Origin of the sequence: Streptomyces typhae, from assembly GCF_009755605.1 — a bacterium.
In the GTDB taxonomy this organism is placed as follows: domain Bacteria; phylum Actinomycetota; class Actinomycetes; order Streptomycetales; family Streptomycetaceae; genus Streptomyces; species Streptomyces typhae.
In genome coordinates this window covers 90,833-134,648 of sequence record NZ_WPNZ01000028.1, presented here as the reverse complement: position 1 = coordinate 134,648, position 43,816 = coordinate 90,833, and the positions used below count along the sequence as shown (strand labels likewise).

Here is a 43,816-nt window from a genome sequence, read left to right as displayed (position 1 = left end):
CCCGCATGGTCAAGGAGTACAAGTCCGAGCTGATGCACCCCTACTACGCCGCCGAACGCGGCCTGGTCGACGACGTCATCGACCCCGCCGCCACCCGCGAAGTCCTCGTGAACTCGCTGGCCATGCTGCGCAACAAGCACGCCGACCTGCCCTCGCGCAAGCACGGCAACCCCCCGCAGTAGCGGCGGGCCCCTGAGCTTCTCTGTCCCGCCTTGCAGTACCCACAAGGAGAACGCTGCACATGAACACTCCCGACATCCGCGTCGAGAAGGGCCACGCCGAGCCCGAGGAGGTCGCGGCCCTCACCGCCATCCTCCTCGCCCGCGCGGCGGCCCAGCCCGCGACCGCCCCCGCCCACGGGCGCCCCAAGGCCGGCTGGCGCCGCCTGGAGCGCACCCCGGGCTTCCGCGCCCCGCACAGCTGGCAGGGCTGAGCCCTTCCGCTTCCGGAACGCAAGGTGGGCCCCGTACTCGTCCGAGTACGGGGCCCATTTGCGTCTGGCTGCGAACGGTTGCCCGGGGTCGGGGGCTGTGCCCACCCGTCCCGCCCTGCGGGACGATTGGGAGACCCCGCCGCGTCAGCGGCGGGAAACCACGACCGGCCCGCGGCCGAGCAACTACCGCAGCCGCGCCATCAGCGCATGCTCGACCAGAGTGATCAGCGCGCTCTTCGCGTCCGCGCGGTGCCGGGCGTCGGTGGTGATGATTGGGGTGTCGGGCCCGATCTGAAGGGCCTCCCGCACTTCGTCAGGGGTGTACGGCTGGTGGCCGTCGAAGCCGTTGAGGGCGATGACGAAGGGGAGGCCGGAGTTCTCGAAGTAGTCGACGGCGGGGAAGCAGTCCGCGAGCCGCCGGGTGTCGACGAGGACGACCGCGCCGATGGCGCCGCGGACCAGGTCGTCCCACATGAACCAGAACCGGTCCTGACCGGGGGTGCCGAACAGGTACAGGATCAGGTCCTGGTCCAGGGTGATGCGGCCGAAGTCCATGGCGACGGTGGTCGTCGTCTTGTCCCCGGTGTGGGTGAGGTCGTCGATGCCCGCGGACGCGGACGTCATCACGGCCTCGGTGCGCAGCGGGTTGATCTCAGAGACCGCCCCGACGAACGTGGTCTTGCCCACGCCGAAGCCGCCCGCCACCACGATTTTCGCGCTGGTGGTGGAGCGGTCTTTTGCTCCGCCGCTAGAGCTTGCGAAGTCCACTGAGCACCCTTTCGAGCAGTGTCACGTCTGGCTGGCCGCCGGCGGTCTCGTCGCCGCCGGGCTGATGGATGGCGACAAGTCCGGCCTCCGCCAGGTCGGCGACGAGGATCCGGGCAACGCCGAGGGGGATGGAGAGCAGGGCCGAGATCTCCGCCACGGACTTGATCTCGCGGCACAGTTGGCAGATGCGCTGGTGCTCCGGCAACTGGCCCTGAAGCTGATGTGGTTGTGCGGTGGTGTGCACCAGCGCCTCGATGGCGAGCTGGTAGCGGGGCCTGGTACGGCCGCCCGTCATGGCGTACGGCCGCACCAGCGGGTTGGACGCCGCCGGAGCGGGCGCGGGCGCCGGCTCCGGGGCACGGCGGTGCGACTGGACCGGCTGGATCCGGGGTGCGTAGGGCTGGTGGTCGTACGGCTGGTTGTACGGCTGGCCGTACGCGCCACCGGGACCGGGCGTCTGCTGACCCGGCTGCCCCGGCTGCCGGTACTGCGGCTGTCGGCGGTGGCTGGGCGCGGAGGGGAAGTTGTACCGGTTCTGTGAACCGTCACCCTGGCCCTGGCCGTGGCCGGCAGGCCAGTTGGCCGAAGACGAACCGTCTGGGGGTGTTGCAGCCACGTACTCCTCCTCCGAAACTGTGCTCGGCCCCTCACTGTGGAGCCGCGTCCCGAAACCTTACGGCCCCGGGATGCGAATACGCACCGTCTGTCTGTCAGTTGAGCAGGCTCCCCTGAAGCTCCGCGCGCAGGTCCGGAGTGAGGACGGTGCCCGCTCGGTCGACGAGAAGTGCCATCTCGTACCCAATGAGACCGATGTCCGCCTCTGGGTGGGCGAGTACGGCGAGGGACGATCCGTCGGAGATGGACATGATGAAGAGAAATCCTCGCTCCATCTCCACAACGGTCTGGGTCACCGAGCCGCCCTCGAAGATCCGGGACGCCCCGGCCGTGAGGGAGGTCAGGCCCGACGCGACGGCCGCGAGCTGATCGGCCCGGTCGCGCGGGAAGCCTTCGGACATCGCCAGAAGGAGTCCGTCGGCGGAGACCACCACGGTGTGGGACACCCCGGGGGTGTTGTCCACGAAGTTGGTGATCAACCAGTTCAGGTTCTGCGCCGCCTGGCTCATCGGGCTCACACTAACGCTCCTGGTTGTAGGTGCTGTCAGGGCTGAAGCCCTGGCCATTCGTGTCACTGCCCGCGCTGCGGCCCCGCTGGACGCCGCGGCGCAGGTTGCTCAGCCTGCCCCGTACTTCCTCGGGGTCGCGGGAGACCTGGGGGCCGCCCTGCGGGGTCTGTTCCGCGGTGCCCTCGACCAGGTTGGCCTTGGGCACCCGCCGCGGAAGACCGGACGAGGTGACCCCGCCCGCCTTGGGCTCCCGCAGCTGCTCGGCGCGCTGCCAGCGGTCGTCGTTGGCCGTACGCCAGCCGGTGTCCTGCCGTTCGCCCCGCGGGGCGTCGCCCGCCGGTCCTTCGCCGTCCCCCTTGCCTCCGTCGCCGTTCGCCGCGGCACCGCGACGCGGCAGGCCCGCGTCGGTCAGCTCGTGAGCGGTGGCGGACGGAGCCGGAGACGGCGCCTGATCAGGTCCCGGACGGTCGAAGCCTACGCGGTCGTGCGTATCCGCGTCAGGCGCCGGAGCGGATTCCGCTTCGGGGGCGTAGTCGTTCTGGTAGCCGTCCTGATAGCCGTCCCGCAGCGGCCAGTCGTCCTGGTGGGACCGCTCCGGGTAGGTGGCGAAGGGCTCCTGCGCACCGGGCGTGCCGATGTCGTGCCCGTCGAGCGCGGGCTCCGTATGAGCGTCGCCCTGATAGCCGTCCTGGGTCGTGTAGTACGAATCGTCGTACGCCTGCGCACCCTGGTCGTAGGTCGGCTGCGGGTCGTAGCCGACCTGACCCTGGTCGTACCCGGCCACCGGCTGTCCGTCGTACCCGGCCTGCGGCTGGTCGTATCCCATGACCGGCGGAGCCTGCATGCCGTCGAACGCGTTCCGCGCGCCCTCGTAACCGGGCTGCTCGTACGTCTCCTGCGCGCCGCCCCGGACCTCGTCACGGAACAGCGGCCGCTCGCCCTCGGCCGGCCGGCCGGTCTGGGCCTGCGCCTCCAGCGCGGCCCGGCGCTCCTCGCGCAGCAGCGAACGTCCCACCGGGTCGAGCTGGTCGCCCGTCTCGGCGGCCTCGGCGCCCTGGCTCGGGTACCGGCTGTCGTCGAAGCCGAGATCCGCGGCCGTGCGCAGCGGCTCGACCTCGCGGACCTGCTGCTCCGGGATGATCGAGGAGACCGTGAACTCGTCGTGCGGCGGCTGGTCGCCACCGCCGCCGTGGGTGATGGCGTCCGGCAGCATCACCAGGGAGGTGGTGCCCGCCTGCTCGCCGGAGGGGCGCAGCTGGACGCGGATGCCGTGCCGGTCGGAGAGCCGGCCGACCACGAACAGACCCATGCGCTGGGAGATCGCGGCGTCCACGGTCGGCGGGTTGGCGAGCCGGTGGTTGATGTCCGCGAAGTCCTCGGCGGTCAGGCCGATGCCCTTGTCGTGGATCTCGATCATCACGCGGCCGTCGGGGAGACGCGTCGCGGTGACCCTGACCTTGGTCTGCGGCGAGGAGAACGTGGTGGCGTTCTCCAGGAGCTCGGCGAGCAGGTGCACGAGGTCGGTCACGGCGAGACCGTGGATCTCGGCCTCCGGAACCCCCGACAGCTCGATGCGCTCGTACTGCTCCACCTCGGAGGAGGCGGCGCGCAACACGTCGACCAGTGGGACCGGCTGGTCCCAGCGGCGGCCCGGCTCCTCGCCGGAGAGCACGAGGAGGTTCTCGCCGTTGCGGCGCATACGGGTCGCGAGGTGGTCCAGACGGAAGAGGGACTCCAGCTGGTCCGGGTCGGCCTCGTTGTTCTCCAGATCCGTGATGAGGGTCAGCTGGCCCTCGATCAGGGACTGGTTGCGGCGCGAGAGGTTGGTGAAGATCGCGTTGATGTTGCCGCGGAGCAGGGCCTGCTCGGCGGCGAGCCGGACGGCCTCGCGGTGCACCTGGTCGAAGGCGCGGGCGACCTCGCCGATCTCGTCGGTGGACGTGATCGGTATGGGCTGCACGCGGGTGTCGACCCGGCCCGGGTCGGTGCGCGAGAGCTGGTCGACGAGCATCGGCAGGCGCTGCTCGGCGATGCCGAAGGCGGCGGTGCGCAGGCTGCGCATCGAGCGGCTCATCTGCCGGGCCATGAGGCCGGCCAGGACGAAGGCGGCGAGCAGCGCGACCACGACGATCGCACCGGTGATGAAGGCGTCGGTCCTGGCGTCGTCGGCGATGCCGGACGCCTCGTTCACGGCCTTGTCGGCGAGGTCCGACTCGATGGTGCGGTACGCGTCGAACTTGAGGGTGGTGACACCCCACAGCGCGGGCGCCGTGACGCCCTTGCCCGCGAGCTCCACCCGGGCGCTCGGCTGGGTGGAGGACAGACCGGCGATCAGGGCGAGGGTCTTCTCGCCGCTCGGCAGCGGGACGTACTTCTCGCCCTTGGCACGGGCGGCGGCCGCGGCCTCCTCGGACTGCTGCTTGCCCTTGACCGCGAGGTCCTTGCGCGCGTCCTGGAGCTTCTTGACGTCCTGCGGGGTGCCGCCGCCGGTGTACTCCTCGATGGCGATGTTCTCCAGGTACGCGTACGAGGAGAAGGCGATCCGCTGCTTGGACAGATCGGCCGCGGTCGGACCCGGCTCCACCAGGAGGTGCGTACCGATGGAGCGCTGCAACGACAGGGCGGCCTTGGCGAGGGAGACGGCGTAGACGGTGCGGCCGTAGGAGGTGATGTTGCCGGTGCCGAGACCGAGCTCGTTGGCGAACTCCATCAGCGGGTGCTGGATGGCGACGTACGACTCCTCGGTCTGCACGCCGGGCAGCTTGCTGGTGTACGCGGCCTCGCGGAGGCCTTCGAGCTTCGGCTCGACCTTGTGGAAGGCGGCGAGGCGGCGCTCGAGGCCCTCCTTCTTCGGCATGTCGTCGACGGCGTCGTCGAAGGCGCTCGCCGCGGCGTCGGTGGCCTTGCGGGCCGCGATCACCGCAGAATCGTTCTTTTTACCCCTGAGCAGGGGAGCGGCGGAGACGTCCCGCTCCTCGATCAGACGGTTGCCGTAGTCGAGCGAGGCGCGCACGAGCCGGGCCGTGGCCTCGGCGTCACGGGCCTCGTCCCAGGTGTCGATGGCGCCCTTCACCTGGAAGCCGCCCATGACGAGGCCGACGAGCACGGGTATGAGGAGGATCGCGTTCAGACGGGTCGGCACGCGCCAGTTTCTGGGCGACAGACGACCGCCGGAGGCGGCGGCCCGCGGTTCGCCGCCCGGTATGTCTGCGGACGGTGCCGCTGCGCGCGGCGGCGGGGTGAAGTTGCCCCGCGTGTCCCGGTCCGGGGACGCGGGGCTCGTCTTGCTTCGCCTCACTCGACCAACAACCTCTCGGCGGCGGCTCCTGCGCTGGTGCCGCTGTCGTCTCCAAAGGCCCGTGCTACTGGGCAGTTCAGCGCATTCCAGCACGTCAGGCTGTGCTCTTCCAAACAGTAGGAGAGAAGAGTTCCGAGTGGTGCAAGCCTCAGATAAATCGGTCATAAAGAGCGAGCCCCGCCAAATGGCGGGGCTCTTGTGCGCACAGCGAAACCGGTCGACCGCGATGTGTCGCTGTGCCGGTGCAATTCTCTGTCGAAACGTTATGAACACGGCAGCCGTCCGTGTCTAAGGACACAGATCGTTCCGTGCGCTCTACGACAACTTCCGTATGGCCCCGCCTACTTGAGTCGTGCCATAAGTGCGTGCTCGACCAGCGTGATCAGGCCACTCTTTGCGTCCGCACGGTGTCGCGCGTCGGTGGTGATGATGGGAGTGTCCGGACCGAGCTGCAGTGCCTCGCGCACTTCGTCGGGGGTGTACGGCTGGTGGCCGTCGAAGCCGTTGAGGGCGATGACGAAGGGCAGACCGGAGTTCTCGAAGTAGTCCACCGCGGGGAAGCAGTCCGCGAGCCGCCGGGTGTCCACGAGCACGACCGCTCCGATGGCGCCACGCACCAGGTCGTCCCACATGAACCAGAACCGGTCCTGGCCGGGCGTGCCGAACAGGTACAGGATCAGGTCCTGGTCGAGCGTGATACGACCGAAATCCATCGCCACGGTCGTGGTGGTCTTGTCCCCGGTGTGCGTGAGGTCGTCGATGCCCGCGGACGCGGACGTCATCACGGCCTCGGTGCGCAGCGGGTTGATCTCGGAGACCGCCCCCACGAACGTGGTCTTGCCCACGCCGAAGCCGCCCGCCACCACGATCTTGGCCGATGTGGTGGACCGGCCACCGGCGTCGGTGCCCACGGAGCCGCCTCCGTCAGAGCTTGCGAAGTCCACTGAGCACCCTTTCGAGCAGTGTCACGTCGGGCTGGCCGCCGGCGTTCTCGTCGCCGCCCGGCTGGTGGATGGCGACGAGCCCGGCCTCGGCCAGGTCGGCGACGAGGATGCGGGCCACACCGAGCGGCATCGAAAGCAGCGCGGAGACCTCGGCCACCGACTTGACCTCACGGCACAGGTGGCAGATCCGCTGGTGCTCCGGGAGCAGACCCATCAGCTGGGCCGGGTCGGCCGTGGTGCTGACCAGCGCTTCTATCGCGAGCTGGTAGCGGGGCCGGGTCCGGCCGCCGGTCATCGCGTAGGGACGCACCAGCGGCTGGTCGCCCTCGATCCCGTACCCGGCATGGGAAGCGCCGTACGGGTCGTGAGAGGCGGTGGGCGGGTTCATGGATCCTCCGGGCGGGACAGCAGTTGTCTGCGATCCGTCTGACAGAGCCGGGTGGGGGCATGACTGGCGGCCGGACGGTGGTCGGTTCGTACGGTCGATGGGCTCGGACGGTGGGGCGGCCGAGGGGGACTGACCCGTCTTGCCGGGTCAGTGCAGCAGGCTGCCCTGCAGTTCGGCACGCAGGTCCGGGGTGAGTACGCTGCCCGCGCGGTCCACGAGAAGGGCCATCTCGTAGCCGACGAGGCCGATGTCGCACTCCGGGTGCGCGAGCACCGCGAGCGACGAACCGTCCGAGATGGACATGAGGAACAGGAAACCCCGCTCCATCTCCACCACGGTCTGGGTGACCGCGCCGCCCTCGAAGATCCGGGAGGCGCCCGCGGTCAGGGAGGTCAGGCCGGAGGCGACGGCCGCGAGCTGGTCGGCGCGGTCGCGCGGAAAGCCCTCGGACATGGCCAGAAGGAGGCCGTCGGCGGACACCACGACCGTGTGGGACACCCCGGGGGTGTTGTCCACGAAGTTGGTGATCAACCAGTTCAGGTTCTGTGCCGCCTGGCTCATCGGACTCAACTAACGCTCCTGCTGGTGAGTGGGGAAACTGCCGGTCTGGCCGGTGCCGGCCTGACGACCCTGCTGAATGCCCCGACGGAGATTGGTCAGCCGCCCGCGCACATCGTCCGGTGCGCGCGAGACCTGCGGACCCGTGCTGTCCTGGGCCTGCTGCGCGGTGCCCGCCACGAGGTTCGCCCGTGGCACGCGGCGCGGCAGACCCGAGGTGGTGACGCCGCCCGCGGAGGGCTGCCGGACGCGCTCGGCCTGGCGGCCCAGCTCGTCGTTGGGCGTCGCACGCCAAGAGGTGGTGCCGGTGGTGCTGTTCGCGTGGCCGCCGCCCGCGGCCGGTGCGCCCGTTCCCGGGCGCTGGGGCAGCGGGGCAGTGTCCGCCGGGCGGCCCTGCGCGGGCGCCGGGCGCTGCGGCTGCTGTTGCTGCGGCTGCTGCTGGTCGCGGCGCGGCAGCAGCGGCTGCTGCGGTGCCTCGGGCCTGCCCTGCTCGGGACGGCGGCCCGGCTCGGTGCCGTTGCCGCGCAGTGGGGGCCCCTGCCGCATCGGCCGCTGCGGCAGGTCGGTCGGCAGGCCCTGCTCGGCCTGCTGGTTCTGCTGCGGCTGCTGCTGGTGGTACTGCTGCGGAGCCCCCTGCTGCGGAGCCTGCTGGTTGTGCTGCTCCTGCTGGGACCCCGGGCTCTGCTGAGCCTGGCGGTCCTGCTCCTGCTGGGAGAACCAGTTGGTCTCCAGCGTGTCGTACAGCGGCGTACGGCCGTCCAGCGGACCGGACGCGGGCGGCAGGGCGTCGAGCTCGGCCTGCTGCGGCTGCTGGTCGTACGGGAGCGCACCCGGCTGCTCGTTCTGGGGCTGCTGCGGCTGCTGGTTCTGGGGCTGCTGGTTCTGCGGCTGCTGGGGGGCGCCCTGGTTCCGGTCGTCGTGCGGGACCTGACCCTGACCCGGGCCCTGGCCGCGGCGCGGGGCGGGCGGGCGCGGCACGGTGAACTCGCCGGTGCCGTGCGGGGTCCGGCCGCTCTGCGGGGTGCCCTGGACGGGCCCGCCGAACACGTCGGAGCGGACGAACTCGCCGGTCGCTCCCACGTTCGGGGCCCCTGAGGCACCGCTCAGGGGGCCGCCCTGGCCGGACGCGCCCGGGGGCGGTCCATCGAAGTCGGGACGGTCGAACTGCGCGGTGGAGCCGGGACCCTGGGTGTCGTCGGCCAGGCCCGCGGGGGTCGCGAACTGACCGGTGGACTCGTGCTCCTCGTGGCCGCGGGGCGTGTCGAACGGCTCCCGCGAGACCCGCGGCTGCGCGTTCTCGTCGCTCCAGCTCGGCGTGCGCGGCTGCGGCTGCGGGGAGCCGCCGGGCAGCTCCGCACGCGGTCCGCCACGCGGCGGGAGCTGCGGCCTGCGGCCCTGGTCTCCGCCGGACCCCGTGCCCGGACCCGCGTCGTTCGTACGCTGCTGCGGCACCGGCGGCTGCGGCATGCCCGCGGTGGGGCGGCTGCCCTGCGAGAAGCCGGGCTGCCGGGTGCCGGGACGCTGCGGTCCCGAGCCGGGAGGACCGGTGAGACCGGCGGGCCCGTTCGCGCCCGCGCCGCCACCGGGACCGGACGCACCGGCACCCGCGAGACCACCGGGCGCCACCGGCGACCCGGCGGACGGGGAACCTGCCGAAGGCCCCTGGGCACCGCCGCGCGCGGGCAGCGCGGCCCGCGGGCCCTGCCCGGTCACCTGGCCGCGCTGAGCACCGGCTGAGGGGCCGACCTGACCGCCGCGGGCGCGCTGGGCGCCGCTGAGGCCCGCGGCTACACCGCCGCCACGCCGTGCGGCCGCGGCACCGGCCGCCGCCTGCGCGGCGGCGGGACCGCCGGTCGGGCCGGGCGCGCCCGGCTTGTTCGGGGCCTTCTTGCCGCCCTGGGCGACGTCGACGGGCAGCATGACGAGCGCGGTCGTGCCGCCGGAGTCGGAGGGGCGCAGCTGGATCCGGATGCCGTGGCGCTGCGAGAGGCGGCCGACCACGAACAGACCCATGCGCCGGGAGACGGAGACGTCCACGGTGGGCGGCGAGGCGAGCCGCTCGTTGATCGCGGCGAGGTCCTCGGGGGAGAGGCCGATGCCGGTGTCGTGGATCTCGATGAGCACGCGGCCGTCGGGCAGCGCGTGACCGGTGACCTTGACCTTGGTCTGCGGCGAGGAGAACGAGGTCGCGTTCTCCAGGAGCTCGGCGAGGAGGTGCACGAGGTCGTTGACGACGCGTCCCGCGACCTCGGTCGAGGGCACCGCGGACAGCTCGATGCGCTCGTACTGCTCCACCTCGGAGGCGGCGGCACGGAGCACGTCGACGAGCGGCACGGGGCGGGTCCAGCGGCGGCCGGGCTCCTCACCGGCGAGAACGAGGAGGTTCTCGCCGTTGCGGCGCATGCGGGTCGCGAGGTGGTCGAGCTTGAACAGCGAGGAGAGCTGGTCCGGGTCGGCCTCGCGCGACTCCAGCTCGGAGATGAGCGAGAGCTGGCGCTGGATGAGGCCCTGGGAGCGGCGCGAGAGGTTGGTGAACATCGCGTTGACGTTGCCCCGCAGGAGGGCCTGCTCGGCGGCGAGGCGGACGGCCTCGCGGTGCACGTCGTCGAAGGCCGCGGCCACCTGGCCGATCTCGTCCCGGGAGTGCACACCGACCGACTCCACGGACGTGTCGACGTCCTGCGGGTCGGACTCGGAGAGCTGCTTGACCAGCTCGGGCAGGCGGTCCTGGGCGACCTTGGTGGCGGTGTCCTGGAGCCGGCGCAGCGAGCGGATCATGGAGCGGGCCACCACGAAGGCGCCGACGAGCGAGACGCCGAGCACCACGAGGATGAGCGCACCGTTGAGGATCGCCTGCTGCTCGGACTCGTTCCGCAGCGAACGGGCCTTCTGCTCCATCTCGTCGAGCAGCGTCAGCTCGATCTTCGACATCTCCTGGATCTTGGTGGAGTCGGCGTCCACCCAGTCCTTGTAGGAGCGCTTGCCGCGGAGCTTGATGCCGCCTTCCTGCTCCAGGACGCGCTTGGCGTAGGAGTTGGCGGCCTCGATGGAGGCGTTGCCCTCGCTGATGGGCTTCAGGAGCTTCTCGCGGTCACCGGCGTAGATCCGGTTGAAGGACTGGAGCTCCGAGTTCTCCTTGTCCAGGGCGGAGAAGGCGTACCGGCGGTCGGTCTCGGAGAGCTGGCCGAACTCGCGGTTGTTCGCGGGCAGCGCGGCCGCGATGACGGCGCGCTGGACGGAGGCGTACTCCTTGGCGGACGAGAACGCGGCCAGCGCGCGGGTGCGCTGGATCATGTCCGGGTTGCTGGTCGCCTGCGCCATGTCCTCGGAGAGGGCGAGAAGCTGCTCGATGAGCTGGCTGTAGGCGTCGACGGTCTGCGAGTAGGACTTCTCGTCGGTGTACGCGTTGCGGCGTACGTCGTTGATCTTCTGCAGCTGCCGGGTGATCTGGATGGTGCTCTGGCGGACGCCGAGCAGACCCTTGTCGTTGTCGTTCCCGCTGTCTTCCAGATCCTGGGTGCCGCGCAGGAAGCTCTTGTAGGCCCGGTCCGTCTTGTCCCGGGAGCCCTTGACGACGAAGTCCGTGTCCTTCGCGCCGTGCGCGAGCGGACCCGCCGACTGGTCGCGCTCCTCCTGGAGCGCCGCGGCCAGCTCGGTGGCCTGCTTGGTCATGTCGGTCAGCAGCTTCATGTTGTCGAGCTGCTCGATCTCGTCCATCGACGAGTTGATACGCAGGACGCCGAGACCGGTCGCCGTGATGACGGGCAGCGCCAGGAGCGAGATCAGACGGGTGGAGATGCGCCAGTTGCGCAGGGCTATTCGGGGGCCGGGACCCGGGGGTGTCTTGGCCCCCTGCGGCAGCGCTCCGCCCGCGGCCGGACCGGCGCCCGTGCGGCCGGCACCCGTGCCGCCGTCACCGGACTGCACCGGTCCGGGGCGCTGGGCGCCCTTGGCCGAGGCGCCGCGGTCACTCCCGCCGCGCTCCGGCTCAGCCGCAGCGTCCCCTCGACCGCGGTCGGCCTGGGGAGACCCCTTGCCATCCCTCTTGAAACGTCCCTGCACTAGCGTCGCAACCTCTGGACCAGGCGTCCTGCCGCGTTGACGGCGGGACGGTGTCGGCGTCTCGGGGCGCCAGGCACCCCTTGGTGGTCGTGAGACCGGCGCTGCTCCCCCTTCCCGCCGCCAATCGGCGCTGCGTTGCGCCCCTGCGCGCCGGTTCGATCCCGCGGCGGTCCCGGGAATTCCAGCACAGTGCAGGATCTCCAACAAGGCCCGTGAGCCAGGCCACGAACTCCGTGACCGCATGTGATGGGCGAGTTACGAGACGTAGAAAGTGAACTCGCCCATAACGGACTTTCCCGTACGAGATTGTCGAGCGCGGCAGGTGTCCCAGTGTTCATGATCAGGAGCGGAATGGGGCCTTCAGGGAGGCATTGTCCGTTTTCAATGGGCAGACCACTAGCCGGAATTGACCTATTTGCCCAGTCATTCGTGAGCAAACTCACATGAAGATCATGGCCTCATCTGGACTTTGGTCGGGAATTGCATGTTTAGCCTAACGCTTTACAGGGATGGCGAAACCGACAACCGGCGTCCAGCCAGCGGCGCCCCAACCGACAGGGTCTGAACCGCAGATGAAGTCCACGCTGATGTTCCGCAACATAGCCAACCCGCGCCGCACCACGCTCGCGCACCTCGACGGCGCCGACGGCGTCAGGGCCGCGACGGAGCAGCCGGAGTCGTCGACGCCCCCCGTGACCCTCCCCGCCCAGACGGCGAACCCCCGCCGCACGGTGCTGATGGAAGCGCCGTGACGAAGGGGCGCGGCGCCGGGCGAGAAGGCATGAGCCCGTCCGGCGTCTGAGGACGAGCCGCGCAGCGGCGAAAGGGGGAGGAGGGGCGCGGCCCCATAGACTGGGGCGGCAACCTCCACCCACGTAAAAAGGGGCCCCGTGCGCATCGCCAGGTTCTCCATCGACGGCAACGTCGCCTTCGGCGCGGTCGAGGGCGAAGCTCCCCCCGGAAGCACCGAGGGACTCGTCCTCGACATCATCAAGGGCATCCCGTTCGCGGACTTCGAGCTCTCCGGCACCAAGGTCCCGCTGAGCAAGGTCCGGCTGCTCCCGCCCGTGCTCCCCAGCAAGGTCGTGGCCATCGGCCGCAACTACGCGGAGCACGTGGCGGAGCTCGGCAACGAGCTGCCAGGGCCTTCCGAGCCGCCGGTCGCCTTCCTCAAGCCGTCCACGTCCGTGACCGGCCCCGGCGCCGCCATCGAGTACCCCTCCTTCTCGCAGGACCTGCACCACGAGGCCGAGCTGGCCGTGGTCATCGGCCGGATGTGCCGCGAGGTGCCCCGCGAGCGGGTCGCCGACGTCATCCTCGGCTACACCTGCGCCAACGACGTCACCGCGCGTGACGTCCAGAAGCGCGAGAAGCAGTGGTCCCGCGCCAAGGGCTTCGACACCGCGTGCCCGCTGGGTCCCTGGGTGGAGACCGGCATCGACCTGAAGCGCGCCGCCGACCTCACCATCCAGTGCACGGTCAACGGCGAACAGCGCCAGCTCGGCCGCACCACGGACATGATCCGTCCCATCGAGGACCTCATCGTCCACATCAGCGAGGCGATGACGCTGCTCCCCGGCGACGTCGTCCTCACGGGCACCCCGGCAGGGGTCGGCCCGCTCGGCGTCGGCGACGAGGTCGCCGTCACCATCGAAGGCATCGGCACTCTCACCAACAAGGTGATCAAGCGTGGCTAACGCGACTCCCGACGACACCGTCCGGGTACGTTTCTGTCCCTCCCCGACCGGCAACCCCCACGTGGGCCTGGTCCGCACCGCCCTGTTCAACTGGGCCTACGCCCGGCACAACGGCGGCACCCTGGTCTTCCGCATCGAGGACACCGACGCGGCCCGTGACTCCGAGGAGTCCTACGAGCAGCTCCTCGACTCCATGCGCTGGCTGGGCTTCGACTGGGACGAGGGCCCCGAGGTCGGCGGCCCGCACGCGCCGTACCGCCAGTCGCAGCGCATGGACATCTACCGCGACGTCGCCACCAGGCTCCAGGACGCCGGGCACGCCTACCCGTGCTACTGCACCACCGAGGAGCTAGACGCCCGCCGCGAGGCCGCCCGCGCCGCCGGCAGGCCGTCCGGCTACGACGGCAAGTGCCGCGACCTCACCGACGAGCAGAAGCAGGCGTACGAGGCCGAGGGCCGCAGCCACATCGTCCGCTTCCGGATGCCCGACGAGGCCACCACCTTCACCGACCTGGTCCGCGGCGAGATCACCGTCCAGGCCGAGAACGTCACCGACTACGGCATCGTGCGCGCCAACGGCGCCCCGCTGTACACGCTGGTCAACCCGGTCGACGACGCCCTGATGGAGATCACCCACGTCCTGCGCGGCGAGGACCTGCTCTCCTCGACCCCGCGCCAGATCGCGCTCTACAAGGCGCTGATCGAGCTGGGCGTCGCGAAGACGACCCCGCAGTTCGGCCACCTGCCGTACGTCATGGGCGAGGGCAACAAGAAGCTCTCCAAGCGCGACCCGCAGGCGAGCCTGAACCTCTACCGCGAGCGCGGCTTCCTGCCCGAGGGGCTGCTCAACTACCTCTCGCTGCTCGGCTGGTCCTTCTCCGCCGACCAGGACGTCTTCACGATCGACCAGATGATCGCGAAGTTCGACCTCGCCGACGTGAACTCCAACCCGGCCCGCTTCGACCTGAAGAAGGCCGAGGCGATCAACGCCGACCACATCCGGATGCTGGACGTGAAGGCGTTCGCCGCTGCCTGCGAGCCCTGGCTGCGCGCCCCGCACGCCCCCTGGGCTCCCGAGGACTTCGACGCGGCGGTCTGGGAGGCCATCGCGCCGCACGCCCAGACCCGCCTCAAGGTCCTCTCCGAGATCACGGACAACGTCGATTTCCTGTTCCTGCCGGAGCCGGTCTTCGACGAGGCCTCCTGGACCAAGGCGATGAAGGAGGGCTCGGACGCGCTCCTGCGCACGGCCCGCGAGAAGCTGGCGGCGGCCGACTGGTCCTCCGCCGAGTCCCTGAAGGAAGCCGTCCTCGCCGCCGGTGAGGCCCACGGCCTCAAGCTCGGCAAGGCCCAGGCCCCCGTCCGCGTCGCCGTCACCGGCCGCACGGTCGGCCTGCCCCTCTTCGAGTCCCTGGAGATCCTCGGCAAGGACGCGACGCTGACCCGCGTCGACGCGGCCCTGGCGAAGCTCACCGCACAGTAGTCACCCGCGCACGGCACGTGGTCGTCCACGTGTAGCGCACACCGAAGGGCCCGGAAGCCGCCACGGCCGCCGGGCCCTTCGCGTACGTTCGGGGCATGGCGATCAAAGCTGTGGTCTGGGACGTGGACGACACCCTCTTCGACTACGCGTCCGCCGACTCCGCGGGCATGCGCGCGCACCTCGTGGCCGAGGACATCCTGGAGCGGTACGGCACGGCCCAGGAGGCCCTCGCGCTGTGGAAGGAGACCACGCGCCGCCACTGGGCCCGCTTCGGCGCCGGCGAGGTGGACTTCCCCTCCCAGCGCCGCGACCGCGTACGCGACTTCCTCGGCGGCGCGCTCGGCGACCTCGACGACACGGAGGCCGACGCCTGGTTCGACCGCTACCGCGCCCACTACGAGGCCGCCTGGTCGCTCTTCCCGGACACCGTGCCGGCCCTCGACGCCCTCGCCGACGGCTACCGGCACGCGGTCCTCTCCAACTCCGCCCATGTCGTCCAGGAGCACAAGTTGCAGGTGCTCGGCCTGTACGACCGCTTCGAGACCGTTCTGTGCGCCGCCGAACTCGGCGTCTCCAAGCCCGCCGCCGAGGCCTTCCACGCCGTCTGCGAGGCGCTCGGCCTCGCGCCCGCGGAGATCGCGTACGTGGGCGACCAGCCGGAGATCGACGCCCGGGGCGCCCGGGACGCGGGCCTGGTCGGCATCTGGCTCGACCGCAACGGCTCCGCGCAGGAAGGGCCGGAGGGAGTGCACCGCATCGGCGGCCTCGCCGAGCTGCCCGCGCTGTTGCTGGCCGATACCCGTTTTGGAGCGCCGTCCACCTTCGGGTAATGTTCTTCCTGCGCCGCCCGAGAGGGCCGAAAGGTCCGGCCGGGAGGCGCAAGCCGAACAGAATCTCCCTCCAGGGGATTGCGTTCCGGTGGCCTATGGTGTAATTGGCAGCACGACTGATTCTGGTTCAGTTAGTCTAGGTTCGAGTCCTGGTAGGCCAGCTCGCAGAGCTTTTCTGCAACCGCGGATCATGATCCGCAAAGCCCCCGTTGTGTAGCGGCCTAGCACGCTGCCCTCTCAAGGCAGTAGCGCCGGTTCGAATCCGGTCGGGGGTACTGATCCTTCCCGCGGCGACAGCCGGGTCGCACCCACTGTCGCTGATGCAGGATCGCTAGGGCCCCCGTTGTGTAGCGGCCTAGCACGCCGCCCTCTCAAGGCGGTAGCGCCGGTTCGAATCCGGTCGGGGGTACGAACTGGTCTAAACCACATTGGTCTATGGTGTAATTGGCAGCACGACTGATTCTGGTTCAGTTAGTCTAGGTTCGAGTCCTGGTAGACCAGCTCGGATCTGCGGAAACGTAAGATCCACGCCCCCGTTGTGTAGCGGCCTAGCACGCCGCCCTCTCAAGGCGGTAGCGCCGGTTCGAATCCGGTCGGGGGTACCACCGAGAAAGCCCTCCCCAGCAGGGGAGGGCTTCTTCGTGCGTCCGGAGCCCGGTGGTTCCGTACAGCCAGAGGATCTCGTACGGCCGGAGGCCGCGGGGCAGCCCGGTGCTCCCGCGCGCCGCCAACTCCCGGCCCGCAGCCGCGGCGTTGAGGCCGCGGGGCGGGAGCTGGGGCGCACGCGTGTGTCAGCTGCTGTGGCGCCTGGGGCGCACGCGTGCGTCAGCTGGTGCGGCGCAGGGCCTCGGAGAGGCGTCCCGCCGCGTCGATGACCGCCTGGGCGTGCATCCGGCCCGGATGCCGGGTCAGGCGCTCGATCGGCCCCGAGACCGACACGGCGGCCACCACCCGGTTCGACGGGCCGCGCACCGGCGCCGACACCGACGCCACCCCCGGCTCGCGCTCACCGATCGACTGGGCCCAGCCCCGCCGCCGCACACCCGAGAGCGCCGTGGCCGTGAAGCGCGCGCCCTGCAAGCCGCGGTGCAGCCGCTCCGGCTCCTCCCAGGCCATCAGGATCTGCGCCGACGAACCCGCCTTCATCGTGAGCGTCGAACCCACCGGCACCGTGTCCCGGAGGCCGGAGAGGCGCTCCGCCGCGGCGACGCAGATGCGCATGTCGCCCTGGCGGCGGTACAGCTGCGCGCTCTCGCCCGTCACGTCCCGCAGATGTGTGAGCACGGGGCCCGCCGTCGCGAGGAGGCGGTCCTCGCCCGCCGCCGCGGCCAGCTCCGCGAGGCGCGGACCGAGGATGAAACGGCCCTGCATGTCCCGGGCCACCATGCGGTGGTGTTCCAGGGCCACGGCCAGCCGGTGGGCCGTGGGTCGAGCGAGCCCGGTGGCCGCGACCAACCCGGCAAGGGTGGCGGGACCGGACTCCAGTGCGCCCAGGACAAGGGCTGCCTTGTCGAGGACGCCAACGCCGCTAGAGTTGTCCATGCAACGATACTTGCGTCTCACTCTGTGAAACGCAAGTTCACATTTCCCGGGAACCCGCCACCCTGGAGAAGCGGACCGCGGACCAACGGTCCCGCTGCCTACGTGCGTACGGGGGACGTGCGTCGGCGTTCCGATTCTCTAGTTGGGCCGGCAAGGCCGCCGGTCGGAGGGAAAGCGATGGGTAGGACTCTGGCGGAGAAGGTCTGGGACGACCACGTCGTCCGGCGCGCCGAAGGCGAGCCCGATCTCCTCTTCATCGATCTGCACCTGCTGCACGAAGTGACCAGCCCGCAGGCGTTCGACGGCCTCCGCGGGGCCGGCCGGCAGGTGCGGCGGCTCGACCTCACCATCGCCACCGAGGACCACAACACCCCGACCCTCGACATCGACAAGCCCATCGCCGACCCGGTCTCCCGGGCCCAGCTGGAGACGCTGCGCAAGAACTGCGCCGACTTCGGCGTGCGGCTGCACCCGCTCGGCGACGTCGAGCAGGGCGTCGTCCACGTCGTGGGACCGCAGCTGGGACTGACCCAGCCGGGGACCACGGTGGTGTGCGGCGACTCCCACACCTCCACGCACGGCGCCTTCGGCGCGCTCGCCTTCGGCATCGGCACCTCCCAGGTCGAGCATGTCCTGGCCACCCAGACGCTGCCCATGGCCCGCCCGAAGACCATGGCCATCACCGTCGACGGCGAACTGCCCGAAGGCGTCACCGCCAAGGACCTGATCCTCGCCATCATCGCCAGGATCGGCACCGGCGGCGGCCAGGGCTACATCCTGGAGTACCGCGGCCCGGCCATCGAGAAGCTCTCGATGGAGGCCCGCATGACCATCTGCAACATGTCCATCGAGGCGGGCGCCCGCGCGGGCATGATCGCCCCCGACGAGACCACCTTCGCCTACCTCAAGGACCGTGTGCACGCCCCGCAGGGCGCGGACTGGGACGAGGCCCTCGCCTACTGGCGGACGCTGCGCACCGACGACGACGCGGTCTTCGACGCCGAGGTCTACATCGACGCCGCCGCCCTGTCGCCCTTCGTCACCTGGGGCACCAACCCGGGCCAGGGCCTGCCGCTGTCGGCGGACGTCCCCGACCCGGCTTCGTACGAGGACGCTTCGGAGCGGCTCGCCGCCGAAAAGGCCCTGGAGTACATGGGGTTGAGCGCGGGCCAGCGGCTGCGCGACATCACCGTGGACACCGTCTTCGTAGGCTCCTGCACCAACGGCCGTATCGAGGACCTGCGCTCGGCCGCCGCCGTGATCGAGGGCCGCAAAGTCGCCGACGGGGTACGGATGCTGGTCGTGCCCGGGTCGGTGCGGGTCGCCCTCCAGGCCGTCGAGGAGGGCCTCGACAAGGTCTTCACCGCGGCGGGCGCCGAATGGCGGCACGCGGGCTGCTCGATGTGCCTCGGCATGAACCCCGACCAACTCGCCCCCGGCGAGCGCTCCGCGTCCACGTCCAACCGCAACTTCGAGGGCCGCCAGGGCAAGGGCGGGCGCACCCATCTGGTGTCGCCGCAGGTCGCCGCCGCCACCGCGGTGACCGGCCGGCTCTCCTCGCCCGCCGACCTCGCCGAAGCCCCCACCACCGCCGGAGTCTGATCAGCCATGGAAGCCTTCACCACGCACACCGGCCGGGCCGTCCCGCTGCGCCGCAGCAACGTCGACACCGACCAGATCATCCCCGCCCACTGGCTGAAGAAGGTCACCCGGGACGGCTTCGAGGACGGCCTCTTCGAAGCCTGGCGCAAGGACCCCGACTTCGTGCTCAACAAAGCCGAGCGGCAGGGGGCCACCGTGCTGGTCGCCGGGCCCGACTTCGGCACCGGATCCTCCCGCGAGCACGCCGTCTGGGCGCTGCAGAACTACGGCTTCAAGGCCGTCGTCTCCGCCCGCTTCGCCGACATCTTCCGCGGCAACTCGCTCAAGAACGGCCTGCTCACCGTGGTTCTGGAGCAGTCCGTCGTGGACGAGCTGTGGGCCCTGACCGAGGCGGACCCGGAGGTCGAGATCACCGTCGACCTGCACGAACGCCAAGTCCGCGCCCCCGGCGTCACGGCCGGGTTCGAGCTGGACGAGAACGCCCGCTGGCGGCTCCTGAACGGCCTGGACGACATCAGCATCACGCTCAGGAACGAGCAGGACATCGCCGCGTACGAGGCGGGCCGCCCCGCTCACAAGCCGCGCACCGTGCAGGTCGGCTGACCCGGTTCACCAGGGTGGCGGTACGGCCGCCCCACTCGTGGCCACCTCGCCACCCCCGCTTCGCCGGCCGGTTCCAGGGCCGCTCGCACCCGATGTACCCCCAATCGTGGACGGTTGGGGGTACATCTGTGTCCGGCCCCGAATGTCCCGCGATGACCTGAACGGGTGGTCGCAACTGCCTTGATCTGAAGGGAAGAAGAGGCCGGAAACCCACTTGCACCCGGCGAGTGCGGGTATCCTCAGAACGGCGCCTGGCGAGGGTAGTTACCCCCTGCGGAGGCGACAACTCGCCCCAGATGGCACAATCGGTGCATGGGACGCGACGACCAACTCGAGCTCTACGGCCTCGTCGCCGACCAACTGAAGGAAGCGCACTCCCGGGTGCGCGCACTGCAAGTCCCGGAGGGCGTACGGATGGCGCTGACCCGGAAGCTGCTGGTCATTACGGCCGCGGCCAAACACGATCTCGCCGATGCGGCAAGGCGTCTGGAGCGGTTGATGGCGTACCTCGACGAAGGCGACGAGGGCCGCATCCCCGAAGACGTCTGAGCGGCAGGCCTCAACGGGCCTTCCGTGCCTCAACGGACCTTCGGGGAACTCCCCGAGAGCTCAGGTTGTTGCGGCACAAGGGTGATTAGCCCGTTTCGTGTTTGATTTGCGGTATATATCTGCCTAACGTGCGAAAAAGCCTGGCGGATTCGCTCAGGCAATGTCTCCGAAGGGGAAGACGTGAACAAGGCGCAGCTCGTAGAAGCGATTGCCGACAAGGTCGGTGGCCGGCAGCAGGCCGCCGACGCCGTGGACGCGGTCCTGGACGCCGTCGTCCGTGCCGTCGTCAGCGGTGACCGCGTTTCGGTCACCGGGTTCGGCTCGTTCGAGAAGGTCGACCGCCCGGCCCGGTACGCCCGCAACCCGCAGACCGGGGAGCGCGTGCGGGTCAAGAAGACCTCGGTGCCCCGCTTCCGCGCGGGCCAGGGCTTCAAGGACCTGGTGAGCGGCTCGAAGAAGCTCCCGAAGAACGACGTCGCGGTGAAGAAGGCGCCCAAGGGCAGCCTGACCGGCGGCGCTTCGGCGACGGTCAAGAAGGCGGCCGCCAAGAAGGCCACCACCGCCAAGAAGGCCACGGCCAAGAAGACCACCGCCGCCGCCAAGAAGGCGACCCCGGCGGCGAAGAAGACCACGGCCACCGCCAAGAAGGCGACCACGGCCAAGAAGGCCACCACCACCGCTGCCGCCAAGAAGACGGCGAAGACGGCCACGGCGAAGAAGGCCGCCACCACCGCCAAGAAGACGGCCAAGGCGGCGACGGCGAAGAAGACCACCGCCAAGAAGGCCGCCGCCAAGAAGGCGCCCGCCAAGAAGGCCACGGCCAAGAAGGCGCCCGCCAAGAAGTCGACGGCGCGCAAGACCACCGCCAAGAAGGCCACCGCCCGCAAGAAGTAAGGGCTGCAGGGCACTCACGCGCCGGGCCGGACTCCCCCAGGGGAGCCCGGCCCGCGGCGTGTGCGGGGCTGTTCGGGGGACACGGGCGCCGCGCGCGATCCGGGGGGACACGGCGGCGCGGGGCCGTTCGGGTGCGGCGGCCGGTCAGAACGTCTGGAGCGTGACCAGCGTGATGTGGCGGGCCTCGCCCGCGCCGGTCACCTCGATGCGCACCCGCTGACCGGGCCTGAGCAGGCGCAGACCGCCCGCGTCGAACGCGGGGGCGTCGAAGGGCACCGGGGTGCCGTCGTCGAGGAGCACGCTGCCGGTGCGGGTGTCGGAGTCGTACGTGTACGCGGTGGCCTGCATGGGGGAAGCGTACTCAGTCCGCCGCCGCGGCCCCCGGCCCTGGCGGTTCCCGGTCCCGCTGCTCCCGGGCCCCGGTTCCTCAGTCCGGGATGAGCAGCCCGGCCGCCGCCGCGGCCGTGTACGGGCCCACCCCGATGGCGAGCGCGGTGCGCAGGTCGTCGCCGGTGTCCACGTCCTGGCGCACGGAAGAGGCGGCACCCGCTTCGGCGGCCCCGAGTTCCCGCGCGCCGGAGTCCCGGTGGCGGGCGCGCGAGGCCCCGCCGAATTGTGGCCGCAATTCGGTTCCGGGAGCCGCGGTCAGCAAGGTCGTGCCGATTCCCGCGGCGTCCGGGAGAAAAGCCCGCGGGAAGTGCGCGGCGGCATCGAGGACCCGGGCCAATTCCGCGGGGCGCAGCGCGGGCAGATCGGCGTTGAGCGCGGCCACGGCCGCCCGGGGCCGCGTCGAACGCACCTGGAGCGCCGCATGGGCGAGGGCGGCGTTCAGGCCGTCCGCGGGGGTGTCGGGGACGACGCGGGCACCGAGCGCCGTCAGTTCGCGGCCCGCCCGCACGTCGTCCGTGACGACCACCACATCCCGCACGGACGGGCAGGCCACCGCCGCACCCACCGTGTCCTGCGCGAACGCCAGGGCGAGAGCGGGCCGCAAGCCGTCACCGGCGGCTGCCGCGAGTCGGCTCTTGGCCCGCTCCAGCGGCTTGAGCGGTATCACCAGGGTCCACTGCACACCGGGCTCCGTCCTTCGCGTCGGGCCCATTGTGACCTGCGGGAAGAAGGTGGCGGAGGCCTGGGGTGCGGGGGCCGGCGGCGGTGCCGGGTCCGGGCCCTCGGGCACGAGGGGGCGCGAAGGGGGTGGCGGTGGACGGGTGGGCGTACGGTGTTCTCGACAGGACGGCAGCCTGGGGCGACACTTGTGCGGCCGACCCGGCTCATGGAGGAAGGTGTCCGAGTGTCCCGCCGCAGAATCGGCTTCTGGTACCGCCTGGCGGCGGTCATCGCTAAACCGCCGCTGTTGGTTCTGATCAAGCGGGACTGGCGGGGAATGGAGCACATTCCGGCTGACGGCGGATTTATCACCGCCGTGAACCACAATTCGCATCTCGACCCGTTCGCGTACGCCCACTTTCAGTACAACACGGGGCGGGTACCGCGTTTCCTCGCCAAGCACGGGCTCTTCAAGAAGGGCTTCATCGGGGCGTTCATGCGGGGCACCGGGCAGATCCCGGTCTACCGCGAGACCACCAATGCGCTGAGCGCCTTCCGGGCCGCCATCGACGCGGTCGAGCGCGGTGAATGTGTGGCGTTCTACCCCGAGGGCACCCTGACCCGCGACCCGGACCTGTGGCCCATGACGGGCAAGACAGGGGTCGCGCGCGTCGCGCTCCAGACCAAGTGCCCGGTCGTCCCGGTCGCCCAGTGGGGCGCCAACCACGTGCTGCCGCCGTACGCGAAGAAGCCCGCGGTGCTGCCGCGCAAGACGCACCACGTGCTCGCGGGACCGCCCGTCGACCTGGAGCGCTTCTACGACAAGGAGATGACCCCGGACCTCCTGAAGGAGGCCACCGAGGCCATCATGGCCGCCGTCACCGAACTCCTCGCGGAGCTGCGCGGCGAGAAGGCCCCGCAGAAGCGTTACGACCCGCGGGAAGTCCGTCTCGCGCAGCGCCGCAGGGCCGCGGACCCCGGCGCCGCCGGCGGCCGTACGGAGCAAGGCAGTTCTGAGGAGAGCAAGTGACCCGAACCCTGAAGGCCGCCGTCTTCGGAACCGGCTCGTGGGGGACGGCCTTCGGCATGGTCCTGGCGGACGCCGGCTGCGACGTCACCCTGTGGGGCCGCCGCGCGGAGCTCGCCGACGCGGTCAACTCCACGCACACCAACCCGGACTATCTGCCGGGCGTCGAGCTGCCGCGCAACGTGCGCGCCACCACCGACGCGGCCGAGGCCGCGGACGCCGCCGACTTCACCGTGCTCGCCGTGCCCTCGCAGACGCTGCGCGCGGGCCTCGCCGCGTGGACGCCGCTGCTCGCCCCCGACACGGTGCTCGTCTCCCTGATGAAGGGCGTCGAGCTCGGCTCCGCGATGCGCATGAGCGAGGTCGTCGAGGACGTCACCAAGGCTCCCGCCGAGCGGATCGCCGTGGTCACGGGCCCGAACCTGGCGCGGGAGATCGCCGCCCGGCAGCCCGCCGCCTCCGTGGTCGCCTGCCGCGACGAGTCGGTCGCCGTACGCCTTCAGACGGCCTGCCACACCCCGTACTTCCGGCCCTACACCAACACCGACGTGGTCGGCTGCGAACTGGGCGGCGCCGTCAAGAACGTCATCGGGCTCGCCGTCGGCATCGCGGACGGCATGGGCCTCGGCGACAACACCAAGGGCTCACTGATCACCCGCGGCCTCGCCGAGACCACCCGGCTCGGCCTCGCGATGGGCGCGGACCCGCTGACCTTCGCCGGTCTCGCGGGCCTCGGCGACCTGGTCGCCACCTGTTCGTCGCCGCTCTCGCGGAACCACACCTTCGGCACCAACCTCGGCAAGGGCATGACCCTGGAGGAGACCATCGCGGTCACCCGCCAGACCGCCGAGGGCGTCAAGTCCTGCGAGTCCGTGCTCGATCTGGCCCGCAGGCACGGCGTCGACATGCCCATCACCGAGACGGTCGTCGGCATCGTGCACGAGGGCACCCCGCCGTTGGTGGCCCTCAAGGAGCTGATGTCGCGCAGCGCCAAGCCGGAACGGCGCTGAGCGCCCACGGACGCGCCCCGCACCGGCGGAGCGCGTCCGGCCCGCCGGTCACCGGCGGGCCGCGCCTGACCCGCTGGTCACCGGCTGCACACTGACGTCGCAGGGGCCACCGGGTACGCTCAACGCGATATGAGCAGCGAGAACCTCCCCCAGAGCCCTGAGCAGAGCACCGCGCGTCCCGGCACCGACCCGTCCGGGCAGCCCCGCAAGCCGCGGGTGGCCGTCGTGTTCGGCGGTCGCAGCTCGGAGCACGGCATCTCCGTCGTCACCGCCGGCGCCGTCCTGCGCGCCATCGACCGCAGCAAGTACGACGTGCTGCCCATCGGCATCACGACGGACGGGCGCTGGGCGCTGACGGCCGACGAGCCCGACCGCATGGCCATCGCCGACCGCAAGGTGCCGAGCGTGGCGGACCTCGCCGAGTCGGCCGAGGGCGGTGTCGTCCTGCCGGTCGACCCGGGCAACCGCGAAGTCGTCTACAGCGAGCCCGGCACCGTGCCCAAGGCGCTCGGCGAGGTCGACGTCGTCTTCCCGATGCTGCACGGCCCCTACGGCGAGGACGGCACCCTCCAGGGCCTCCTGGAACTGTCGGGCGTGCCCTACGTGGGCGCGGGCGTGCTCGCCTCGGCCGTCGGCCAGGACAAGGAGTACATGAAGCGGGTCTTCACCTCCTTCGGGCTGCCCGTCGGCCCGTACCTCGTGATCAGGCCGCGCGAGTGGCAGCGCGAGGAGAAGGAGGCCCGGCAGCGCGTCGCGGACTTCGCGGGCGAGCACGGCTGGCCGCTGTTCATCAAGCCCGCGCGCGCGGGCTCGTCGATCGGCATCACGAAGGTCGACTCCTTCGATGGCCTCGACGAGGCCATTGCCGAGGCACAGCGCCACGACCCGAAGATCATCGTCGAGGCGCTGCTCCGCGGCCGTGAGATCGAGTGCGGCGTCCTGGAGTTCGAGGACGGGCCGCGCGCGAGCGTGCCCGCCGAGATCCCGCCGGTGCAGGCCCACGACTACTACGACTTCGAGGCGAAGTACATCGACTCGACGCCCGGACTCGTGCCCGCCCCGCTCACCCCGGAGGAGACCGCGGAGGTGCAGCGGCTCGCGGTGGCCGCGTTCGACGCGGCGTCCTGTGAGGGCCTGGTGCGCGCGGACTTCTTCCTCACCGAGGACGGGCAGTTCGTCATCAACGAGATCAACACCATGCCGGGCTTCACACCGATCTCCATGTACCCGCAGATGTGGGAGAAGAGCGGCGTCGGCTACGCGGAACTCGTCGACCGCCTCATTCAGGCGGCGCTCTCCCGGTCCACCGGGCTGCGCTAGACGACGACCACTGGACGACGACGGGGGCCCGGAGGGGCGCGGGGCCCGCGCCCCTTACTGGGCGACGCCGAAGGGGATCGTCTTCTTGATGGGTGCGGCGAAGTCGGTGAGCGGGCCCAGGCCGTTCCCCGTCCGCTCCTTCGGCAGCGTCACCTCGACGTACGCCAGACGCAGCCCGGTGGTGAAGACGTACGACCCGTCGTCGCGCTTCTGCAGCAGCCAGGCGACGCCGTTCACCTTCACGCCGTCCGACTTGGCCACCTCCGGGTCGAGCATCTCCGGGGGCTGTTCGACACCGCAGCGCAGTATGATCGCCGGGTCTCCCCACCCGGCGGTCAGATCCGACTTCGGCGCGGGGTCGGAGCGATGGAGCCCGTCGACCTTCTCCGGGAGCTGTGCGTGCAGATCCCGGCAGAGCCCCGCGGCCTTCGCGGCCGGGGACGGAACCACCACCGAGGCCCTGTCGTCCGTTGATGAGCAGGCCGCTGTGGCGAGCAGGAGTGCGACAGCGGACATGCCGGTGGAGCAGCGGCGCCGGAGACGGGGGAAGTTCACCGGGCCAGGGTAGACGGGGGCTACAAGTGCACGACCGGGCAGGTCAGGGTTCTGGTGATGCCGTCCACCTGCTGGACCTTGGCGACCACCATGCGGCCGAGTTCGTCGACCGTGTCCGCCTGCGCGCGCACGATGACATCGTAGGGACCGGTCACGTCCTCGGCCTGGATCACTCCCGGGATCTTGCCGATCAGCTCGGCGACGGTCGACGCCTTGCCGACCTCGGTCTGGATCAGGATGTACGCCTGTACCACGGAACCTCCAGGGCGGCCACGAGGATCATGTGGGGAGAAGGGACGCCACGGTACCGCGTCGCCGCTCGCCACGGGGAGACCCGGGGGAGCTGTGGCGTGCACATCGCGGCGGACGGACAACAGAGGTTGACGGTCACGTCGACCGTACCGACGACAGGGACGGCTCGCGACCGCAAGCGGACCGCGGCAACCGTGGCAGAAGGAGCAGCACGCGCATGAAGGGCACCGTCGGCGAGTTGGGCGAGTTCGGGCTCATCAGGGAGCTCACCTCGCGGCTCACCTCCACTCCGGCCGTACGTCTCGGCCCCGGCGACGACGCCGCCGTCGTGGCCGCCCCGGACCGCAGGGTGGTGGCGAGCACCGACATCCTCCTGGAGGGCCGGCACTTCCGCCGCGACTGGTCGACGGCCTACGACGTCGGCCGCAAGGCCGCCGCGCAGAACCTCGCCGACATCGCGGCCATGGGCGCGGTGCCCACCGCCATCCTGCTCGGCCTCGTCGTGCCCGCGGAACTCCCCGCGAGCTGGCCCACCGAGCTGATGGACGGCCTGCGCGACGAGTGCCAGGTCGCGGGCGCGGCCGTCGTCGGCGGCGACGTCGTACGCGGCGACACGATCACCGTCTCCATCACCGCCCTCGGCGATCTGCGCAACCACGAGCCCGTCACGCGCGCGGGCGCCCAGCCCGGCGACGTCGTCGCCGTCACCGGCTGGCTCGGCTGGTCCGCCGCCGGGCACGCGGTCCTCTCCCGCGGCTTCCGCTCGCCGCGCGCCTTCGTGGAGGCCCACCGCAGGCCCGAGCCGCCCTACCACGCGGGCCCCGCCGCCGCCGGTCTCGGCGCGACCGCCATGACGGACGTCAGCGACGGCCTGATCGCCGACCTCGGGCACATCGCCGAGGCCAGCAAGGTGCGTATCGACATCCGCTCCGGCGACGTGGACGTGCCCTCGCAGATGAACGACATCGGGCAGGCCGTCGGCGTCGACCCGCTCCAGTGGGTGCTCAACGGCGGCGAGGACCACGCCATCGTGGCGACGTTCCCGCCGGACGTGAAGCTGCCCGCCCGCTGGAAGGTCATCGGCGAGATCCTCAACCCCTCCGCGCAGCCGCAGGTCACCGTGGACGGCGCCCCCTGGACCAGCAAGGGCTGGGACCACTTCGGCGAGAACGGGGGCGACGACGCGTGAGCCCGCGCAGCGCGCCCCCGAGGGTGCTCACCGTCGCCGGATCGGACTCCGGGGGCGGCGCCGGCATCCAGGCCGACCTGAAGACGATGCTCGCCCTCGGCACGCACGGGATGAGCGTCGTCACGGCGGTCACGGCGCAGAACTCCGTCGGCGTGCAGGGCGCTTGGGAGCTGCCGGTGGAGGCGGTGCGGGCGCAGTACCGCAGCGTCGTCGACGACATCGGCGTCTCCGCCGTCAAGACGGGCATGCTGGCCTCCGCCGAACTGGTCGAGGCGGTCGCGGACTTGCTCGCGGGCACCGACGCCCCCGCCGTCGTCGACCCGGTCGGCGTCTCCAAGCACGGCGACGCGCTGCTCGCCGCCTCCGCCCTGGACTGCGTGCGCACCAAGCTGCTCCCGGTCGCCACGATCGCCACCCCCAACCTCGACGAGGTCGAGCAACTGACGGGCGTGCGCGTCCGGTCGGAGGACGGCATGCGACGGGCCGCCGCGGCCGTCCTCGCGTACGGGCCCGCATGGGTCGTCATCAAGGGCGGGCACCTCACGGACGGCGTCGGCGCAGCCAAGGCGGTCGACCTGCTGACCGACGGCTCCGAGGAGCACTGGCTGCGCGCCCCGCGCCACGACAACCGCCACACGCACGGCACGGGCTGCACACTCGCCAGCGCGATCGCGGCGCAGCTCGCGAAGGGGCAGACCGTCCTGGAGGCCGTCACCGCCGCCAAGGCGTACGTCACCGGCGCGATCGCCGCCGGGTTCGCGCTCGGCGACGGGATCGGGCCCGTGGACCACGGCTGGGAGTTCCGGGACGGGGTGGGGGTTCCCTAGCCGGACGGTGCCGCCCCGGGGAGTCCGGGGCGGCCGCCCCGCGCTTCTCCGGGTACGTGAAAATGCCGGTCCACCCGAAGGTGGACCGGCATTCTCAGCAACCGGCTAGGTGGCCGCGCAGAAGCGTCAGCGCGAGACCTTGCCGGCCTTGATGCACGAGGTGCAGGCGTTGAGGCGCTTCGGCGTCCCGCCGACCACGGCACGCACGCGCTGGATGTTCGGGTTCCAGCGACGGGGCGTACGGCGGTGCGAGTGCGAGATGTTGTTGCCGAAGCCCGGCCCCTTGCCGCAGACGTCGCAGTTGGCAGCCACGGGTCACTCCAAAGACTTCAGATGCACTTACGGTTAAACCCGGCATGCCGGGATCAGTGCAATGATCGGAGTGGCGTTGCCAGGAGGAATGGCCCGATGAGTATCGGGCAACCGGAGCAGCATACAACGACTGCTTCGGTACAACGAAACTACCACGTCCGGCCCCCGCCCCGCCCCGGCCGTCCCTCTTGCCCGGGTCCGGCCCGGGTCTACGCTGCGTCTCATCCCGTGACGCACGACGGAGGCGTCCCGTGACGCACCGGTGACGCCCCGTGTTGCTCTTAGGAGGCGACCACTTGCCGCAGAACCTCGACGCTGTCGCAGCCCGCGCCTGGAGCGCTCTCGCTCTGGAAGCCCTGGGACAGGCCCGCGAGGAGATCGACGCGATCAACGTCTATCCGGTCGCGGACGCGGACACCGGCACCAATCTCTATCTGACGATGGAGTCGGCGGCCCGCGCGGTCGAAGCGGCCTTCACGGGCCTCGACCCGGCCAGACCGGCCCTCGCCGAGGTGGTGCGCGCGATGGCGCACGGGGCGCTGATCGGGGCCCGGGGCAACTCGGGGACGATTCTGGCGCAGCTGCTGCGGGGGATGGCGCAGGTGCTTCCGGAGGGCACGGCTGCGGGCACGGGCACGGCCTTGGCTACGGGCACGGCCACGGGCACGGCCGTGGCTGCTGATGCGGGTACCGGGGCCGGTAGGGGCACCGATCCCACCGATCCCACCGATCCCACTCCTTCTTCGGACGGTGACGCATGTCACGCCGACGGTGCCCGGCTCGCGCTGGCGCTCGTCCGTGCCGCCGAGGCCGCCTACCAGGCGGTGGCGCATCCCGTGGAGGGCACGGTCCTGACGGTCGCCAGGGCGGCGGCCGACGCGGCCCTCACCGCCTCCCGGGCCGCGCCACCCGACGGCGACTGCGCGACGGTAGCCCGCGCCGCGTACGAGGGCGCCTGCACGGCGCTGGACGCCACTCCCGGACAGCTCGCGGCGCTCGGCCGCGCGGGCGTCGTGGACGCCGGGGGACGCGGTCTCGTCGCCGTCCTGGGCGCACTGGTCGGCGCGCTGTCGGGGGAGACCGTGCGACCGCGGGCCGCGACGGGGCTCCACGCGCGCGTGGACGACGAGGGCGCGACAGAGTGCGCGACCCCCGGGGCGGAGGGTGGCGCCGCCGGACCCGCCTTCGAAGTGATCTACCTCCTGGAGGCCGACGACGCGGCCGTCGACCGGCTGCGGGCCCGGCTCGACCCGCTCGGCGACTCGCTCGTGGTCGTCGGCGGCGACGGCCTCTGGAACGTGCACGTGCACGTGGACGACGCGGGGGCGGCCGTCGAGGCGGGCGTCGAGGCGGGGCGGCCGCACCGCATCCGCATCACGCACTTCGGCGCGGGCGACGCCCACACCGCGCGGACACAGCCGCCCCGCGAGCGGGTCCAGCGCGGCATCGTGGCCGTCGTGCCGGGCGACGGCCTGGCGGCCCTGTACGCGGAGGCGGGGGCGACCACGGTGCCCGCGCGCGTGGGGGAGCCGCCCGCCAGCGGGGAGCTCGTGGAGGCGATCCGGCGCGCCCACGCGCGCGAGGTGGTGCTGCTGCCGAACGACGCGGAGCTGCGGCACACCGCGGCGGCCGCCGCGGAGCAGGCCCGCTCCGAGGGCGTGCGCGTCGCCCTGATCCCCACCCGCTCGGCGGTCCAGGGCATCGCGGCACTCGCCGTGCACGAACCGGACCGCCGCTTCGACGAGGACGTCGTCGCCATGACGTCGGCTGCCGGGGCGGCCCGCTACGCCGAACTGGTCGTCGCCGAACGGCAGTCGTGGACCACAGCGGGCATCTGCCAGGCCGGGGACGTGCTCGGCCTGATCGACGGCGACGTCGCGGTGATCGGCGGGGAGGTCGCGGGGACCGCCGCGGCCGTGCTCGACCGGATGCTGGCCGCGGGCGGCGAGATGGTCACCCTCGTGCTCGGGGACGCGGTCACCGACGGGGTGGCCGAACGCCTGGAGAAACACGTGCGCGACGGCCACCTGGCCGTGGACACGGTCCTGTACCGGGGCGGGCCGCAGTCGCCCCTGCTGCTCATCGGAGTGGAGTAGCCGGGCCCGGGCCCGCACCGGGTTCCGGGCGGCCCCGCGAGGAGATCTCCGGGGCATGCCCCGGAATGTCAGTGCCGTGGTGTGCAATGGATCTCGTGCACGCGCTCCAGGAACCCTTGAAGAACGCCCTCGGCCAGGCCACCGCGAAGGTGATGGCCGAGCACCTCGGCCTGCACACGGTCGGCGACCTCCTGCACCACTATCCGCGGAAGTACGCGGAGCGCGGCGAGCTGACCCGCCTCGCCGACCTCCCGCTGGACGAGCACGTCACGGTCGTCGCCCAGGTGGCGACCGCACGCGTCCTGCGCTTCAACGGCGGCAGCGGCCAGCGCCTGGAAGTCACGATCACGGACGGCAGCGGCCAGCTCCAGCTCGTCTTCTTCGGCCGCGGCATCCACAAGCCGCACAAGGACCTGCTGCCCGGCACCCGGGCGATGTTCGCGGGCAAGGTCGGTGTCTTCAACCGCAAGACGCAGCTCGCCCACCCGGCGTATCAACTGCTGCAAGGCGACGGCGAGGCCGGCTCGGCCGCCGAGGCAGTGGACTCCTGGGCCGGAGCCCTCATCCCGCTCTATCCGGCGACCGCCAAGCTGGAGTCCTGGAAGATCGCCAAGTCCGTCGACGCGGTCCTGCCCAGCGCCCAGGAGGCCCTGGACCCGCTGCCGCCGACGCTGCGCGAGGGCCGCGGCCTCATCCCGCTCCCCGAAGCGCTCCTGAAGATCCACCGCCCGCGGTCGAAGGCGGACATCGCCGCCGCCCGCGACCGGCTGAAGTGGGACGAGGCGTTCGTCCTCCAGATCGCCCTGGCCCGCCGCAGGTTCGCCGACGCCCAGCTCCCCGCGGTGGCCCGCAGGCCGTCCCCCGACGGCCTGCTCACCGCCTTCGACGCCAAGCTCCCCTTCGAGCTCACGGACGGCCAGCGCCGGGTCTCCAAGGAGATCTTCGACGACCTGGCCACCGAACACCCCATGCACCGCCTCCTCCAGGGAGAGGTCGGCTCGGGCAAGACAATGGTGGCCCTGCGCGCCATGCTCGCCGTCGTGGACGCCGGCGGCCAGGCCGCCATGCTCGCGCCCACGGAGGTCCTGGCCCAGCAGCACCACCGCTCGATCACGGAGATGATGGGCGAGCTCGCGGAGGGCGGCCTGCTCGGCGGCGCCGAGCACGGCACGAAGGTCACGCTGCTCACGGGCTCCATGGGCACGCCCGCCCGCCGTCAGGCCCTGCTCGACCTCGCCACCGGCGAAGCCGGAGTCGTCATCGGGACGCACGCGCTGATCGAGGACAAGGTGCAGTTCCACGACCTCGGCCTGGTCGTGGTCGACGAGCAGCACCGCTTCGGCGTCGAGCAGCGCGACGCCCTGCGCGGCAAGGGCAAGCAGCCGCCGCACCTCCTCGTCATGACGGCCACGCCCATTCCGCGCACGGTCGCGATGACGGTGTTCGGAGACCTGGAGACCTCCGTCCTCGACCAGCTCCCCGCGGGCCGCTCACCGATCTCCACCCACGTCGTCCCCGCCCAGGACAAGCCGCACTTCCTCGCCCGCGCGTGGGAGCGCGTGCGCGAGGAGGTGGAGAACGGCCACCAGGCGTACGTGGTCTGCCCCCGCATCGGCGACACGGACGACGAGACGGCGGAGCCCAAGAAGAAGAGCGGCAAGAAGAAGCCCGCCGACGCCGCTGAGGAGGGTGGTGACAAGCGTCCTCCGCTCGCCGTCCTCGACGTCGCCGACGAGCTGACCCACGGCCCCCTGCGGGGCCTGGAGGTCGAGGTTCTGCACGGCCGCATGCAGCCCGAGGACAAGGACGCGGTGATGCGCCGCTTCGCCGCCGGCGAGACCCACGTCCTGGTCGCCACGACCGTCATCGAGGTCGGCGTGAACGTACCGAACGCGACCGCCATGGTGATCATGGACGCGGACCGCTTCGGCGTCTCCCAGCTGCACCAGCTCCGCGGCCGCGTCGGCCGCGGCTCCGCGCCGGGACTGTGCCTGCTGGTCACCGACGCGCCGGAGGCGAGCCCCGCCCGCGCCCGGCTCGGCGCCGTGGCCGCGACCCTCGACGGATTCGAGCTCTCCCGCATCGACCTGGAGCAGCGCCGCGAGGGCGACGTGCTCGGCCAGGCCCAGTCCGGGGTGCGTTCCTCGCTGCGCATGCTGGCCGTCATCGACGACGAGGAGGTCATCGCCGCGGCCCGCGAGGAGGCGACCGCCGTGGTCTCCCGCGACCCCGACCTGGAGCACCTGCCGGAGCTGCGCACGGCCCTGGACGCCCTCCTCGACGCCGAGCGCGAGCAGTACCTCGACAAGGGGTGACATGGGGTGACGCGGCGATACGTCCTATCGTGAGAGCAAGGTCCACTCCGGGCCCCACCCGCAGCCGAAGGACGCAGAGACCCAGATGACCCGCGTGATCGCCGGCAAGGCCGGTGGCCGCCGCCTCGCCGTCCCGCCGGGGAACGGCACCCGGCCCACATCGGACCGCGCCCGCGAGGGCCTGTTCTCCACCTGGCAGGCGCTCCAGGGCACCCTCGACGGCGCCCGCGTCCTCGACCTGTACGCGGGCTCCGGCGCCGTCGGCCTCGAGGCCCTGTCCCGCGGCGCGGCGCACGCCCTCCTCGTGGAGGCCGACGCCCGCGCGGCCCGCACCATCCGCGAGAACATCAAGGCCCTCGGCCTGCCCGGCGCCGAGGCCCGCGCGGGCAAGGCCGCCCAGGTCGTCGCGGACACCGCCCCCGGCACCCCCTACGACCTGGTCTTCCTCGACCCGCCGTACGCGGTGGGCGACAACGATCTTCAGGAGATCCTGCTCACACTCCGCTCGGGAGGCTGGCTCACGGACGACGCCCTCGTCACCGTTGAACGCAGTACGAGGGGCGGGGAATTCGGCTGGCCGGACGGCTTCGAGGGACTGCGGTCCCGTCGCTACGGCGAAGGCACGTTTTGGTACGGTCGCGCCGCCTCTACGTGCGACGAACAAGAAATCGCGCCATGACCCGACCGGAGAGCGAGGGACTTCCGTTGCGCCGCGCCGTCTGTCCGGGGTCGTTCGACCCCATCACCAATGGACACCTCGACATCATCGCCCGCGCCTCCAAGCTCTACGACGTCGTGCACGTCGCGGTGATGATCAACAAGTCCAAGCAGGGCCTGTTCGGAGTCGACGAGCGGATCGAGCTGATCCGCCAGGTCACCGCCGAGTTCGGCAACGTGGAGGTCGAGTCCTTCCACGGCCTCCTCGTCGACTTCTGCAAGGAGCGTGACATCCCGGCCATCGTCAAGGGCCTGCGGGCGGTCAGCGACTTCGACTACGAACTGCAGATGGCGCAGATGAACAACGGTCTCTCCGGTGTGGAGACCCTGTTCGTGCCCACCAACCCCGCCTACAGCTTCCTGTCCTCCTCGCTGGTGAAGGAGGTCGCGGCCTGGGGTGGCGACATCGCGCACCTGGTTCCCCCCGTGGTGCTCGAAGCCCTCAACAAGCGCCTCGCCCAGGGCTGATCAAGGGCTACAGTCGTCCCGTCCGTCTCCCAACAAGCTGTAGAGAGTGGCGAGCCCGCGGTGGACGTGCAGAAGAAGATCGACGAGATCGTCGGTACGGTCGGCAGCGCCAAGTCCATGCCCATGTCCGCCTCGTGCGTGGTCAACCGCGCCGAGCTCCTGGCGATGCTCGAAGAGGTGCGCCAGGCCCTGCCGGGCTCGCTCGCGCAGGCCCAGGAGCTGATCGGCGGCCGTGCGCAGCTGGTCGAGCAGGCCCGCCAGGAGGCCGAGCGGATCATCGAGGGCGCGCACGCCGAACGCGGTTCGCTGATCTCCGACACGGAGGTCGCCCGCCGCTCCCAGTCGGAGGCCGACCGCATCCTCGCCGACGCGCGCAGGGAGGCCGAGGAGGTCCGCGCCGAGGCCGACGACTACGTGGACAGCAAGCTCGCCAACTTCGAGGTCGTCCTCACCAAGACGCTCGGCTCCGTCGGCCGCGGCCGCGAGAAGCTCCTCGGCACCGGCCCCGGACTCGACGAGCAGGGCTACGAGGACGACGACGCCCCCGAGCGCAGCCACGACCCGGAGACCCTGCGCCGCAACGCCGACGCCTACGTGGACGTGAAGCTCGGCGCCTTCGAGGCGGTGCTCGCCAAGACCCTGGAGGCCGTCGGCCGCGGCCGTCAGACCCTGCACGGCCGGGCTCCCGCCGACGAGCTGAGCGAACTCGGCGCGGCAGGCGCGGCGGAGCACACCTCGGACGCCGACTATCTGTCCGGCCTCGCCGAGACGCCCGAGCGCGCCGAGCGCCCGCCCCGGCAGCCCGCCGCGCCCCCGCCGGTCCCCGCCCAGGAGCCCTACGCGCCTTCGCCGCCGCAGCACGAGCCGGACCCGTACGCGTATCAGCAGGACCAGTACGGGACCGTCCCGGCCGCCCGGAGCGGCTACGACCAGGGCGGCGACCAGTACGGCGGCGGCCAGGACCCCTACGGCACGCAGGACCCGTACGCCTACCAGCAGCCGTACGGCCAGCAGGATCCGTACGCGTACCAGCAGGACCCCTACGGGTACCAGCAGCAGGGCTACGACCCGAACGAGCAGCAGGGCTTCGACCCGCACCAGCAGCAGGGCTATGCCCCGCAGCCCCCGCAGCCCCAGCAGACCGACGGCCGGGCGCAGCAGGACTACGGCAGACAGAGCCCCGCCCCGGCCGTGCTCGACGAGACCAGCCTCTTCGACACCACCATGATCAGCGCGGAGCAGCTGCGCCAGTACGAGCAGGGCCGCTAGGGCCCGCGGGCGCCGCGGCGCCGGGGCCCACCGGTGCGGAGCCCCGGCCGATTGGGCCGAAAGCGAATGGTCCAGTATCCTGGCTCTTCGGTCGCGCGTATGTCCGCGATCCGGGCTGCCCGCTCAAGCCGCGTCTGCGCGGCGTCGGCACGGTGGCCGCCTTGCCCCACTCCCAGGATTCGAAAGCAGGAAAACCCCTGAGCACGCGCCTCGACCACCGCAACCCACTTGTGTTCGACACACACGAGCTGGGTCGGCGTCCTGGTGCCATGCAGCGGGTGACCCGCACCATCGACGCCCCCGGTTCGCCGGCTCCGTTCGGCGTCGAAGGGGTCATCGGTGTGCCGGACGGCGCACCGGTGGAGCTGGAGATCCGCCTGGAGTCGGTCATGGAAGGGGTGCTTGTCACAGGCACCGCCCGTGCATCGGCCAAGGGGGAGTGCGTAAGGTGTCTGGAGCCGCTGGAGCTCGCGCTCGAAGCGGACTTCCAGGAGATGTTCTCGTACCCTGACGCCGACGACCGGGGCCGCATCGCGGAACCGGCCGACGACGCCGAGGACGACGAGGACAGGCTCTTCCTCGAGGACGGCCTGTTCGACCTCGAACCCGTGCTGCGGGACGCGGTGGTGCTCGCACTGCCGATGCAGCCGGTGTGCCAGGAAGACTGTCAGGGCCTGTGCTCCGAGTGCGGAGTACGGCTCACGGACGACCCGGACCACCACCATGACGCCGTCGACATCCGTTGGGCGGCACTGCAGGGACTCGCTGACTCCATCCAGGACGGCGAGAAGGACGAGATGAGCGGCGCTGAACCGAGCGTCGACGAGAAGCAGGAGAAGTAGCCGTGGCTGTTCCGAAGCGGAAGATGTCGCGCAGCAACACGCGCCACCGCCGGTCGCAGTGGAAGGCTGCGGTCCCCACCCTGGTTTCGTGTGAGCGTTGCCAGGAGCCCAAGCTGCAGCACATCGCGTGCCCCGCTTGTGGCACCTACAACAAGCGCCAGGTCCTCGAGGTCTGAGCGGCTGGTGAGAGGCGCTGTGTCTAGCCCAAAGAAGGCGGATGACGCCAAGATGCAGGCAGACAGCAACAACGCAGCCTCGTCCCACACGCTTCTGGAAGGGCGGCTCGGGTATCAGCTCGAGTCCGCCCTTCTGGTGCGTGCGCTCACCCACCGTTCGTACGCGTACGAGAACGGCGGCCTGCCCACGAACGAGCGCCTGGAGTTCCTCGGGGACTCCGTGCTCGGCCTCGTGGTCACGGACACGCTGTACCGCACCCACCCCGACCTGCCCGAAGGCCAGCTGGCCAAGTTGCGGGCCGCGGTGGTCAACTCGCGTGCGCTTGCGGAGGTGGGCCGCGGGCTCGACCTCGGCTCCTTCATCCGGCTCGGCCGGGGCGAAGAGGGCACGGGCGGCCGGGACAAGGCGTCCATCCTCGCCGACACCCTGGAAGCGGTGATCGGCGCGGTCTATCTGGACCGGGGTCTGGAAGCGGCGAGCGAGCTGGTGCACCGGCTCTTCGACCCGCTCATCGAGAAGTCCTCGAACCTCGGCGCGGGCCTGGACTGGAAGACCAGCCTCCAGGAGCTCACCGCGACGGAGAGCCTCGGCGTGCCCGAGTATCGCGTCACGGAGAGCGGCCCGGACCACGAGAAGACCTTTACTGCTGCCGCCCGCGTCGGAGGCGTCTCGTACGGCACCGGCACCGGCCGCAGCAAGAAGGAAGCGGAGCAGCAGGCCGCGGAGTCCGCGTGGCGCGCCATCAGCGCGGCGGCGGACGAGCGGGCCAAGGCGGCGGATGCCGCCGACGCGGGCACGTCGGCCGCCTCCGACACCCCGCCCGCCTGAGCGGAGCGGTACGCATCAGCGGGCGCCCGCCCGCGGCCGTGCACCGCCCGCGGCCGTGCACCGGCCGCGGGCGGGCGCCCGGTGTGCGAGGCAGGCCCGCCGCGAGGCCGGAAACCGCGCGCTACGCTGCCCGTGCACCGCCGTCCCGCACCGCGCACCCCGCACCCGTCCGGAGGACCCCCGTGCCCGAACTGCCCGAGGTCGAGGTCGTCCGCCGCGGGCTCGCCCGCTGGGTCGGTGGCCGGACCGTCGCCGATGTCGAGGTCCTGCACCCGCGGGCGATCCGCCGCCATCTCGCGGGCGCCGACGACTTCGCGCACCGGCTCAAGGGGCACCGTATGGGCGCGCCGATGCGGCGCGGCAAGTACCTGTGGCTGCCGGTGGCCGACAGCGGCATGTCCGTCCTCGCCCATCTGGGCATGAGCGGCCAGCTCCTGGTCAAGTCCGAACAGGCCCCGGACGAGAAGCACTTGCGGATCCGGGTGCGCTTCACGGACCACGAGGACCACGAGGACCACGTGGCCCAGGCCGGTCACCTGGGTGACGGCGACGGCGAAGGCGCCGACGAGGCGCGCGGCACCGAGCTGCGGTTCGTGGACCAGCGGACCTTCGGCGGGCTCTCCCTGCACGAGAACACCCCGGACGGTCTGCCCGATGTCATCGCGCACATCGCCCGCGACCCGCTGGACCCGCTCTTCGACGACGAGGCGTTCCATCAGGCCCTGCGCCGCAGCCGCAGCACCATCAAGCGCGCCCTGCTGAACCAGTCCCTGATCAGCGGTGTCGGCAACATCTACGCCGACGAGGCCCTGTGGCGGGCGCGGCTGCACTACGAACGCCCGACGGCCACCTTCACCCGGCCGCGCACGGCGCAACTCCTCGGCCACGTACGGGACGTGATGAACGCCGCCCTCGCCGTCGGCGGCACCAGCTTCGACAGCCTCTACGTCAACGTGAACGGCGAGTCGGGCTACTTCGAGCGGTCCCTCGACGCGTACGGACGCGAGGACGAGCCCTGCCGGCGCTGCGGCACGCCCATGCGGCGGCGGCCGTGGATGAACCGCTCCAGCTACTTCTGCCCGCGCTGTCAGCGCCCGCCGAGGCTGTCGTAGCGCTGCTGCGAGGCCGCCACGTCGTCCTGGTGGCCCTCCACGAAACGGATCAGTGACAGCAGGCGCTCGGCGACCTCCTGCCCCAGCGGGGTGAGCCGGTAGTCCACGCGCGGCGGGTTCGTCGGCTGTGCGTCCCGGTGCACGAGACCGTCGCGCTCCAGCGCGTGCAGCGTCTGCGACAGCATCTTCTCGCTCACGCCGTCGACCCGGCGGCGCAGTTCGTTGAACCGGAACGAACTGTGCTGCAACGCGCTGAGCGTCAGCGCACCCCAGCGGCCCGTGACGTGCTCCAGCGTGGTCCGCGACGGGCAGTTCCGCGCGAACACGTTGTACGCCAGGTCCGGACAGTCCGAGTCGGATGCGTCGGATGTGTCGGATGTGTCGGAGGCGTCGGGTGTGTCGAGTGCGCCGGAGGCGTCGTCTGTGCGGGCGAGGGAGTCCATACAGCAAGGCTACTCCTCCACAGCGCTATCCAATGGGTTGCGCTAACCAAAAGTTAGTGCTTTCCTTTCGGGAGTCGGCCGGTCCGTCCGCCGCCCCGCCGTACGCGTTCCCGTCCCGCCGTACGCGGTCCCGATCTCCCTCCACCAAGGAGCACCCACCCATGACCAGCCCCGTCGTCGCCATCGCCTACCACTCCGGATTCGGCCACACCGCCGTCGTCGCGGAGGCCGTCCGCTCCGGTGCCGAGGAAGCCGGTGCCGACACGCACCTGATCAAGGTCGACGAGATCACCGAGGCCGAGTGGGAGCTCCTGGACGCGGCGGACGCCATCGTCTTCGGCTCGCCCACCTACATGGGCACGGCCTCGGGTGCCTTCCACGTCTTCGCGGAGGCCTCGTCGAAGCGCTGGGCCACCCGCGCCTGGCAGGACAAGCTCGCCGCGGGCTTCACCAACTCCGCGTCCAAGAGCGGTGACAAGCTGCACACCCTCCAGTACTTCCAGACGCTCGCCGCGCAGCAGGGCATGCACTGGGTCAACCTGGGTCTGCTGCCCGGCTGGAACTCCTCCGAGGCCTCCGAGAACGACCTCAACCGCCTCGGCTTCTTCGCCGGAGCCGCCGCCCAGACCAACGCCGACCAGGGCCCGGAGGCCGTGCACAAGGCGGACATCGCCACGGCCGAGCACCTCGGGCGCAGGGTCACCGAGACCGCGCGCGTCGTCGCCGCGGGCCGCGCGGCGATCGCCGCCGCCTGAGCCGAGGGTTCGGAAGCCGAACTGACCGGAGGGTTCGCAAGTCGAACTGACCGGAGGGTTCGCAAGCCGAACTGAGCCGAGGGCTCAGAAGCCGAAGTCCTGCGTCCACCAGGGCCCGCCCGGCGCGAAGTGCGCGCCGACGCCCATGGTCCTGTAGTCGCAGTTCAGGATGTTCGCGCGGTGTCCGGGGCTGGCCATCCAAGCGGCCATCACGGACGGCGCGTCGACCTGGCCGCGGGCGATGTTCTCGCCGCCGAGGTCCGCGATGCCGGCCTTCTCGGCGCGGTCCCACGGGGTCGCGCCGTCGGGGTCGGTGTGCGCGAAGAAGTCCCGGGTCGCCATGTCGGCGCTGAAGGCACCGGCGAGGTCGGCGAGGGCGATGTCGGAGCGCACCGGGCGGCAGCCCGCCTCGGCCCGCTCCTGGTTGACCAGCGCGAGCACCTCGGCCTCGGCCGCGATCTCACCGGTCGTCGGCTTCGCGGCCGCCGGCGGCGGCTTCGGCGCCCCGGTCCGCGGGCGCTCAGGGCCGGGGGTCCGGCGCGCCTCGTCCTCGCGGTCGCCGTTGTCCCCCGCCTTGTTCTTGTCCTTGTCCTTGCCGTTCGCCCCGCTCCCGTCGCTTCCCTTGTCGCGGGTGTCGCCGGAGTCCTCGGAGCCGGTGTCCGCCGGGGGCTTCGGCTGCGACGGGGCGGACGGGGACGCCTTGCCGGACGGCTTCGCGGAGGGCCCGGCAGCGGACTTCGACGGCGCCGGCGCGTCGGTGCTTCCGCCGCCGCGGCTCGGCGTGGGCTCCCCGCGCTCCGCCGAGCCGCCGTTTCCGCCCTGTGCGTCGAGGCCGGAAGGGGAACTCGCGGACCGGACGGCGCCCGGGTCCTCCCCACCGCCCAGCGAATACGTGCCACCGCCCGGCACCAGGCCGGACGCGACCGCGACGGCTCCCATCGCGACGGCCGCGGAGACCCCGAGCAGACCCGTGCGCACCGGCTTCGACGTCCGGCGGCCGCGCCGGTGCGACGCCGTGCGGCGACCGCCATCGGCGCGGTAGACGATGTCGTACGACGTGCCCGACGGCGTGCCCGACGCGCCCGTGGTGCCTGCGGAGGGCCCACCGGTGGCGTGGTCGTCGGGCGTGGTGAGCGGCGCGGTGCGAGCGGCGCGGCCGGTGGCGGCGCGGTCGGCGCCGCTGCGTCGGTGGCGTCCCATCTCGTGGGCCTTTCGTCCTGACGCCCGGTGTCGGCCCCGGCGTCGTCGTGACGGTCGACGTGACTCACCCATACGGGTGAGGCTCGTCGAGTCGCGACTGTACGCGATGGCGCAAGGGGGCGAAGTGCTCCCCGGGCAATCGGCCCGTTAGCGTGCACCTCATGAACGAAGAAGTCCGCCTCGTCGCCTGGGTGCGCGGCCGCGTGCAAGGCGTGGGATTCCGCTGGTTCACCCGGGCCAGGGCACTGGAGATCGGCGGCCTGTGTGGCTTTGCTCTCAATCTCGACGACGGCCGCGTCCAAGTGGTCGCCGAAGGTTCACGCAGCGGCTGCCAGGAACTCCTCGACTGGCTGCACGGCAGCGACACACCCGGCCGTGTCGACGGTGTGACTGAGATCTGGGACACGCCCCGCGGCGGCTACGAGTCCTTCGCCATCCGCTGACCCCGCCCCCTCACCGAGCCCCCGACGGATGGGGCGGCGGCGGCCCCGCGGGGCAGGAAAGGCCTGGTGGTTGCCAAGAAGCGGTTGCCGTGGCAGGCTCCGCGAGTAAGGATGATCTCGCCGCCCCCAGGGTCCCGAAGCCGAGGCAGCGCCGCAGGTTCCACCGCCGCGCGCCGCCGGGTCGCCCGTCAATACGGGGCGTGATCGTGTTGACCGTCAAACTTTTTGGTGAGACTCTGGAAGCCCCGCGCACCTTAGCTGTTTGGCATGTGAGAACGGCCAAGTAACACCCAGCAAGAACAGAAGAGTGCCAAGCACCGCGGGTGCGATTCCCTCACGACCCACACCGATTCGGTCGGTCACTCAGTGTGGAGGACCACTCATCATGGCAAAGGCGCTTCTCGGTTACGTCGGCGGCAGCGACCCGCGACTCCTCGCCGAGATGCGACGGCTCCAGCAGCGCGTCCAGGACCTGGAATCCGAGCTCGGCAGGATCCAGGCGGAGAACGACGCGCTGGCGGCTGCCGCTTCTCACGACGCGCTCCTGGAGAGCATCGACGTACCCCAGGCGGAGCCTGCGCTCACCTGACCCACGCCACCCCGAACCCGGCGCCACGGATGTCCATGACCGCACAGTCAGGATGTTCGTGACAAGCCGCTGAAACAGAGAGATCTGCTTGATCTAATAGATCTGAGAGATCCGCAAGGGACGCTTCGGCGTCCCTTCTTTCTTTCCCTCCCTGGCCGTGCAAGGGCTTACACCTGATGTGCCCTGCACCTTCCGCCGTGAAACTGCCCGCACGTTCCTCGGTGAACTACCGGCGAAAGGTAGAGTCACGCGGCGTGCACCTCAAGGCCCTGACACTGCGTGGTTTCAAGTCTTTCGCGTCGGCGACGACGCTGAAGTTCGAGCCGGGCATCACCTGCGTCGTCGGACCGAACGGATCCGGCAAGTCCAACGTCGTGGACGCGCTGAGCTGGGTCATGGGTGAACAGGGCGCGAAATCGCTGCGCGGCGGCAAGATGGAGGACGTCATCTTCGCCGGGACGACCGGCAGGCCGCCGCTCGGCCGCGCCGAGGTCTCCCTCACCATCGACAACTCCGACGGCGCCCTGCCGATCGAGTACGCCGAGGTCACCATCACGCGGATCATGTTCCGCAACGGCGGCAGCGAGTACCAGATCAATGGTGATACGTGTCGCCTGCTCGATATCCAGGAACTCCTCTCCGACTCCGGCATCGGCCGCGAGATGCACGTCATCGTCGGCCAGGGCCAGCTCGACTCCGTCCTGCACGCCGATCCCATGGGCCGCCGCGCCTTCATCGAGGAGGCCGCGGGCGTCCTCAAGCACCGCAAGCGCAAGGAGAAGGCGCTGCGGAAGCTGGACGCGATGCAGGCCAACCTCGCGCGCGTCCAGGACCTCACCGACGAGCTGCGGCGCCAGCTCAAGCCGCTCGGCCGCCAGGCCGCCGTGGCCCGGCGTGCCGCCGTCATCCAGGCCGACCTGCGCGACGCCCGGCTGCGGCTGCTCGCCGACGACCTCGTACGGATGCGTCAGGCCCTGACCGCGGAGGTCGCCGACGAGGCCGCGCTCAAGGCCCGCAAGGACGCCGCCGAGGCCGAGCTGAAGACGGCGCTCCAGCGCGAGGCGGCCCTGGAGGACGAGGTGCGCCGGCTCAGTCCGCGCCTGCAGCGGGCCCAGCAGACCTGGTACGAGCTCTCACAGCTCGCCGAGCGTGTGCGCGGCACCGTCTCGCTCGCGGACGCCCGCGTCACCAGCGCCCGCTCCGCTCCCGCCGACGAGCGGCGCGGACGCGACCCCGAGGACATGGAGCGCGAGGCCGCGCGCGTCCGCGAGCAGGAGGCCGAGCTCGAAGCCGCCCTCGAAGCGGCCCAGCACGCCCTCGACGACACCGTCGCCCACCGCGCCGACCTCGAACGCGAGCTCGCCGCGGAGGAGCGCCGCCTGAAGGACGCGGCGCGGGCCATCGCCGACCGGCGCGAAGGCCTCGCACGGCTCGGCGGGCAGGTCAACGCGGCCCGCTCCCGGGCCGCGTCCGCGCAGGCCGAGATCGACCGCCTCGCCCTGGCCAGGGACGAGGCCCAGGAGCGCGCGGTCACGGCGCAGGAGCAGTACGAACGGCTCAAGACGGAGGTCGACGGGCTCGACGCGGGCGACGCCGAGCTGGGGGAGCGGCACGAGGAGGCCCGCCGCGGGCTCGTCGACGCCGAGGCGGAGCTGACCGCGGCCCGGGAGGCGGCCACCGCGGCCGAGCGGAAGCGGGCCGCCGTGGCCGCCCGGCACGACGCCCTCGCCCTCGGACTGCGCCGCAAGGACGGCTCCGGCGCGCTGCTCGCCGCCAGGGACCGGCTCACCGGGCTGCTCGGACCCGCCGCCGAGCTGCTCTCCGTGGCGCCGGGCTTCGAAGTTCCGGTCGCGGCGGCGTTCGGCGCCGCCGCGGACGCCGTCGCCGTCACGACGCCCGCCTCGGCAGCAGAAGCGATCCGCCTGCTGCGCAAGCAGGACGGGGGCCGTGCCGCGCTGTTGCTGGCGGGGGCGCCCGACGCGGGGTGGGGTGCCGCGGTGCCCCCCGCCTCGGGGGCGCGAGGGGGTGCGCTCGGCGGGCGGCGCGACGGTTCTGGCGCGATGCCGGATGCCGCCTTCGACGGCTTGACTGGGGAGGGGCCCCCGGCGGACGCTCCTGCCGGTGCTGCCGGTGCTGCCGGTGCTGCCGGTGCTGCCGGTGCTGCCGGTGCTGCCGGTGCTGCCGGTGCTGCCGGTGCTGCCGGTGCTGCCGGTGCTGCCGGTGCTGCCGGTGCTGCCGGTGCTGC

General features: G+C 71.5%; 44 protein-coding genes and 5 tRNA genes. 33 read left to right on the top strand and 16 right to left on the bottom strand.

Annotated elements, in window-relative coordinates:
* Positions 1-182 (top strand): carboxyl transferase domain-containing protein (locus GPA10_RS35910; protein ID WP_281364874.1); only part of this gene is annotated, 182 nt, incomplete at its 5' end.
* Between the two features lie 59 nt (positions 183-241).
* On the top strand, positions 242-433 hold the full coding sequence (locus GPA10_RS35905; protein WP_058847500.1) for an acyl-CoA carboxylase subunit epsilon: 192 nt from the start codon (positions 242-244) through the stop codon (positions 431-433).
* Between the two features lie 183 nt (positions 434-616).
* Here the strand turns inward: GPA10_RS35905 and GPA10_RS35900 are convergent, their stop codons facing one another.
* The 8 genes from GPA10_RS35900 to GPA10_RS35865 form a co-directional block, all read right to left on the bottom strand.
* Positions 617-1,201 (bottom strand): GTP-binding protein, encoded by a 585-nt coding sequence (locus tag GPA10_RS35900; protein WP_030566837.1) that lies wholly within the window; start codon positions 1,199-1,201, stop codon positions 617-619.
* Complete coding sequence (locus tag GPA10_RS35895; RefSeq protein WP_343041698.1) at positions 1,182-1,817, bottom strand: DUF742 domain-containing protein; 636 nt, start codon at positions 1,815-1,817, stop codon at positions 1,182-1,184. The genes GPA10_RS35900 and GPA10_RS35895 overlap by 20 nt, the downstream gene beginning before the upstream one ends.
* Positions 1,818-1,911: 94 nt before the next feature.
* Positions 1,912-2,325, bottom strand: coding sequence for a roadblock/LC7 domain-containing protein (locus GPA10_RS35890; protein WP_030361925.1), 414 nt, complete (start codon positions 2,323-2,325; stop codon positions 1,912-1,914).
* A gap of 10 nt (positions 2,326-2,335) precedes the next feature.
* Entirely contained in the window at positions 2,336-5,623 is a 3,288-nt protein-coding gene (locus GPA10_RS35885; RefSeq protein ID WP_343041697.1) for a sensor histidine kinase, read from the bottom strand.
* 341 nt (positions 5,624-5,964) lie between these two features.
* The gene (locus GPA10_RS35880; protein ID WP_343041696.1) at positions 5,965-6,567 is read right to left on the bottom strand and encodes a GTP-binding protein; all 603 of its coding nucleotides are present in this window, start codon (positions 6,565-6,567) and stop codon (positions 5,965-5,967) included.
* Complete coding sequence (locus GPA10_RS35875) at positions 6,548-6,955, bottom strand: DUF742 domain-containing protein (RefSeq protein WP_058847497.1); 408 nt, start codon at positions 6,953-6,955, stop codon at positions 6,548-6,550. The genes GPA10_RS35880 and GPA10_RS35875 overlap by 20 nt, the downstream gene beginning before the upstream one ends.
* Before the next feature lie 147 nt (positions 6,956-7,102).
* Entirely contained in the window at positions 7,103-7,516 is a 414-nt protein-coding gene (locus GPA10_RS35870; RefSeq protein WP_058847496.1) for a roadblock/LC7 domain-containing protein, read from the bottom strand.
* Positions 7,517-7,525: 9 nt separating this feature from the next.
* Positions 7,526-11,575 carry a sensor histidine kinase gene (locus GPA10_RS35865; RefSeq protein WP_343041695.1) on the bottom strand — a complete coding sequence of 1,350 codons (4,050 nt, stop codon included), beginning with the start codon at positions 11,573-11,575 and terminating at the stop codon, positions 7,526-7,528.
* Positions 11,576-12,147: 572 nt separating this feature from the next.
* On the opposite strand from GPA10_RS35865, the gene GPA10_RS35860 reads away from it, so the two are divergent.
* From GPA10_RS35860 to GPA10_RS35820, 9 genes are all read left to right on the top strand, one after another.
* The gene (locus GPA10_RS35860; RefSeq protein WP_157169071.1) at positions 12,148-12,327 is read left to right on the top strand and encodes a hypothetical protein; all 180 of its coding nucleotides are present in this window, start codon (positions 12,148-12,150) and stop codon (positions 12,325-12,327) included.
* 138 nt (positions 12,328-12,465) lie between these two features.
* Complete coding sequence (locus tag GPA10_RS35855; RefSeq protein ID WP_343041694.1) at positions 12,466-13,272, top strand: fumarylacetoacetate hydrolase family protein; 807 nt, start codon at positions 12,466-12,468, stop codon at positions 13,270-13,272.
* Positions 13,265-14,755, top strand: coding sequence for a glutamate--tRNA ligase (gene gltX / locus GPA10_RS35850; protein WP_079086246.1), 1,491 nt, complete (start codon positions 13,265-13,267; stop codon positions 14,753-14,755). Before GPA10_RS35855 ends, gltX begins: the two co-directional genes overlap by 8 nt.
* A 95-nt stretch (positions 14,756-14,850) precedes the next feature.
* A complete protein-coding gene (locus tag GPA10_RS35845; RefSeq protein ID WP_157169070.1) occupies positions 14,851-15,585 on the top strand; it encodes an HAD family hydrolase in 735 nt (244 codons plus the stop codon).
* Positions 15,586-15,674: 89 nt separating this feature from the next.
* Positions 15,675-15,746: transfer RNA gene (locus tag GPA10_RS35840), tRNA-Gln, on the top strand.
* 41 nt (positions 15,747-15,787) lie between these two features.
* A tRNA-Glu gene (locus GPA10_RS35835) sits at positions 15,788-15,860 on the top strand.
* A 61-nt stretch (positions 15,861-15,921) separates the two neighbouring features.
* Positions 15,922-15,994 (top strand) — tRNA-Glu (locus tag GPA10_RS35830).
* A gap of 20 nt (positions 15,995-16,014) precedes the next feature.
* Positions 16,015-16,086, top strand: a tRNA-Gln gene (locus tag GPA10_RS35825).
* A 28-nt stretch (positions 16,087-16,114) separates the two neighbouring features.
* Positions 16,115-16,190: transfer RNA gene (locus GPA10_RS35820), tRNA-Glu, on the top strand.
* Between the two features lie 220 nt (positions 16,191-16,410).
* Here the strand turns inward: GPA10_RS35820 and ndgR are convergent.
* Positions 16,411-17,127: an IclR family transcriptional regulator NdgR gene (gene ndgR / locus GPA10_RS35815; RefSeq protein WP_058847491.1), complete on the bottom strand. Its 717-nt coding sequence runs from the start codon at positions 17,125-17,127 to the stop codon at positions 16,411-16,413.
* Positions 17,128-17,304: 177 nt separating this feature from the next.
* Here ndgR and leuC point away from each other — a divergent pair, with 177 nt between their 5' ends.
* From leuC to GPA10_RS35795, 4 genes are all read left to right on the top strand, one after another.
* Complete coding sequence (gene leuC / locus GPA10_RS35810; RefSeq protein WP_058847490.1) at positions 17,305-18,729, top strand: 3-isopropylmalate dehydratase large subunit; 1,425 nt, start codon at positions 17,305-17,307, stop codon at positions 18,727-18,729.
* Positions 18,730-18,735: 6 nt separating this feature from the next.
* Complete coding sequence (leuD, locus tag GPA10_RS35805) at positions 18,736-19,332, top strand: 3-isopropylmalate dehydratase small subunit (RefSeq protein ID WP_157169069.1); 597 nt, start codon at positions 18,736-18,738, stop codon at positions 19,330-19,332.
* 312 nt (positions 19,333-19,644) lie between these two features.
* Positions 19,645-19,881: an SCO5555 family protein gene (locus tag GPA10_RS35800; RefSeq protein ID WP_030566864.1), complete on the top strand. Its 237-nt coding sequence runs from the start codon at positions 19,645-19,647 to the stop codon at positions 19,879-19,881.
* Positions 19,882-20,061: 180 nt separating this feature from the next.
* Positions 20,062-20,775 carry an HU family DNA-binding protein gene (locus GPA10_RS35795; protein WP_343041693.1) on the top strand — a complete coding sequence of 238 codons (714 nt, stop codon included), beginning with the start codon at positions 20,062-20,064 and terminating at the stop codon, positions 20,773-20,775.
* Between the two features lie 144 nt (positions 20,776-20,919).
* On the opposite strand, the gene GPA10_RS43085 is transcribed toward GPA10_RS35795, so the two are convergent.
* Both GPA10_RS43085 and cofC read right to left on the bottom strand, forming a co-directional pair.
* A complete protein-coding gene (locus GPA10_RS43085; protein ID WP_058847487.1) occupies positions 20,920-21,123 on the bottom strand; it encodes a hypothetical protein in 204 nt (67 codons plus the stop codon).
* Between the two features lie 79 nt (positions 21,124-21,202).
* Entirely contained in the window at positions 21,203-21,847 is a 645-nt protein-coding gene (cofC, locus tag GPA10_RS35790) for a 2-phospho-L-lactate guanylyltransferase (RefSeq protein WP_343041692.1), read from the bottom strand.
* A 222-nt stretch (positions 21,848-22,069) separates the two neighbouring features.
* On the opposite strand from cofC, the gene GPA10_RS35785 reads away from it, so the two are divergent.
* From GPA10_RS35785 to GPA10_RS35775, 3 genes are all read left to right on the top strand, one after another.
* A complete protein-coding gene (locus GPA10_RS35785) occupies positions 22,070-22,855 on the top strand; it encodes a lysophospholipid acyltransferase family protein (RefSeq protein WP_343041691.1) in 786 nt (261 codons plus the stop codon).
* The gene (locus GPA10_RS35780; RefSeq protein ID WP_343041690.1) at positions 22,852-23,862 is read left to right on the top strand and encodes an NAD(P)H-dependent glycerol-3-phosphate dehydrogenase; all 1,011 of its coding nucleotides are present in this window, start codon (positions 22,852-22,854) and stop codon (positions 23,860-23,862) included. The genes GPA10_RS35785 and GPA10_RS35780 overlap by 4 nt, the downstream gene beginning before the upstream one ends.
* Before the next feature lie 129 nt (positions 23,863-23,991).
* The gene (locus tag GPA10_RS35775; RefSeq protein ID WP_058847483.1) at positions 23,992-25,182 is read left to right on the top strand and encodes a D-alanine--D-alanine ligase family protein; all 1,191 of its coding nucleotides are present in this window, start codon (positions 23,992-23,994) and stop codon (positions 25,180-25,182) included.
* 54 nt (positions 25,183-25,236) lie between these two features.
* Here GPA10_RS35775 and GPA10_RS35770 read toward each other — a convergent pair whose 3' ends face one another.
* A complete protein-coding gene (locus tag GPA10_RS35770) occupies positions 25,237-25,737 on the bottom strand; it encodes a DUF3515 domain-containing protein (RefSeq protein WP_425505877.1) in 501 nt (166 codons plus the stop codon).
* Between the two features lie 20 nt (positions 25,738-25,757).
* Positions 25,758-25,991: an Lrp/AsnC family transcriptional regulator gene (locus GPA10_RS35765; RefSeq protein WP_016642988.1), complete on the bottom strand. Its 234-nt coding sequence runs from the start codon at positions 25,989-25,991 to the stop codon at positions 25,758-25,760.
* Positions 25,992-26,206: 215 nt separating this feature from the next.
* On the opposite strand from GPA10_RS35765, the gene GPA10_RS35760 reads away from it, so the two are divergent.
* Together GPA10_RS35760 and thiD are read left to right on the top strand one after the other, a co-directional pair.
* Positions 26,207-27,178 (top strand): thiamine-phosphate kinase, encoded by a 972-nt coding sequence (locus GPA10_RS35760; RefSeq protein ID WP_058847481.1) that lies wholly within the window; start codon positions 26,207-26,209, stop codon positions 27,176-27,178.
* Entirely contained in the window at positions 27,175-28,005 is an 831-nt protein-coding gene (gene thiD, locus GPA10_RS35755; protein WP_343041689.1) for a bifunctional hydroxymethylpyrimidine kinase/phosphomethylpyrimidine kinase, read from the top strand. The genes GPA10_RS35760 and thiD overlap by 4 nt, the downstream gene beginning before the upstream one ends.
* Before the next feature lie 126 nt (positions 28,006-28,131).
* On the opposite strand, the gene rpmB is transcribed toward thiD, so the two are convergent.
* Complete coding sequence (rpmB, locus tag GPA10_RS35750; RefSeq protein WP_030195073.1) at positions 28,132-28,317, bottom strand: 50S ribosomal protein L28; 186 nt, start codon at positions 28,315-28,317, stop codon at positions 28,132-28,134.
* 296 nt (positions 28,318-28,613) lie between these two features.
* On the opposite strand from rpmB, the gene GPA10_RS35745 reads away from it, so the two are divergent.
* From GPA10_RS35745 to mutM, 9 genes are all read left to right on the top strand, one after another.
* Positions 28,614-30,413 (top strand): DAK2 domain-containing protein, encoded by a 1,800-nt coding sequence (locus GPA10_RS35745; RefSeq protein WP_157169067.1) that lies wholly within the window; start codon positions 28,614-28,616, stop codon positions 30,411-30,413.
* 86 nt (positions 30,414-30,499) lie between these two features.
* The gene (gene recG, locus GPA10_RS35740; RefSeq protein ID WP_157169066.1) at positions 30,500-32,728 is read left to right on the top strand and encodes an ATP-dependent DNA helicase RecG; all 2,229 of its coding nucleotides are present in this window, start codon (positions 30,500-30,502) and stop codon (positions 32,726-32,728) included.
* Positions 32,729-32,813: 85 nt separating this feature from the next.
* A complete protein-coding gene (rsmD, locus tag GPA10_RS35735; protein ID WP_058847477.1) occupies positions 32,814-33,407 on the top strand; it encodes a 16S rRNA (guanine(966)-N(2))-methyltransferase RsmD in 594 nt (197 codons plus the stop codon).
* A 26-nt stretch (positions 33,408-33,433) separates the two neighbouring features.
* Positions 33,434-33,913 (top strand): pantetheine-phosphate adenylyltransferase, encoded by a 480-nt coding sequence (gene coaD, locus GPA10_RS35730; protein WP_058847476.1) that lies wholly within the window; start codon positions 33,434-33,436, stop codon positions 33,911-33,913.
* A gap of 60 nt (positions 33,914-33,973) precedes the next feature.
* The gene (locus GPA10_RS35725; RefSeq protein WP_343041688.1) at positions 33,974-35,182 is read left to right on the top strand and encodes a F0F1 ATP synthase subunit B; all 1,209 of its coding nucleotides are present in this window, start codon (positions 33,974-33,976) and stop codon (positions 35,180-35,182) included.
* A 197-nt stretch (positions 35,183-35,379) separates the two neighbouring features.
* A complete protein-coding gene (locus GPA10_RS35720; RefSeq protein ID WP_157169093.1) occupies positions 35,380-36,024 on the top strand; it encodes a YceD family protein in 645 nt (214 codons plus the stop codon).
* 2 nt (positions 36,025-36,026) lie between these two features.
* Entirely contained in the window at positions 36,027-36,200 is a 174-nt protein-coding gene (gene rpmF / locus GPA10_RS35715; RefSeq protein ID WP_030361955.1) for a 50S ribosomal protein L32, read from the top strand.
* 7 nt (positions 36,201-36,207) lie between these two features.
* Positions 36,208-37,029 (top strand): ribonuclease III, encoded by an 822-nt coding sequence (gene rnc / locus GPA10_RS35710; RefSeq protein WP_343041687.1) that lies wholly within the window; start codon positions 36,208-36,210, stop codon positions 37,027-37,029.
* A 182-nt stretch (positions 37,030-37,211) separates the two neighbouring features.
* A complete protein-coding gene (gene mutM, locus GPA10_RS35705) occupies positions 37,212-38,141 on the top strand; it encodes a bifunctional DNA-formamidopyrimidine glycosylase/DNA-(apurinic or apyrimidinic site) lyase (protein ID WP_343041686.1) in 930 nt (309 codons plus the stop codon).
* Here the strand turns inward: mutM and GPA10_RS35700 are convergent.
* On the bottom strand, positions 38,117-38,584 hold the full coding sequence (locus GPA10_RS35700; RefSeq protein ID WP_157169064.1) for a winged helix-turn-helix transcriptional regulator: 468 nt from the start codon (positions 38,582-38,584) through the stop codon (positions 38,117-38,119). The two genes, mutM and GPA10_RS35700, sit on opposite strands and share 25 nt — an antisense overlap.
* A gap of 161 nt (positions 38,585-38,745) precedes the next feature.
* Here GPA10_RS35700 and GPA10_RS35695 point away from each other — a divergent pair, with 161 nt between their 5' ends.
* Positions 38,746-39,339 (top strand): flavodoxin family protein, encoded by a 594-nt coding sequence (locus GPA10_RS35695; RefSeq protein WP_058847472.1) that lies wholly within the window; start codon positions 38,746-38,748, stop codon positions 39,337-39,339.
* Positions 39,340-39,423: 84 nt separating this feature from the next.
* Here GPA10_RS35695 and GPA10_RS35690 read toward each other — a convergent pair whose 3' ends face one another.
* On the bottom strand, positions 39,424-40,539 hold the full coding sequence (locus GPA10_RS35690; protein WP_157169063.1) for a CAP domain-containing protein: 1,116 nt from the start codon (positions 40,537-40,539) through the stop codon (positions 39,424-39,426).
* Between the two features lie 161 nt (positions 40,540-40,700).
* On the opposite strand from GPA10_RS35690, the gene GPA10_RS35685 reads away from it, so the two are divergent.
* From GPA10_RS35685 to GPA10_RS43080, 3 genes are all read left to right on the top strand, one after another.
* Positions 40,701-40,982, top strand: a complete 282-nt coding sequence (locus GPA10_RS35685) for an acylphosphatase (RefSeq protein WP_157169062.1) — start codon at positions 40,701-40,703, stop codon at positions 40,980-40,982.
* A 385-nt stretch (positions 40,983-41,367) separates the two neighbouring features.
* Entirely contained in the window at positions 41,368-41,571 is a 204-nt protein-coding gene (locus GPA10_RS35675) for a hypothetical protein (RefSeq protein WP_058847470.1), read from the top strand.
* 254 nt (positions 41,572-41,825) lie between these two features.
* Positions 41,826-43,816 (top strand): chromosome segregation SMC family protein (locus tag GPA10_RS43080; RefSeq protein WP_343041685.1); only part of this gene is annotated, 1,991 nt, incomplete at its 3' end.

Excerpts from the sequence above, each read along its gene's own strand:
- GPA10_RS35800 (WP_030566864.1), top strand. The coding sequence starts at position 19,645 with ATGGGACGCGACGACCAACTCGAGCTCTACGGCCTCGTCGCCGACCAA.
- recG (WP_157169066.1), top strand. The coding sequence starts at position 30,500 with ATGGATCTCGTGCACGCGCTCCAGGAACCCTTGAAGAACGCCCTCGGC.
- GPA10_RS35760 (WP_058847481.1), top strand. The coding sequence starts at position 26,207 with ATGAAGGGCACCGTCGGCGAGTTGGGCGAGTTCGGGCTCATCAGGGAG.
- leuC (WP_058847490.1), top strand. The coding sequence starts at position 17,305 with ATGGGTAGGACTCTGGCGGAGAAGGTCTGGGACGACCACGTCGTCCGG.
- GPA10_RS43085 (WP_058847487.1), bottom strand. The coding sequence starts at position 21,123 with ATGCAGGCCACCGCGTACACGTACGACTCCGACACCCGCACCGGCAGC.
- leuD (WP_157169069.1), top strand. The coding sequence starts at position 18,736 with ATGGAAGCCTTCACCACGCACACCGGCCGGGCCGTCCCGCTGCGCCGC.
- GPA10_RS35685 (WP_157169062.1), top strand. The coding sequence starts at position 40,701 with ATGAACGAAGAAGTCCGCCTCGTCGCCTGGGTGCGCGGCCGCGTGCAA.
- GPA10_RS35690 (WP_157169063.1), bottom strand. The coding sequence starts at position 40,539 with ATGGGACGCCACCGACGCAGCGGCGCCGACCGCGCCGCCACCGGCCGC.
- GPA10_RS35890 (WP_030361925.1), bottom strand. The coding sequence starts at position 2,325 with ATGAGCCAGGCGGCGCAGAACCTGAACTGGTTGATCACCAACTTCGTG.
- GPA10_RS35860 (WP_157169071.1), top strand. The coding sequence starts at position 12,148 with ATGAAGTCCACGCTGATGTTCCGCAACATAGCCAACCCGCGCCGCACC.
- GPA10_RS35875 (WP_058847497.1), bottom strand. The coding sequence starts at position 6,955 with ATGAACCCGCCCACCGCCTCTCACGACCCGTACGGCGCTTCCCATGCC.
- GPA10_RS35905 (WP_058847500.1), top strand. The coding sequence starts at position 242 with ATGAACACTCCCGACATCCGCGTCGAGAAGGGCCACGCCGAGCCCGAG.
- GPA10_RS35695 (WP_058847472.1), top strand. The coding sequence starts at position 38,746 with ATGACCAGCCCCGTCGTCGCCATCGCCTACCACTCCGGATTCGGCCAC.
- ndgR (WP_058847491.1), bottom strand. The coding sequence starts at position 17,127 with ATGGACAACTCTAGCGGCGTTGGCGTCCTCGACAAGGCAGCCCTTGTC.
- GPA10_RS35675 (WP_058847470.1), top strand. The coding sequence starts at position 41,368 with ATGGCAAAGGCGCTTCTCGGTTACGTCGGCGGCAGCGACCCGCGACTC.
- GPA10_RS35845 (WP_157169070.1), top strand. The coding sequence starts at position 14,851 with ATGGCGATCAAAGCTGTGGTCTGGGACGTGGACGACACCCTCTTCGAC.
- rsmD (WP_058847477.1), top strand. The coding sequence starts at position 32,814 with ATGACCCGCGTGATCGCCGGCAAGGCCGGTGGCCGCCGCCTCGCCGTC.
- GPA10_RS35700 (WP_157169064.1), bottom strand. The coding sequence starts at position 38,584 with ATGGACTCCCTCGCCCGCACAGACGACGCCTCCGGCGCACTCGACACA.
- GPA10_RS35870 (WP_058847496.1), bottom strand. The coding sequence starts at position 7,516 with ATGAGCCAGGCGGCACAGAACCTGAACTGGTTGATCACCAACTTCGTG.
- GPA10_RS35775 (WP_058847483.1), top strand. The coding sequence starts at position 23,992 with ATGAGCAGCGAGAACCTCCCCCAGAGCCCTGAGCAGAGCACCGCGCGT.